Here is a 57,671-nt window from a genome sequence, read left to right as displayed (position 1 = left end):
GGCTCCACTCCACGGCGAATGTTTGAGTTACTCGCCGAATCAAAAAACATGAACCGAGTCCCATGGGACAGAACGTTTATCTTCTGGGGCGATGATCGGGCCGTACCGCCCGACCATGAATGGTCCAACTACCGCATGACACGAGAGGCCCTGCTGAGCCGTGTTTCCATTCCTGATGCCAATGTCTATCGAATACTTGGCGAACGAGGTGCGGAGCAAGCTGCACTGGTCATGCAGGGGGATATGGTGCGTGTATTCGGAGAAGCCCCGTTGCCGCAGTTCGATCTGGTTCTACAGGGGATGGGGAGCGACGGCCACACGGCGTCACTGTTCCCAGGAACCGAAGCCCTTGATGCCACAGGGTGGGTAGTGCCTGTCATAAACCCGCCTGCCAACCCGGCAGTGGATCGGGTGACCATGACATTCCCATTGCTGAACAATGCCCGAACTGCTCTCTTTCTCGTGGCCGGAAAGGACAAACAGGCAGTAATGGATGAGATACTGAATGATCCAACGGCCGATGAACGCTATCCTGCTGCCCGAATCAATGCCCAGTCCACGCTGTGGTACCTCGACAAGGCAGCGTTCAAGAACGCTGATTGATTACTGCGCTCCGACTTTGACCTTCACAAAAAAAGCCCACCCTCGTGATACGAGGGCGGGCTTTTGAAATCATTCGAGACCGGTTTTAGTCGTCCATCTCTTCCGCCAGAGCGGAAATTTCTTCGCGAATAATACGGGCGGCTTCCGCCGGTACCAGTTGGGCGATTTCCTCGCGCAGACGATTTTCCAACTCCGCCACGCGGGATTCGAGCATGGCTACCTTGCCCTGCAATTCAGCGACAACGGTTTGCGAAGCCTCGCTTCTCACGTCAACAAGCTGTTGATCGACATCAACATCCTTGGTCTCAGCAGTGGCCTGCGACTCAGCGTCGTCATCGAGCATACCGTCCATGTCGACATCAGCCATTTCCAGATCGTCCTGGCTTTCGGCGACATCGATATCAGAGACATCCACGGCATCAAGGAGACTGTCCATGTCGTCCATGTCGTCTTCTTCGAGCTTGTCGATGCCTGCCAACTCGGTGAGATCGCTGTCGTCAAGATCGTCAAACTCACCATTGCCGGATTCCTCAGCAGGAGCATCTCCTTCCGGTTCATCCATCAGGAGTTCGATATCCGCTTCGGTCACGGCATCTTCCACGGGAACGTCCGTTTCCGGCTCTTCGGCCAACGAAGCGTCCACCATGTCTTCATCTTCAAGGGTGATGATCTCATCCTCGTCCGACACATCTTCTGCCATTTCTTCAACCATGTCTGCGGCGGCAGCGGCCACGGCTTCCCCATGGTCAACCGACTCTTCCGCGGCTTCATCAACGGCCAGGGGAACCTCTTCAGCGAGGTCTTCCAGCAACTCGGCATTATCATCCGGTTCTGCTTCGGTCACTTCCTCCACCAGATCGTCCAGCAGAATGGCGTCATCCTCATCTGCCTCGTCCGGTTCAGAAGCTTCGACACCCTCTACTGCTTCCGCCTCCTCGACGGTCTCTGCATCGGTGTCGCCGGTTGCGGCTTCGAGCAACGCGTCAAGATCGACAGCGTCATCCTCGTCCGCAGCCTGTGAAATATCATTTTCGGTCTCTTCGACCAGATCGTCCAGAACGATGACATCCTCGTCCGAATCATCAGCGGCCACTTCCGGCTCATCATCTTCGGCGATCTCTTCAACCAGGACCATGACGTCATCGTCTTCAGAAATGTCCGATGCAGGTGTCGATTCCAACTCGCCTTCATCAGGCAGAGCGTCGTCTTCAACCACATCTTCGAGGACGATCATGTCATCATCGTCGCCGGCCCCCTGTACAATTTCCTCCAGGGCAGCGGCTTCATCATCCATTTCCGGCTCTTCGTCAGCCTCGACTAGGTCATCGAGCATAATAGGCTCATCCGCTTCTGCTTCCTGAGCTGCAGCGGAGTCTTCTTCCAGGTCGTCGGCAAACAGGTCTTCCAGTTCCTGCTCGAAATCCGAATCAAGACTGTCCGGATCAAATCCTTCGTGCTCGGGAGATCCCTGATTCAGGATGTCAGCAACATCCAGATCGTCGTCTTTGGAAGGAGGCGGTGGTGCCGGGGTCATGGTTTCCTCCGGGGGGAGCAGTTGAAAAAAAAGGGGGACTGTCGTCCAGCCCCCCTTAACTTACCCTAACGAATTAGTTCTTCGGGTGGCAATCCTTACAAGACACGGGAACTTCCTTGCCTTCTTTCTTCAGCTTCTTGTGGCAGCCGAGGCAGGAAGCGTCAGACTTCTTGCTGTGGAAAGCCTGGTAGAAGCCCTTAGGATCGCGCTTGGCGCCCTTGGAAGCATCGGTGTGGCAACCTTCAACGGAGCAACCGCCGATGGCGTCCTGGGACTTTGCCGTGTGGTGGCAGGTCATACAGTCAACTTTAGCGTCAACGTGCTGTTTGTGGGGGAAATCCACGGGGGATTTCTTCATGTCGACACCCTCAGGGGCCTTCAGAACCATGTTATCTGCGGGAGCATTACCGGCGATAACGGCAGGCAGCGCGAAAACGCATACCAGAGCGGCAACCATCAGGCTGATCATCAGTGATTTTTTCATTGTACCTTCTTCCTCCTGTTGCATGAAAATAAACTGTCACACTCTCTACAATAGCGGGATAGAAAAGTATCCGTCCCCTGTCAAGACAGGGAATGCCATCGTAGACGCTTGCTTTTACCTGAATATCACCGCTCAATGCAAGGGTGATTTTGAAGAAATCATGCTGATTGTGAAAATATTTACAAGAAGAGGCCCTATATACCACCCTCCAATCCAACGATCCGGCACCAACAAACCGTGTTTTGCTCGAAAGCCACCCCCGCAGGTCGAGCCGCCTGCCAATCGCATTTCCGAACAATCAACACATATTCTGCCACGAATATTGACTTTTATTCGGCAATCCTGATTGTGCTTCTTTCGACTAGACACTAACGGAACCGTGCTGCCGCTACTGAACCATAGACGGCAATCATCACTTTGATTTCGCGCTATAATTTTCGGTCCATCCGTGTTCAAACCTTCTGACACGAAAAAACTGCGACCTTGCACTCGTTTCACCCGCAGTCACAACAAATAATCAAGAGCGAGCAGTCACGACAACTGCTCGCCCTTCTCGATAAAAGCATATGGCTCGGCAGCCCAACAGGAGGGCTCAAGAGTGTACGATTGTATCAGGACTCCCGGCTTATATCGTATTTACGGTGGTAGCCACGAGGTGTGAGCATCCGATCGCCAGCGACGCGGGTAGCGGAGTTGCCTATGATCAATACGGTCTGCATATCCACGGACTGCACATCCACGGAATCGAGCCGGACCACGCGAACGTCCTGCCCCTCCCGGTAAGCGCGACCGACAATGCCCACCGGTGTCCCGGGAGCGCGGTGCTCCCCGATGATGCCCAAGGCATTTTGCAGGTGATCGCTCCGTTTCTTGGACCGGGGGTTATAAAGCGAGATGACGAAATCCGCTTCTGCTGCAAGACGCAGGCGCTTTTCGATCACTTCCCAGGGCGTCAGCAAATCGCTGAGGCTGACGGAAGCAAAATCATGCATGAGCGGAGCGCCCAGCAGAGCCGAAGCAGCATTGAACGCAGCCACACCGGGGACCACGGAAAAGGGAACCGTATCCAGCAGCCCTTCGGCTTCCAGAATTTCGAGCAGCAGTCCGGCCATTGCATAGATACCAGCATCACCGCTGCAGACCATAACGGTCTTCTTACCCGAGCGTGCGGATTCAATGGCACCTCTGGCCCGTTCCACTTCGCCCATCATACCGGTGGAGACAACCTCTTTATCCTTGAGCAGTTCCTCGGGCATCAGGGCTATATACCCCTTGTACCCGGCAACCACGTCGGCTTCCCTGATGGCATCCAGCGCCGCAGGGGTCAGCAGGCTTTGATCTCCAGGCCCAAGGCTCACGGCTTTCAACATCTATATTCTCCTCGCCACGGCCAGCGTGACGGATTTTGTTTTGGTTTTTTCCACCACCAATTGTCCTCCTTCGGACAAAAGCAATGCAGCCGCTTCCGAAACAGAAGGGATTCCCATGCGCTCTTTCACCATGTCCGATGGATTGGGCGCTTCTACTTCTTCAAGGCGCGCCTTGGCATAAAAGACCAGTTCAATCCCGAGGTCGGCAGCGGTTTCGAGCAGGCCGGGTTCATCCTGCTTGGCGTCAACGCTTGCCACGCCACCGATACTGTGCAGGGAAAGCCCTTCGGCACTGAACACGTTGCTGATATGAGCGCTGATTTCTTCCTCGGGAACACCGCGCCGACAGCCAATACCGAGCATCAGAGATCGGGGATACAGGCGCAAGGCACCGGAGTCAGGGCAGTCCTCGTATTCGGAAACCCACACTCCCGGCTCACCACGTTTCCATTCCTTTTTCTCCCGAACCATGACGAATGGTTCACCGTCCACGCCCAGCCGGTCAAACGGATCGAACAACTGCACGGTCCGCTTGTCCAGCAGCGCACCATTGACGACTTTGACGCGATCAATATTGCCGATGGTCAGATTCTTCTCTTTTGCCAGCATATCCAGCGAGACTACCCCGGCAGAATCAGTGGCGGTCGTGATCACAGGCTGGCCGCCGGTGACATTTGCACATTGGACAGCCAACTCGTTGGCACCGCCCAGATGGCCTGACAGGAGACTGACGACAAACGCGCCATCCGTATCCATGCAGACCACGGCCGGATCGCTCGACTTGCTTTGAATCAACGGAGCGATGCACCGGACGACTATTCCTGCCGCTGCCACGAAAATATGGGCATCAAACTCATGGAACGTCCGCTCCACCAGTTCGGGCAGGGAGTCAAACGGCTCGGCATCGCTGACGACATGTCGTCGCACACAGTGGACAGCACCGCCCAGTTCTCGGGCGAGCTTGTGCGCAAGTCGACACCCCTGTCCGGTCAATCCATATATGGCTATCTTCTGTTGAGTCATGAGAAAATCTCCTTGCTGTCAAGACGGGATGTATCAACTCCCCGGCTGCTCCGAAAGCGAAAAGATTGCGTCAAAACGAATGACGACAACGTCCACGCATCGACTGCATGCGTTTTGAATCGGTTGGGATCAAGGCAATGGAACCCGCGATCAGTACGCCAACCGTCCAAGTGACTTGAGGATAAGCGTGCAGCCCATGGCAAACATACCTGTCAGCCCCATGCCGCATGAGAATCCGGCCAGTAGGACCGGCGCATAGTGTCGCCACTGCGCCCCATATTTCTTGAGGAAATAGAATCGACCGAGCAGCGCCCCGATTACCTCCAGAATCATGCCGTGGGGTGTGGACTGCCCCAGACCGCGCACCACTCCATAGACCAGCATGACGGGCAGCCCAAGGACATTGAGCACCGCGTACAGGCACAGCCCAAGCCCCACACCGGACATGACCACCGGCCCGGATAGCGCCTCGTAGAACAGGGAGTTGCCTTCCAGAGTGGAGGTCTGCATCAGCAAGGTATTGAGCGCCTGCAGATGCCACAATTCCTGCGCGAACGGATATTCAGGCGACGGAATGGGAGCCAGTTGCCACAAGAACTGGGAGAAAAGGAGCGATGAAACCATGACAATGGGGAAGACGATGATCTCGGCCTTGATAATGCCGCGCAAGCTGGTTCCGGTCAGCTCGATCTGTCGGAACTGCACCGTGGCTTCGCCGTAGTTATGGATGGGGATGGGCGCATACCAGATTTCCAGCCCCTGATATCCAAAGAACTTGGCACCGGCGATGAACGAGAACTCCCGAACCATGGGTAGCGCGATGAACTGCCCGGCCATACCTTCCATTCGGGCGGTGACGTACGAGATGAACGGGGTGTACACGAACCCGTAAATAACAAAGAATATCCATGGGAAGGCCGGAACAAGCCACACGCAGAACGCGATATAGCACAACGTCGAGAAGACATAGATGCCTATGGACACCCAGAAGTTGATGTCGCCGCGGGATTTGTGCGACTTGAGCAGGATGGAGAAGTCGAGTTTCTCGCCATCCTTGGACCGGAACGAATTGACAACATAGTAGATACCGATGGCACCGATAGCCAACCCGAGGCCGATACCGAAGCTCATGTAAAAATCGAAGTTGTTGGCAAAAACCGTTTCAACCGTTGCCATGCCCGGATGCCAGCGATGCAGTATGCCCTCGGCATAGAGGATGGGGTTGGCGATGATGGTGATCACCAATCCGAGCAGACCGCCTATGACCGCCCAGAACGGCAGGACCATACCGATGAAGACCAGCCCGAGATCGAACTGGAGTCCGGTGGCAACGGCTGGCAGCACATCTTCCGTATGTTGTGTCAGCTCGATCCAGGGTATGGGAATGAGTCGTATCGGCTCGGTAAAGAGCAACCCGGATAGGGCCGGTAGCAGGACATAGAAGAACCCGAAGGCCAACCCTATGACACCCCCTATGGAAAAGACGCGCCACTTCCACCCTGTCTTTCGATCCTCGGTGGATTCGGCAAGGGCCATGGTACCCAGTGCGCCCACAGGCGCCATGGGAAACGGCAGTTTTTCCACGTCCGAAGTGATTCGATACAGGGAATACCCAAGCCCGAAGTGATCGATACGTTGCACCAGTTGCGCGCCCACGAGCAGCAGGATGGGGATGAGCCAGTCCCGGTGCATGAACGTGCGTTCCAGATAGGAGCCGGAACCAAGGGCAGGAGCGATCCAGTGCGGAATGAACTCGGTAAGCCCCAGCATGCGGGCCGCGTCCGACTGCACGATATACTGGTTCCATAGCAAGCCCTGGAACGGCGACGCCAACGCAGCACCAGCCATGTAGTACAGAAGAAAAATTTCCTGTTGTTTCAGATGGGTGTAGGAACGCTTGGCGATTTCCGCAAAGAGAATGATTGTGACCCAACGCGCAGCCGGACCAATGCCCTGTCCGATGACCAATTGCAGGTACATGGAACCGGGCATCATCAGGAAGCCGATGAAGATCGCACCGACAATGGTCTTCCAGTCGAACCCTTCCTCGAAATGCTCGGGCGGCTTCAGCAGGTCTCTATATTCTTGTAGTTCCTTATCGTCATGCATCGTCTGTCGTCCTCGCCCCTATCCGGCCACTATCCACATGCCGAAAGAGGTTGTGCGTTCTTCCATGCCATCTGTTTTCGTCAACTGCCTACAATTCGATCGATTATCGATCATCTGCCGATCACCTTGCATCACTTTCCGCATATCACACCGCTCCCCTACAGCGGGAACACATTGTAGCTCTGGCTGCTGAACAACCCGATAAATCCATACACGCCGCCCATGAGGAAGTCCCCGAGGATCAGCCCGACAAAGAGATAGCGTACGCGGTTGAACAGGCTGGTACCGCCGTAGTGGAGCACCAGATGGTTGCACAGCCACCCCAGAAAGAAGGGGAACCAGAGGATTTTCATTCCAGCGGAGTAGGCCACCAGATAGCCAAGGGGATGCAGTGGCCACCAGGGGAACTTGTAGTAGCAAAATATCAACAGTCCCATGACCAGTGCACCGGCACCGGCATAGGTTATGGTCCAGTAATTGGGGCCGACCGGCTGATCAACCAGTCGCTGGGCGTTCTCGTAGTTGGCGAGCACGGTCTGCGTGGCCCATTCCAGCCCAAGCTCCCGCAGCCCGTATTTGTGGCCGAGATAGAGCATGGTCACAAAAGCCGTGGCCAGCGCCAGCACCAGCGATATGCCGATGGCAACCAGAACCAGACTGCGCCGGTTACTTTCCTGCCGAATCTTGGAACCATGGAACAGCGTCGGGGCCACGGCTTCACGCACATCCAGGAAAAGCACCTTCTGCATGACTGCGGTGGCAGCTATGCCTGCCGAGCCGAAAAAGGATGTGCCGAACATGCCCATCAATGCGTCGGAAGGGGCAGCGGTCATGGTGAAATACGGCAGTCCGCCCTGACAGACGATTCGACTGACCACGAGCATGAAAATCATGAACATGAGCGGCAACAACAGGGAGGCCACCAGCGGCAGTCCGAAGAACCAGCACCAGCCGGACATGAATACCAGTCCGATGAGCAAGCCCCACAACGGCCAGATGGGCGTGACCCATTGTCTGGGAACCTTGTCGAACTTCCCTTTGTGCTCGCCCTCGCCGCTCCGGCAGGAAGGACGGAGGAAGCATGTCAGTGTTTCCTTGAGGTGATGGCGGGCAAGCCAGACAAGGAAAACGAAGAAGATCAGGTAGGAACCGATTGTCTGCGCCCCTTCCGGCCGGGCCAGATCAGGCCCCAGGGTCGTACCAAGGGCTGCTTCGGGAAGTTGCCAGCCGAGCACGTAAAGCACGCCGAACAGCAGGCCGCCCAGCAGATAGAACACCCACATGGAAAAGGATATCTGCCGTGTGGTCAGGAAGGCGAACCCGACAAAGGCCGGGATGAAATACAATTTGAGCTTATGGAAGCCGGAGAACAGCCCGAACTTCGGGAAATAGCTGCCTGCCAGAATCAGCGTGGGCATCTCCGGCACCGACGGATAGTAGAAATGAAGCCCGTTGACGAGATGCAGGAATCCGGTGAAGACCAGCCCGATGAGCAGGTACCGGTTGCTCCACCATGAGGTGAACTGCTTCTGGTCCAGCGCTTCACCCATGAGCATGGGTACACGTACCAGCGGGAAATGAACGCGTTCGTTGACCACCCACTGACGCCCGAACAGCACCATCAGGCAGAGCATCACGAAATAGGCACCGAGGAAGAACAGCGCCCATATGGAAAGGACCGGCAGCCAGACATCCCAGTGGATACCGGACAGCACTTCCATGACGCCCATGTCTCTGCCGCCCTTGATCCCCTGGAAAAACGTACTGACCGCCTCTGCCGAGCGCGGAAACCACGCCTCCGGAAGCAGAGGGCCGAGGACTTCGGTCCAGCGGTAGGCATCCTTGGCGTAGCGCTCGGGCGCGGTGATATTGACAAAAAAAGTCTCGGTCAGTCCGGCCCAACTTATGGCCGTAAACAGGACCATCATCAGCCAGACAACGAGCAGCTCCACACCGGAATAGATAGGCGGACGGCGCGTCAGCCGTGAAATCAACGCATCAAAGACGAACAGCCACGCCACGATGAAGAACGGCGCCAACGGGAAATGCCCGCCACCCATGGGGGTATTGTGCAGCACCGCGTTGTTGTATGGCGTGTACACGCACAGGAACAGGCCCAACACAAGCCCTGTCAGTAATGCTCTCAGGCGGAGTCGTCCGTTCATGCCGCCCCTCCGTCTTTGTCGCCGTCATCAGACATGGATCGTTCCATTTCAGCGTTCAGATCAAGCGCATATTTCTCCACGGCGTCGTCATCAAGAGAACGCCACGCCAGAAGCTGCTTGCGAAGATCATTGAGAAAGTTCTTGTTCAAGGATTCCCATGCTTTCACCTCACCCGCCTCACGGTTGATGACCACGCGCACCTGCCGAAATCCGGTGTAGACATCCGATGGGCAGAACACGAGCTTGACCTTTTGCCGCACCCCGAAATCAAACGGAGCGAGCCAGACCCGCAGGTCGATGGAAAAGCAGAGATCATCCGGGATGGAGCTGCCGGTCGGGATGCCAGCCAACAGCCCGGTCTTGAGCTCCTGAGATTCCAGATCAAGGAAGTTGCACTGCATGTCGTCGGTGCAGAATGCGCCGTGGGAAACATCATAGTGCGCCATGTAGTATTCACGCAGGAACCCGCCGGCCGATGCCATTTCCTGCAATTTGATCAGGAAGGGCAGCACCACGACCAGCTCGTCGCCTTTGGCCTTGGGCATGGTCCAGGACCTGTTCACATCGGGAATCGCTATATGGGCCGCGACCTTGGCCGGATAAATGGCGGATACGAGCACCACGCCAATGACCAGCAGCATGGCGGCAACACCTGCCGTAGAGGAATAGTTGGCTGTCATGCCTGCCCACAAGGGAGTCCCGGCCAGAAACGCCGACGATCCCTGGGCGAGCAGATAACCCACAACCACGGAAATGACCGCAAAGGCCAGGGCCTCGGCAATGAACAGGAACGCCACATGGGGCGGAGCCAGTCCGACCGAAGTATAGACCGCGATTTCAGGTTTGCGCTCATACACCGAGCCAATCATGGTATTCAGCACGATCAGGATGGAAATCCCCAGTGGTATCAAAATATTGGCAACGCCGGAGTAACTGACGGCATCGGAAGCGTAGTAGAGTGAGGTTCCCGTGGACCCGCCGCGGAAGAGCAGCATGCCGAAACGATCTCCCAATTCACCGGAGACCTCGGCAAAGCCGTCCTGCGGTTTGATTGCGATGCCCTTGAGCTTACCCGCCTTGAGGGTAAGTAGGGTCTCGGCCGGGATGATGACCGTCTCGTACCCGGGGATATGCTGGTACCTGGACTGGGTGGAAACCACATCCTCGCCATTTTCGATGGCTTCGGCCTCGACCTCGGAAAGCTGCGTGGCGGCCTGATTGGGGAACACGATGGGCGTGATCAACTCGCCGTCCAGATCAGGATTATCGCGCAGACCGGTGTCACTGAACACACCGACCAGTTTGACGTCCAGACCCCAGACATTGACGATATTTCGCTCGGGATCATCAGGATCAGCACCTATCTGGTCGGCTATACGTTCGGGCAGAAGGATGACATGACGCTCCCCTTCCTTGAACCAGCGACCTTTGACCAGAATCCGGTCAAGGCCCGAGACTTCAGGTTCGAGGTGCGACAGTCCCACCATGCCTCGTGCCGGACTCTCGGCATCTCCACGGGCAATGGGGATACGCGGTGCGCGGGATTTGTCGGCGGTAAAGCCGATGTCATACCAGGCGCGGGGAACAACGATTCCCTTGCCTTCATAGGTGGTTTTGACCGTTGCCAGCGCCTCTACCGGCACATTCTGCCAGTTGAAATATTTCAGGAGCCGACCGGTGTAGGTCGCCTCGTCGCTGAACTGCGCCCAGCCAGCCTGTCGAACCGATTTGACGGTGGTGAAGTTCATGATGGTGAACGTCAGGATGACCAGCGTCATGAACGTGAGGAAGGTGCGCACCGGCCGCCGCTTGAGGTTGCCGACGCCCAGCACGAAGGCCGCTCCAAAGGCCGCAGCCGGACTGATGCCCGACAATTTCACATGGGCGGACCGCTTCTGCAGATCGACCATCTCCCGCTCGAATCGGAAGAAGATGATCAACGAGACAAGGAGCGAGAGCGCCAGAATGAAGAACGCCAATATGACCACTAATGGCGAATAGGTCAGCTCAAAGGCGGGATGCACCACGTACACGATACCAATGATACCAACCAGGAAAGCAAGGAAGGCAGAAATACGCTTCTTGATATCCACGAAAGAGAAGAAAAGCCGTTCCATGCAGTAGGCAAACGGCACGAACAGCGCCACATAGAACAGGACGCCCACCAGCACGTCTTTTTGTGTCTTGTCCACGTCGTTGTAGACCCGGCTGGCCTTGGCGAGTGAGGCGCGGGAGGACTCCATGAACTTGTCCCACTGGCGGGCTTCGCGATACTCTTCGGCCTCGGCCAGGTCGTCACGCCCCAGTTGGCGAAGCTTCCTGATACGATCGTTGACAATGCCCTTGGACTCAAGGTTGTCGATACGGGGATTGAGCAGCGACCACATATCACGGGCAGCCCGATACTCGGTCATGGGAATGACCGGCCATTGCTTGGCAATATACCCCAGCCCCTGCGGATGCTTTGCATCGGCATTGAGCAGAAGCACCTTCTTGTCGAGCACGGTATCGGACAGTGTCAGCTTGATGGGCGTATCCGGCTCCAGGAAAAGCGTCCCAAGCGAGGATTTGCGGGTATCCAGACGGCTGTACCAGTAACTGACCGGCGGTGCTTCGGTCCGTCCGTCGATGAGCGTCGGGCGGTACAGATACTTGAATGTGCGCGGATCAAGCATGTTGAACAGCGTGGTCTGGGTGCAGGAGAAAAGTATCAGGTCCGTGGCCTGCACCGGCCGCTTGAGCTTGATTCGGTAAGCCTCCTTGCCGGTCTTGGGCTTATCGATGGCCCATTCCGCCAATCCTGTCTCAGCATCGAACTTGAACGCCTCGACCACCGCCTTGTGGTAGCTGACCTTCCTGTTTGCCAGCCCGGGAATACGGAACGTACCCGCCGTATCGACCATGGCGTAGTTCAGTGTCTGCCACTGGAAGGCGAGGACTACCATGTATGTTCCCGGCCGGTCAGGGAAAATCTCGCCCTTGCGCAACAGGTTGGCTCGTCCTTCCACAGTCACGAAATAATTTTTGCTTCGCTCCCCTGCATTGTCGATGGGACGATGAGTCAGGGCCGAGACCAGTTCTTTCACCAACTGCGCCTGACGGGAGACAAAGTCGAAATCCACCCTGCCGGGACGGTCGTAAGGCGTACCCCAGGCCGATCGAACATCGTGAACCGTGGTCAGCGTCAATCCCGGGAATCCGGCCAGAGCCATGGGTTCCCCCCCCAACTCAGGCGTATCCGGCAGATAGCTCTCCCACGCCCGCTTGCCCGGACGCAGCGTATCATTGAAAAGAGTGGCGATTTCAGGCTTCAGCGTGGTGACGACCTGCTTGAACACACTGTCGATGGGGCGGAAAAAGGCGGTCCGATTGACGTTGGGCTTGAGATCGTGCAGCCAGCCTTTGTCAAAACCGCCCACGCCATTGCCGTGACTGGAAAGATACAGGGAAACATGGGCAGCAATGGCCCGCTCACCAATGACATCGCGTAGCTCAAGGGCCGAAGTCACGTCCTTGAGCTGGCCGGTAGCGTCCTGCAGGATGGCAGTCTGGTGGAGGATGGCATCCCCCACAAATTCAGTGAGCACCGCCTTTTCCTTTTCGGAAAGCGGGAAATCCGTGGTGGTCGAGCTGACCCAGTTCAATCGTTTCAGCTGAATACGTCGGGCCGCCAGTTCCTGTATCCGCTTCTGCCGGGCCGAATCGTCCAATCCGGTGGATTTGGACTCAAGGAGGCGCAACCGCATCAGCTCATTGGTCAGATCATCTTCGCGATTGCGAACCACCGACTTGAACGCACCTTTTATCAGGCTGATCCGCTTTTCATCCAGCAAAGAGGTATCCAGCCCGTTACGTGGCCGCAAAATTTCCAGCACCCGACCGGCATTCAGCACCCGCTGCTCCAGCTCGGCCTTGCGCTCCTCGATGGACTCGCCTTCGCTGGCAAGAGCCCATGTGAACTCACGCATTCCCACCTGTGCGTTGCCCTTGCCCGCCGTGGCCAGCAACATCACAGAACGTTTGGGCGGATTGGCGGCCAGTTCCCGGGCCACTTCCATCAGTGTCGCGATGGATACAGCCTCGTCCGCTCCCGGCGAGTGCTCGGCCACAAGGGCGGTGGAGTCGTAGAACGCCTCGTTGATGACAACCTGATCGGCAAGTTCCGGGTCGCTTCCTTTGATGAAGCAGTAAATATTGTCTGCGGACACATTGCGCCAGACCGACGACGAACGCAGCCGGACATCGGCCAGTCGCTGGGGGCCTTTATCGCGAAAACCGGTACCAAAGAGGGACTTGGCCCGCTCACGGGACATCCAGAACACGGGAAAATCAATGGGGGTCGGCTCGAATTTCGACTCGAACAATGATCGCGGGGCAGGACCGCCGTCACCGCCACGCCCCACAAAAATCAACGCCCGTGCTCCGAGCATAGCGGCATTATTCCAGTTCTTGCCGGAGTCCATGTCCATGAGGACCACATTGCCGGAAACGTCCATGCCGTTGAAGTCCGCTACATCCCCCTTGGCCGCATACAGCAGTTGGGCATCAATGCCGGGAGGCGGAACGGCTCCGGGAGACAGTGCGTTGAATCGCAACTGGCGGAGTTCCAATGTGCGGTCGGTGTCCGTAACGGTCAGGGTGGCCCCGGACTGAACGATCACCGGCACATGAAAGGACTGCCTGCCTATGGTTGCCTGGGGAAACAGAGCGCGGAACTCCTCTTCCACCATATTGGCAGCTTGAGCAGCGCCCTCAGAACCAAGAGACCGATTATTCAGCGCGGCCAGGCGTCCGATGAAATCGACAGGAGAAGCAAGGGATGGGGTGGCGAACAGAAGCACCGCGAGCAGCGGAAGCACCCAACTGCAAGTACGAATAATCATCGAAGCGCCACAGCCTCGATCATGTGCTTTTCTGTTGGTTTCAGCCGCCGCCCTTTGCATGACTATCCACGCTCCTCGCCAGCTCGACCGGAGCTGCTGCCAGCGAGTTTTTCTCCGATTCCACCGACGGAAATATCAAGTTCGTCGCGGTTCTCCACGCGATCGACCATGCCATCACGTACCCAGACCACCCGGTCGGAAACATTGAGCATCTTGTAATCATGGGTCGCGGAGATGACTGTCACGCCGCGCTCACTGGAGAGCATCTGCAACAGCTCGATGATCTCGCCGCCGGTTGTCAGGTCAAGGTTGCCGGTGGGCTCATCGGCCAGGATGATCGAGGGATCGTTTGCCAACGAACGGGCTACGGCCACACGTTGCTGCTGACCGCCGGAAAGCTCCAGCGGCTTGTGCTGGAAGCGCTCGCCCAGCCCCACCAGTTTGAGCAGCTCGATGCCCTTCTCCTGCGCATCGTCGGCGTTCATCCCGGCAAAGGTCATGGGCAGGGTCACGTTTTCCAATGCGGTCATGACCGGAATGAGATTGAAGGTCTGAAAGATGTAGCCGATCTTGCGGTTGCGCAGCCATGCCAGCTCGTAGGCATCCAGTTGGGAGATATCCACCTCATCAATGAACACCTTGCCGTCGGTTGGTTTATCCAAGCCGCCGATCATGTTGAAAAGCGTGGACTTACCCGAACCGGACGGTCCCATGATGGAAATATACTCACCCGCGTACACTTCAAGATCGACCCCTTTCAGGGCTTCCAGCTTCTGTTTGCCCATGACAAAGGTCTTTTTTACGCCGATGACACGGACAATGGTGCGTTTTTCTTCTGTCATATCCCTTCCCTGCCGACCCTCGGACGGTATCGGCTCTGACGACGGACGCAACGTGCTTCAAGGCCCGCCGCCGTTTCAAATCTTTTCGGGCCTGCCTAGTGCTCTGCCCGGATGGCGTTGATCGGTTCCATGCGCGCCGCCAGCAACGCCGGGTATAAAACGCCCACGAGACTGAGCATACACCCCGCAAGAGTGGCGAGTCCTATGGACCCGAGCAGATCGACCATTCCCAATCCGGTAATAGCCGAACCGCCAAAGCGGACCACTCCCGTCAAAATGGATATCAGGCTTCCCAGCACGGCACCGGTCACGGCTCCGGCAATCCCCTGCATGGTAGCCTCAAGCAAAAACAACTTGAGGATCATGGAGTCCAAAGCGCCGAGGCATTTCATGACACCGATTTCGGAAAACCGCTCGGTGACCGACATGAGCTGCGCGTTGATGATGCCAACAGTGCAGACCAGCATGGACAATATGACAATCCATCGCTCCTTGGCCGACATCGACACAGCTCCCTCGGCGTAATCGACATCGTACCCGACCATGCTCAGAGAGCGGGCAGCATCCATTCCGCCGCTGCGCAACATACCCTCGGCCACATCTAGGTTGACCAGCACGAACGCAAGGAACGCAACAGCCAAAACCAGGCTCGACACCGTGATCATGGACCGGAAAAAACGGACCTTCAGGCTCTTGTAGCTGATCTCCAGTGATTTGGAGAACGGCAATGTGATCAGCCTCTTGATTCGTTCCTCTGGTTGGCGGGTAACGCCGTTATGGTCGACGCCTGGCGCGGTCATGGAACAACCTCACTTAAAAATTGCTTATTTTTCAACTAGTCCCAAGTCTATGTTAGCCGTGACGCTATGACAACACCTAATTCAAGAATAATTATCAAAAATCGCCTGCCCCACGGAAACCCTTCCCATGTCCAGATGGATGGGTTTCAAGTTGGGTGACTGAGCCACCAACTCCAGACATTTGTCCAGAAAATGAAACGCTGCGTCATTCATGCGCTGATGGTGCAGCATGACGCCCACGCGCCCGAACTCCACTGCCTGCCGAAACTCCTCAAGCAGCGCGTCCAATCCTTCCTGCGGGTCCTCCTCGCTCCGTGTGTGTAAATCCACATTGACGGGCGTACCGCGCACACCGGCGGGAAGGGGTACTTTTTTCTTTTCGGACTGCGAACGCGAGACCGCCTTGAATCCCAGTTCGGCCAGCACTTCGGCGGTGTCGGAGTCGAATCGATTCCAAGGGGGCGTGAACACAGGATGAAAATCATCACCGAGAATCGACTCCAGCCGCATACGGCCCTTGATGATGTCCGCACGCTTATCGGCTCGTCGCCGACTGACACCGAACTCACTCTTCTTGCCGGTATGCTGGTGGTTGACGTGCCGCCAGCCATGCTGATGCCAGCACCACAGATCGTCATCTCCGGCCCATTCCTTGAGTACGGCCCAGCGCGAAGCCGTTATCCATGCCGGGGTGACAGCCAGATGCAGCGGCACCCGGTACTTGCGAAAGACCTCAAGCATGCGCCGACAATTATTGCCGGGAACAGCAACATCGTCTGCACGGAAAAAGACTGTTGTTCCCGAAAAGGCACCACGAAATATTTCCGCCAATGCGCTGATGGCGGATTCCAGCTGGACCGTGTCGGCCAGCCACAAAGGAGATATGGTGGATTTGACAATCATCGTTGATTACCAGTTAGCACGGTTTCCTAAGAAAAAGCAAAAACATGAGACAACCCCGCATCGTCTAACGAAGAGAGCAGCAGCGAAATATCTTCTCGCCAGAACAGACCTTGCTGAGCTTTGCCGATTCTTCCCTTATCCAATTAATCTATTCCATCACAAAACGGAAACATTCTACGCCTCAACAGTCGAAAAAATAACAGCCACAAAAGCAAATCCGTCACTATCCTTAACGGGCTGCCTCCGCGCAGGGTGGACTCGACTGTGGCAGGGCAACAAATGGCTGTGGAAATGAGGCCCGTCTGATAGTATTATCCGGCCTCCGACACATGGAGTTCACCTCACATTTCATGCCGAGGTCCTCTTCTGTATAATAGATCATTAATTTACAAGGACTTTTTTAAAACAATATCATCCGCGCAAAGTCCAACCTACGGGGAACAACCAGTTCACAATATCAAAATCATATTGGACGATATGCTTTGATACACGATACACATCGAAACAACGGTAAGGAGTTTTCCAATGAATATTTTCGGACCATCTGTTCCATTCTATAAAATGCAAGGCTGCGGCAACGATTTCGTCGTCGTGGACAACCGTGAAGCCAAGGTCGCTGAAGCCGACATGCCCAAATGGGCAAAGGCGCTCTGTGCCCGTGCTTTCGGCGTCTATGCAGACGGACTGTTCTTTCTGGATGACACCACGGAAGACGGCCTCGATTACCGCTGGCACTTTTTCAATTCCGACGGCTCCCGCGCCGAGATGTGCGGCAACGCCTCCCGCTGTGCAGGCAAGCTGGCGCATGCCATCGGCCTGGCTCCGGCAGAACACACCTTTGGTACCGACGCCGGTCCCATCAGCGCACAGGTACTGAAAGACGGCCCCGACGCCGGACGGGTCAAGGTTCAACTGACTCCGCCCAAGGGACTGGAGACCGACATCCAGCTGGAAATCGACGGCGCACCCCTGACCGTTCACTTCGCTGATACCGGCGTCCCCCATGTTGTCGTCTTCGTGGAAGACATCGAAGCCCTCGACATCATAGATCTCGGCTCCAAGCTCCGCTACCATGAGCGGTTTGCCCCAGCCGGGACCAATGTCAACTTCGCCCAGGTGAAGGATGACAACACCATGCTCCTGCGCACCTACGAGCGCGGCGTTGAAGCCGAGACCTACGCTTGCGGCACCGGTGCCGCAGCCACCCAGCTTGTCGCCAACACTCTGGGACTGACGGCGGAGCGCGCCGACCTGACCACCACGGGCGGCGAAGTACTGACCATATTTCTTGAAGAAGGCACTGTCTTTCTTCAGGGGGCGGCCGAACTGACCTTCAAGGGCGAGGTCTACCTGGAACCGCTCAAGCTGATTTAGAAGTCCTGCGAGAGAGAGCGTGGAGGCCGTCCCCCTGTTCAAGGGGTGCGGCCTCTCGTATTTTGCCATTCCACTTGGCTTGGCAGCCCCGATGTTGTAGCCTTCCTCTGTCGCCACTGCGACACGGAAAAACAATGACAGCAAGCAATCCACATATACCTGAATTACTGGTCCCCGCCGGAGACATGGAAAAACTGGAAACAGCCATTCTCTACGGAGCGGACGCCGTCTATCTTGGCGGCGACAGCCTGAACCTGCGCGCCGGAGCCGGAGGCTTTTCCCCGGAAGAACTCGAACGCGCCATAGAACTCGCCCACGACGCCAACGTGAAGGTCTACTTCACCCTGAACGTCTACCCGCGAGAGTCCATGATCCCCGCAGTGAAGGAATACATCGAACGGCTGCGGGAACTGAAGCCCGACGCCATCATCGCTGCCGATCCCGGCGTCATCCGCATGGTCCGCCGACTGGCACCGGAAATTCCGGTTCATGTTTCCACACAGGCCAACACCTCCAACTCCGAATCCATCCGATTCTGGCAGGAGTGCGGCGCCAGTCGTGTCAACGTGGCCCGCGAACTGCGCTCGCAGGAACTCATGGAAATGCTGGCCATTGCTCGCACCGAGATGCCGGATGTTGATCTCGAAGTTTTCGTACATGGCGCCATGTGCATGGCGGTCTCGGGTCGCTGCTACATGTCGGCCTACCTCAACGACCGCCCCGGCAACCTCGGCGAGTGTTCCCATCCATGCCGCTATGAATACAAGCCACACACCGTCACTTTTGAGGAGCGCACCCGCCCCGGTGAAGCGTTGTGGGAGATTCGCGAGTACCCCATCGAAAAACCGGAAGAAGAGTTCAGCTTCGACGAAGAGGAAGACGACTTCAGCTTCGAGCCGCTGGGTGGAGATGAGACTCCGGCTGAAACCATGGCTGATCCCGCTTTGACGCTGGGTCATGAGACCGGGGGCTGGACCAAGATTTTCGCTGCGCAGGATTTGTGCCTCATGCACTATGTGGAGTGGTTTTCACGCATGAAGGTCGCCTCCCTCAAGTTGGAAGGCCGCACCAAAAGCTCCGCCTACCTCGCGCAGGTGGTGGATGCCTACAAGACCGCTCTCAATGACATCCCCAAAGGGGAGTTCAAGCCGGAAAAATATTTATCCGAAGTGGTTAATGCCGCTTCACGGCCCCTGACCACCGGTTTCTTCGACCCGGAACGGCGCGGTGCCATTGCCATGCCGCCTGACCCCGGTGAAAAGCGTCCGGTGTTGGCCCGCATCCTTGAGAAGACCGGCGACGGTCGATGGCGCGTGCAAACCAAATCCCGCTGGAACATGAGCGACGACATCGAGCTGCTCATTCCCGGCATGGAACGCCCTAGACTAAGTTGTGAGAAGTATGGCGTGGAAAACAAGGACAATGAAGGGCTGGAAGTGGCCCATCCCGGTCAGTTCGTGGAGTTCATCTGCGACCATCCCGGTATCCGACCCGGCATATTCCTGCGCCAGCCGTGGGATCTGGACGATCTGGACTAGAATTTTCCGCCTATCATCAGTCGAGCCTCGGCAAGGTCTTCTGGCCGATTGACGTTGAAAAAGGACAGAAACTCGGGATCGCCATCGTACAATCGGGCGACCGGGACTTCTTTGACACGCACATGCTCGAAGAAGCGTATGATCTTGAAATCGCCCTGTGCAAGCTGATCCGCGATAAACGGCAGGCAGCGCTTGGAATAGATCGCGCAGAGCGGTTCACGGTAGCCGTCTTCCTTCAATGGGATGATCACGTCATCATCGGGTGCAATTTCGGCCAGAAGCCGCTCGACCAGGCCCGACTGGAGAAAGGGCGCATCGCAGGCGGAAAAGAATCCGAAATCCGTGGTCATGGTTTCCAGACCGGCGTGGATGCCCGTAAGCGAACTTCGCGCCTCGAATCGGTCCAGGGCCACGGGCAGCCCATACTCGGCAAACTCATCCGCTTCACGCGCCGAAATAATTATTTCCTGAAACAACGGGCGATAGACTGCCAGCAATCGATCGATAATCGCCAGTCCCCCGATATCGAGAAATGCCTTTTTCACATGCCCCATGCGGGTTCCGAGGCCACCGGCCAGTATAATGCCTGCTATATTCATGACGGGGAATCTAAACCAACCGCGTGAGAATGGGAAGGGTCCACAAACACTTCTTCTCCGTGTATAAGGATTTTCATGGGAACCGCACTGAAACTTATCGGAGCCGCCGTCATTTGCTACGGCGCAGTTGTCGTCTGGATGTATCTTTCCCAGCGAAAGATGCTGTACTACCCCAGAACCGAGCACGTGGCCTCGCCCGAGTTGATCGGACTGCCGTACGAGGATGTCACGATTCTCAATGGGCTGGGTAACCACATCCACGCCTGGTGGGTGCCGCACCCTGATGCGCGATTCACCATACTGTTTTCGCACGGCAACGGGGGAAATGTCTCCCACCGACTGGAAACACTTCGTATTTTCCATGAGATGGGAATATCCACCCTCGTTTATGACTATTCCGGGTACGGCAAGAGCGAAGGCGAACCCGGTGAGGGAGCCATGCGCAGCGACGCCATGGCAGCATGGAACTGGCTGGTAAAGACACGAAACGTGTCGCCCGAGAGCGTAATCCTCTTTGGGCGCTCCCTTGGCGGCGCGGTCACGGCACGACTGGCTGCCGACGTCCTGGACCGGGGATACCGCCCTGCCGGACTTGTCCTCGAATCAACGTTCACCTCCATCCCCGACATGGGGGCGTACATGTATCCGTGGCTTCCCGTCCGCCTCCTTGCCCGCTATCAGTACGACAGTGAATCCGCCCTGCGCGGCCATGATCTGCCCATTCTGTTCGGTCATTCGCAGGAGGACGAGATCGTGCCCTACGCACTGGGACGACGACTGTATGCTTCGTATGCCGGACCCAAGGCATTCATGGAGATGCAAGGTGGTCATAATTCCGGGTACCTCTTCATGGGCGATGCGTACATCAAGGAACTGGAACACTTTTTCAGCACACTGGAGCAGGAAAAGTAATGGACGGATGGCAGTTGCTGTTGGCCGATGCCATCCTGCTGCTGCATTTTGCCATCGCCCTGTTTCTCACGCTGGGACTTCCTGCGGTCTGGCTAGGGCATTTTTTGCGATGGCGTCTGATCCACTCAAGGCTTTTCAGATACACGCACGCCGGAATCATGCTTTTCGTTCTTGTGGAGGCGCTGCTCGGCAAACTGTGCCCGCTGACTGTCTGGGAGTCACAACTGCGCCTCAATAGTGATGACGCGACATCAGGATACGATCAAGGGTTCATTTTCCACTGGGTGGACAGACTGCTCTTCCCCGACATTCCTGCATGGATTTTCCCTGTGCTTTATGCTGCCTACTTTGCCGCAGTCATGGCAACTTTTGTTTTGATTCCGGTACAACCAAACGCTCAAACCGGAAAAAAATGACGTATGGCCGGACACTCCTAATCACCATACTTCTGATTTTACACACTTTTTAACATTGAGCACACCTCTTGCTTTCTTAAACACATCGAAAGAAGGAGGAATATTATGCCCGGAATGGATTTCACGACCAGCTTCGATCCTCGAATTGATCGGCTCAGCCAGAAGATACAGGAAATACGTCAGCGGAAGGACCAGGGTTCTGGCCAGGCCATGGATGCCACCATGGACGACGCCATGAACGTGGTTGATCGCAACACCGGTCGCTCGGAAGCCCGAGAGGCAGGCCAGGGATTTGCGGGTATCTCGCCTGAGATGCTGGCACAGGGTGTCGAGGCGCATTCACTGAATGCCGACCGCGTCGCCGACCTCATCAGCGATCCTTTCGAAGAGTAGCCCTGCAGCATCTTTTCGCCGCAAAGTGGCCGAAGCCGTCCTTCACGGGATGTGCTTCGGCTGTTTGGCGTTGTTCACAAGGTGACCTGAGCCTATTTACCCTTGGCAGGCAAAGCGTTCCCAAAAACGTATCAGGCCTTCCTTTCCCATTTTCTTTTCGCTGTACATTTTCTTGCACATCCCCCTGCTTCGTCGAAGCCCAATGGAACCAAACAGGTATCCTGACCACTGGTCACGAAAGTTCGGCACGGCTCAAAAAATGTGCAAAATTCGTTTTTCCTTGCCTTCCAATTACGTCAGGAATATATTGGGATAATTGGTCATATTACAAGACCAGTGTCTCCGAGCGGTGATCTGCTCCCCCTCACAGGAAAAGTTCATTTTTATCTTCAAATCTGCCTGATGGTTGCAGCCATCAGTCACTTTTTTGCAGCCTACCCTCTTGCGTCGTTTTTCTGTGAAGCGTATAAATGAATCAAAGGCTAAATCCCCTCCAGAGTTGAGGGGGAAGACGTTAACCGCAACGGAGGGTGGGAGGAAATAGACGCTGATTTCTTCTTCGGTACATGTGGCGAATCGAGTCGCCCGCTCAAGAAAAAGCAACGTGCACTACATTAGCACGAACCGACCCACCATACAGTGTATATTTTGAAATGCTGGCGTCAGTTCAAAACCGGTTCTTCCGGTCGAGTGCACACCCAATTACCTTAGTAGAATATTTAAAGTGGAAAGCGGCAAAGGCACCATGAGAGATCATGGACAAGTGAAATAGAATGATTACTGTATGTATATAAGGGATAGGCCCCATGACATACACGGCATTACTGCAACGGAGGGTACACCACAATAAAACCTTCTAAAGCCATAAATCAGCGAGACGAGTCGCGATGCTTTACAGCATAGAGTGCGCATGGAGCCCAGAGGCGAACAAAGAGCCAGGGACAGCCGGGAAAATCGGCCAGCGCACTTTTACTTTGCCCTTTATCCAACCATTTCTTGATACCGAACCCCGCTTAACAACAACTTCTATGTTGCCCCCACCTCCGTCAGATGACGGTATTTGACCGCAGATTTCCTCAAAACATTTCCACTTCCATTTCCAAAAATGATGCATGATGTGAGTGAGTAACCGAATCCGGTCCCGGTTTTTCCACTTGTCATTCCCCAGTGGTTTCATGTTATACAAACCTCTATGAAACCCAAGACTGCTCACATATTCATCATAGTCACAATGCTTCTTTTTCTTGGCTGCAGTTCGGAAACGACTGCGCCGAGTCGAAGCGGCAATCAATACAATCCCGAACAGACCGTACAGGCCGAACGTACCATGATCGCCCGCTTTCACGAGGCGGTAGGGACGGTGCAGGCCCGCACCGACACCCGTGTCGAGGCACAGGTCACGGGGCGCGTATCCAAGGTACTGGTTCGACCGGGCGACAAGGTCAGCCCCGGCGACGAACTGATCGTTCTGGACAGCCGTGCCTCCCAGACCCGTCTGGAGCGAGCGCGTCAGGCACAACAAACCGCCACCAGCATGCAGGCGCAGGCCCGGGACTTCCTCGACGCTGCCAAGGCGGAATTCGACAAATCGAAATCAACCTACCGTCGCATGAGCCAACTGCACGAGCAGAAGGTCGTCACTGCCGAAGAAGTGGAAAAGGCCGAATCCGCCTACCTGCAAGCCAAGGCCCGACTGAGTCAGGCACAGGAAGGAGTGGCCGCAGCCAAAGCACGGGTGGGCGAAGCGGAAAAGGTCGTGCAGGAAGCAGAAATCGGCCTGGGGTATACAACCATCATCGCACAGGAGAGTGGCGAAGTGGCCCGACGCATGGTCGAACCCGGCGATCTCGCTTTTCCCGGCAAGGAGTTGCTCACCCTGCAAACGGGCGCCAGTCTTCGTCTGGAAGCCATGGTCCGCGAATCGCTGATCGGCAAAGTCCGACACGGCGATACGTTCGACGTCATCATAGCCGCACTGGGCGAATCACCCTCCATTCAGGCCGTGGTTGACGAGATCGAACCGCTGGCCGATCCGGTGACTCGCTCATTTCTGGTCAAGGCCCGACTGCCCGAGATTCCGGGCCTATATCCCGGCATGTTCGGTCGACTCCGCATTCCCCTTGGCGAGCACGAAACCGTTCTGGTTCCCACCGAAGCCATCCGGCGGGTGGGCCAACTGGATACCGTCATGGTTAAATCCCACAGAGGATGGCATTCAACCTATGTTCGCGCCGGGGATATCTACGGGGAGAAAACCGAAATTCTGGCCGGTCTCGAAGGGGACGAGACCATCGGCATCGGGCATTCGGAGGAGGCCGCGCAATGAGCGAAACGCCCTCCCGCGTCCACGGCTTCATCCCCTCTATTGTACGCTATTTCCTGACATCCCGGATGTCCATCATCCTGGCTTTGGCCGCCCTGTGCATGGGCGCGGCCGCCATCATGATCACCCCACGCGAAGAAGAGCCCCAGATCGTCGTGCCCATGGCCGATGTCATGGTTCAGGTGCCGGGCGCATCCGCTGCCGAAGTGGAAAAACTGGTCACTGCCCCGCTGGAGCGGCTGCTCTGGCAGATCGACGGGGTGGAATACGTCTACTCCATTTCCCGAAAAGGCATGACCGCTGTTACCGTCCGTTTCTTCGTGGGCGAGGACCGGGAAGACTCGCTGATCAAACTCCACAACACCATCCTCAAAAATCAGGACATGGTTCCGGGCGTGGTCTCCGGCTGGGTGGTCAAGCCGGTCGAGATCGATGACGTTCCCATCGTGACATTGGCGGTCCATGCCGAACACGGCTCCGAGGACCGGTATTCGGATTTCGAGTTGCGACGCATAGCCGAAGAACTGTTTCACCGACTGGCCGAGGTGGAGGATGTCTCAAGAGTATCCCTGCACAATGGCCGCAGCCGAGAGGTTCGTGTCGAGATCCATCCTGATCGACTGGCCGGATTCAATATTTCTCCGCTGGAAGTCCAGCGCGCCCTCAAGGGGGCGGACCGCTCGCTCAGTGCTGGCAGTTTCGTTTTTGGCGACAGGGAAACGGATGTGGTCAGCCAATCCTTTCTGCTTTCCGCCGAAGACGCAGCATCGCTGGTGGTGGGTGTTTTTGACGGGCGTCCTGTCTATCTGCGCGATGTGGCGCACATCATCGACGGCCCCCAGGAGCCGACATCCTATTCAAGGATCGGATTTTCCGACATATACCTCACTAAAATCGATCACAATTCGGACGAGCCTTCACGCCCAGCCGTCACATTGGCGCTGGCGAAAAAGCCCGGCGTCAATGCCGTGGATGTGGCCGACAATATCACCCAACGAGTGGAAGAATTGCAACGGGAAGTGCTCCCTGACGACATCGCCGTCACCGTGACCCGCAACTATGGCGAAACAGCCCAGTCCAAGGTCAATGAACTGCTCTCCTCCCTGTTTTTCGCGATCCTGACCGTGGTGGCGCTCCTGGCATTCGCCCTTGGCTGGCGTGAGGCCGTGGTTGTCGCCCTTGCCGTCCCCATGAGTTTTTCCCTGGCCCTGTTCGTCAACCACCTGCTCGGCTACACCATCAATCGCGTCACCCTGTTCGCGCTCATCCTTTCCCTCGGGCTGGTGGTGGATGATCCCATTACCAATGTGGATAACATCCAGCGACATATCCGGGCCGGAGCGCGCAACGCCCTTGATGCAACCCTCGAAGCGGTGAAGGAAGTACTGCCGCCGGTCATCATGTCCACGCTGGCGATCATTGTCTCGTTCACCCCACTCTTTTTCATCACCGGCATGATGGGACCATACATGGCCCCCATGGCCGCCAACGTCCCGCTAACTGTGACCTTCTCCACGGTGGCCGCGCTGACCGTGGTCCCGTGGATGGCCTACATGCTGCTCAGAAATCGTTTCAAAAAAGATGAAAAAACGGACGCTGACGACGAAGACAAGCACATCAATCCGCGTCTGTTATCGCTTTATACCAAAGCCATATCACCCTTCCTCGGCACGCCGCGCAATCGTCGGCTTTTGCTCGGGACAATCCTCCTCGGTCTCGGATTGTGCGGCGTGCTCGTGGTGATGCGTATGGTGCCCCTCAAAATGCTGCCATTCGACAACAAGAACGAGCTGCAACTGTTGGTGGATATGCCCGAAGGAACCACCCTTGAGCGCACCGACAGAACAATTCGCGATTTCGAAGCGTTCCTGCGCACCGTCCCTGAAGTGACCAACTTCGTGACGCATACGGGCTCCCCTTCACCCATGGATTTCAACGGCATGGTCCGTCACTACTATTGGCGCGAAGACCCCCACCTCGCTGATATCCGAATCAATCTGGCCGACAAGGACGACCGCGCCATGCAGTCCCACGCCATCGGCTTGCGGATCAGAAATGAACTCACCTCCATAGCCGAGCAGCACGGAGCCGTGGTCAAGCTGGTGGAATCGCCCCCCGGCCCTCCGGTCATCGCCACCCTCACCACAGAGGTATACGGAAAACCGGGGCTGCCATACGGCATGCTCATCGACGGGACCAGGCATATCGCCGGACTCATGACAGAGCAACACGGTATCGTGGATGTCGATATTTCGGCTGAAGAAGAGCGGAACATGATCGACTTTGTCATCGACAAGGAAAAAGCCGCGCTCCACGGCATATCCGCCGGTGACGTGGTGGAGACTCTGCGCATGGCCCTTTCCGGCGCAACGCCCGCAACAGTCCATCTGCCGGATGAGCGTCAGCAATTGCCGGTACGGGTCATCCTGCCTGTGAATCTGCGCACCGGCTCCCACCGTCTGGGAGAGCTTCGCATGAAGTCGCCGGACGGAGCCATGGTTCCGCTGGCCGAACTGGGACACTTCCGTGAGGTGGAGGCCGAGCAGCCCATATACCACAAGAACTTACAACGGGTGGCCTATGTCTATGCCGAAACCGCAGGGGTGCCTCCAGGTGAGGCGGTCATCGACCTCAAGGCAACGTTGAAAGAAGACCCCATGCCGCCGGGAACCATCGACGAATGGGCCGGCGAAGGGGAGTGGAAAATCACGCTGGATGTCTTTCGCGATCTCGGGCTTGCCTATGCTGCCGCCCTGCTCGGCATATTCATCCTGCTCGTGGGTCAGACCAGTTCCTTTGTGATGCCACTATTGATCATGTCGGCCATCCCGCTGACGCTGCTTGGCATCATGCCCGGATTCTGGCTGCTCAATGTGGTGGCCGGAGATACGGTGGGCGGATTCGGCAATCCGGTCTTCTTCACCGCCACATCCATGATCGGCATGATCGCACTGGGCGGTATCGTCATCCGCAACTCGCTGGTGCTTATCGATTTCATCCAGGCCGAGGTGCGGCGAGGCACATCGCTCAAGGATGCGATTATCCATTCGGGAGCCGTCCGCCTGCGCCCCATTGTGCTCACGGCACTGACCACCGCACTGGGGGCATGGCCCATCACGCTCGACCCGATTTTTTCGGGCCTGGCGTGGGCGCTGATCTTCGGGCTGCTGGCTTCGACCCTGTTCACCCTGATCGTGATACCGAGCGGCTACTATGCCTTGTATGGAAAGAACGAAGGGTAGAAAGCCGCTTTCCTACGACTCATAAAAAAGGCTACCGCCAAATACTGACGGTAGCCTTTCAACACAAAGTAGTACGACGTCCTGAACTGACGACGAAAAAGATGAACAGTCGGCTTAAAGCTGTGTCCCCTGCGCAGTGGATATCATCTTGCCGATGCCGGGATGCTTGCCGGCCAGATACTCTTCCTTGAGAAACCGTTGCAAGGCCTCTTCCAGAAGGAACGGCGCGACCGTGGTGTCGAGACAAGGACCGTGGGGGCGCTCGTTCAACACGCCATAGACCGGCAGCGGATAGGTATCCTGAATCCCGGTGGCGAGATCGCGGTAGCAGGCCACGGCTATGATCATGCGCGGCCGCATCTGGACGACAATGCGTCGGGCAATGGTCCCGCCCGTAGCCACGGCGAGATTGACGCCGTACTTGTCGTGGAGTTCCAACAGGCTGGCGATGGGGCACTTGCCGCACCGGGAGCAGTTGTTGATGTCGTAGGTCAACCGATGGTCGCACTTGGAATTTTGCAGGCAATGCGGCATGAGCAGAAGGATTTCCTCCGGCTTGTACCGCCCCGCTTCCATCTGGACCATTTCATTGTTCACGCTGATGAAGGAGAGCATGACCGACTCCTTCTTGATGCCAAGCGCCTTGCCCAGCAACACCATCAACGGCATGAAAAACTTGATGGTCAGGCCACGGGAACGACGGGCTCCGGGCAGGCTCTGCTTGGTGACGATACTGAAGAACAGGCTCCAGTAAGCGACAGAAACGGAACCGACCAGCGCCAGTACGATGAGTCCGAGAATCCAGGAGGCTGAAGGATGGATGTTCTCCAGCCCGACGTACGGGATCAGCCACAGGGTGAACAGCAGCAGGCACACCGTGAAACAGGTTCCGGTGATAAGACCTATGAATAATCGTTTTCTGGCCCGGCGTATGGAATGCACCTGTTTCATGTTCTCTCTTGATTGCAGGTTGGTCGTGTAACCATCCTACACTATTTGCATCCCTTCATATAGCCACAACTGAATGCTGTGGCGTCCATGGCCTTTTTACCCTGCGGTTTGACTTCCGGCGTCAGATACACCTTGTCACCGGTGGTAATCCCAAGCATGCCGTCCATCTCGCCGAGGATGGTTCCCGGCTCTATCCCCGAGGTCTCGTCCTCGCTGATTCGGCCTGGGGAAACATGCAGCCGGATGGACTTGTCTTCCGGATTGGTCCAGTCGAAAAATGCGCCGGGCCAAGGGTACATGGCGCGGATCTGATTATGGATATCCTGGGCAGGACGATTCCAGTCGATCTCGCCTTCTTTCTTTTCCAGTTTCCTGGCGTAGGTGGCGATCTCGTCATTCTGCGGAGTCAAGGTGTAGGATCCGGTCTGCAGACGGGCCATGCCTTCGCAGATGCAAATACCGCCCAGCTTGGCGAGTTCATCGTGAATGGTCCCGGCGTGATCGTCGTGTCCGATTCGCAGGGCGCGCTGAACCATGACCGGTCCGGTATCCAGCCCGGCTTCCATTTTCATGATGGAAATACCGGTGACCACATCGCCGTTCTGAATGGCGCGCTGAATGGGGGCGGCACCCCGCCACTGGGGCAGCAGCGAAGCATGGACATTGAGCGGATGGATTGTCGGGATATCGAGCACCGCCTGGGGCAGGATCAGCCCGTAGGCTGCCACGACAAGCACTTCCGGCTCCAATGCAGCCAGCTCATCGATGTCTTTCTGGTCCTTGAAATTCAGCGGCTGACGAACTTCTATGCCGTTCTCCAGAGCCACCTGCTTTACAGGGGTCGGGCGACACTTCCTTCCCCGTCCACACGGACGGTCAGGCTGTGTGTAGGCGGCAACAACGTCCGCTCCATCAAACTCCACCAGAATACGGAGTATTTCCGCAGCAAAATCAGGGGTGCCCATGAAGACAGTGCGCAATCCACGAATCTCAACAGGTTCTTTCGGGATCGGCTCACCATCTTTCAACTGGCTTACATCGATATCTTCCATGGCTCTTCAACCGCCTCGGCTAGGGGGTTACTTTTTCCACTTCATGGCTTTCTTGCGGTACATGGCCTTCTTGAGGCGTCCCACACGATCAGCCAGCGTCAATCCATTCAAATGATCGATCTCGTGCTGCAACACAATGGCAAGAAAACCATCGGCATCGATGGTCAGCGGCTTGCCTTCGCGATCCAGCCCTTCAACCTTTACGCGCTCCTTGCGCTTGACGGTCACGTTCAGCTCGGGACAGCTGAGGCATCCTTCCTCACTGTCCACTTCGCCTTCGCTTTCCACGATCTCGGGGTTAATGATCACACGCAGGTCACCGCGCAGCTTCGGTCCGGTCTGGTCCACCACGATCAGGCGAATGGATTCACCGATCTGCGGAGCCGCCAGGCCGACGCCGTCGGACTCGTACATGGTCTCGATCATGTTTTCGATGAGCTCGTCCAGCTCGGGGGTAACCTCATCAAGAGGTTTCGCCGTCGCAGCCAGGACCTCATCAGGCCAGGTAACTATATCCAATAACATCGTTATATTCCTTATTCCATTTTCCTGTTTTTATCTCAGTACCATCAAGTGCGCCGCAGAACAGGAAGAAAGTACAAGCAGTCGGCGCGGCGTCACTGGAAACTCTACTATATTAATAAGTACGGAATTTCAAAAAGCGAGTTCCCATGACGAAAAAATGATTGAAGCGACCTGTCCCTGCGCGTTGCGGCGAGGGCGTAGCTTCATATGTCACTCTACATCCTGCTCTGTCCACACTCACTCGGGGACCGGGATAAAAAGAATCCGGGGGAAGGAAGATTCCTTCCCCCGGCTCAGGAATTAGTCTTGTTTTTTCTCACGCAGACGAACGCCGAGTTCACGAAGCTGCTTGCTCGGAACGGCGGACGGTGCTTCGGTCATCAGGCAGGTAGCCTTCTGGGTCTTGGGGAAGGCGATGACGTCGCGGATGGACCTGGAGCCGGTCAGGATCATGATCAGGCGATCCAGACCAAAGGCGATGCCGCCGTGGGGCGGTGCGCCGAACTGCAGGGCGTCCATGAGGAAGCCGAACTTTTCGCGGGCCTCTTCCTCGTCAATGCCGAGGGCAGCGAACATGATCTTCTGCTGCTCCTGAGTGTGGATGCGGATGGAACCGCCACCAACCTCGTAGCCGTTGATGACCAGATCGTATGCACGGGCAATGGCTTTGCCCGGCTCTTCAGCGAGCACTTCCATCTGATCGGGCTGGCAGGAAGTAAACGGATGGTGACGAGCCACGTAGCGCTTTTCGTCGGCATCGTACTCAAGCAGCGGGAAGTCGGTGATCCAGACAGGCGTGTACACATCGTCCTTGATGAGGCCGAGGTCTCTGGCCAGCTCGCAACGCAGGTTGCCCAGAGCGGCGTTGGCGATATCCGCAGCACCGGCCTGGAAAAAGAGGATGTCGCCGGGCTGAACGCCGGTGCGCTCGCCAAGCTGGGCGATTTCCTCTTCGGAGAAGAATTTGACGATGGGAGACTGCCAGCCGCCGTCTTCCTTGATCTTGATCCATGCAAGACCCTTGGAGCCGTAGATCTCGACATACTTTGTGTAGTCGTCGATCTCCTTGCGGGAAAGAGTGGCACCGCCGGGAACGCGCATGACCTTGACCAGTTCGGAAGAGGCAAACACCTTGAAACCGGAATCCTTGAAGATGTCGGTCACTTCGGTCAGCTTGAGGTCGAAGCGAAGGTCAGGCTTGTCCACGCCGTAGTCGCGCATGGCGTCATTGTACGTCATGCGGGGGAATTCGGCAGGCAGATCAACGCCGATGGTCTCGGTGAACAGGGTCTTGACCATGTTTTCGGCCATGTCCTGCACGTAGGCTTCATCCACGAAGGACATCTCGATGTCGATCTGGGTGAACTCGGGCTGACGGTCGGCGCGCAGGTCTTCGTCGCGGAAGCATTTGACGATCTGGAAGTAGCGATCCATGCCGGACACCATCAGCATCTGCTTGAAGAGCTGCGGGGACTGCGGCAATGCGTAGAACTCGCCCTGATTCACACGGCTGGGGACCAGGAAGTCACGAGCGCCTTCAGGGGTGGACTTGGTCAGTACAGGGGTTTCGATTTCGAGGAAACCGAGGTTGTCCAGATAGCGCCGCACCGACTGGGCGGCTTTGTTGCGAATGATGAAATTGCGCGCCAGGGACGGACGACGAAGGTCCAGAAAACGGTACTTAAGACGGAGATTCTCACCGACTTCGACACGATCTTCGATTGGGAACGGCGGGGTTTCGGAGGTATTGAGCAGCTTGTACTCGTTGACCTCGATCTCCACTTCACCGGTGACCATGTTCGAATTGGCCATGCCTTCAGGACGAGGACGAACAACACCCTTGATGGCGATGACGTACTCGGGGCGGATGGCGTGGGCGCGATCATGCACTTCAGCATTGTGCTCGGGATTGAAGACCACCTGGGTCAGTCCTTCGCGGTCGCGCAGGTCCAGGAAGATGAGGCCGCCATGGTCGCGGCGGAACTGCACCCAGCCCATGAGACAGACTTCTTCGTCCATGTTGGCCGCGGTCAGCTCATTATTATGATGAGTACGCCTCCAGCCAGCGAGGTCCTCAATTACACGAAACTCATCATAATCTCTTTCTTGCTCAGACATTTTTTCTCCAGTCTCTCTCAAATATTTATTATTAAGAGCATTCGGGGGAATCCTCAGCGAAAGGATTCCCCCGAAGGCCCTTCCTGAACATCATATGGGCATCGATCCCTTGCGGGACAAGCGAATCAGCTCGCCAATCAGCCCTTGTATTGCATCATATCAATCGGTCAGCCTTGGCCGACCCGGAGCGCTTGTTTACGCTCCATTCCCGGCATCCTACTGGCTGGCCAGGTATTGTTCGCGATCCAGAGTCTCCTGCTCACGGTCACCGACCATATCCTTGATCGTGACGGTGCCATCGGCCAACTCGGAGCCGCCCATGATCAGGCAGACCTTGGCGCCGGTCTTGTTGGCGGCGCGCATGCGGGATTTCATGGACCCGCCCGAATAGGAAACTTCGCCCTTCAACCCTTTGTCGCGCAGTTGCTGGGCAAAGAGCATGGCAGCGTTGGCCGCTTCCTTGTCCACTACGGCAAGGTAAAAGTCAGGCGTCTCGGCCTCCAGTTGCTCAAGCAGCAGCGCAAGGCGCTCCATGCCGCAGGCAAAGCCGGTTCCGGGGCAGTCGGGACCGCCCAGATTCTTGATCAGGCCGTCGTATCTGCCGCCGCCTGCCACCGCGGTCTGGGACCCGATGTCATAGGAAGCGACCTCGAAACAGGTGCGCACATAGTAATCGAGCCCGCGCACCAGGCGGGGATTCAACTCATAGTTTACGTCCGCTCCGTCGAGGATGGCCTTGACGTCACCGAAATGGGTTTCACAATCGTCGCACAGGTGATCCGTGATGACCGGGGCGTCGACGACCAACTCCTTGCAGGTTGGCACTTTACAATCCAGAACGCGCAGCGGATTAGTCTCCATGCGACGACGACAGTCTTCGCAGAAATTCTCCTTGTCCTTGGATTTGTAGTAGTCGATGAGCGCCTGCTTGTAGGTGGGGCGGCACTCGTGGCAACCGAGGGAATTCAGCTCGATGGTCAGCTTGGTCAGTCCCAGCTTATTGAGGAACGTGCGCAGCATCAGGATCAACTCGGCATCGGCCTGGGCCTCATCGGCACCGAAAATTTCTGCATTGAGCTGATGGAACTGGCGCTGGCGGCCCTTCTGGGGACGCTCGTAACGGAACATGGGACCGAAAGTGAAAAATTTGGAAATCTTGCCCGGCTGATGCGTCTTGGATTCGATGAATGCGCGGACAACACCGGCGGTGGCTTCCGGGCGCATGGTCAGGGAGCGGTCTTTTCGATCCGGGAAGGTGAACATTTCCTTGCCGACCACATCGGTATCTTCACCGATGGATTTCTGGAACAGCTCGGTCTTTTCGAGGATGGGGGTACGTAATTCACCGAAGCCGTAGCGGGAAAAGACCTCACGGGCGCGAGTTTCCATGGCGGTGAATTTCGCTGCCTCTTCAGGGAAGAGATCAACGAACCCTTTGATTTTTTGTACTTTGGACATGGCGTGTATATATTCCTTAATCAGAGTCAGGTCACTGGAAACGATTTTGGTTAGTCCATTCGGGACAGATTGTCAAAAAGGGAATGCGCAAAACCCTTGGCTGAGGCCGATTTTCGCAAGACCACACCGTCTGCCGCAAAAACCTCACGGACGATCAGGCACAGCCCCCTTCTGTCATGAAGAATAGGATTTGACCTTGATAGTAAAGTGCTCCATGCTTGCGGCCGGAGGATACTCATGAGCATTGTTTCTGCCTGTGCAATGGATTGCGGCGATTGCTGTTCCCTTATCGTCGACCCTGAAACCAAGAAAATCAAGGGCAACCCCCGGCATCCCTTCACAAAAGGGTTCTGCTGCCGCAAGGGGTCCCGCTATTTCGAGCGTCTGGACGCCCACGACCGAATCGTCACCCCTCTCATCAGGGAGGATGGGCAGTTTCGCGAGGCGGACTGGGACGAGGCCCTGACACTGATTGCCGACAAGCTGAATCCGCTGCTGCCCACGCCAGAGAAGATTCTGCACGCTCGCGGTCACGGGTATCGGGGCGTTATCGGCGACGCAAGCAAAGTCTTTTTCAAGAAGCTGGGGACCTCGGCCCTGTACGGATCAGTGTGTGACAACACCGGTATCGAGGCTTCCCTCCGTGATTTCGGCGATCTGCAGCACAATGATCCCGAGGATATCCTCAATGCCAGCCGTGTCATCAATTGGGGGCGTGATCTCGCCCGTTGTTCCATTCACCAGTTGCAGCTCCTCCACAAGGCACGCAAAAACGGCACCGAGGTGTTGACCATCTCCCCCGGTGGAGATGACACCGCAGAATTTTCCGACGTCAATGTCATCATCCGTCCAGGCACTGACCGCTTTCTGGCCGCTGCCGTGCTCAAGTTGTATCTCGAAGCCGGCGATCTCAACCCATGGGTGCTCAACCGATGCGCCAACTGGCCGGTACTCCGCGGCATCATCGACGGTTACAAGCTCTCCGAGCTGACCAGCATGTGCGAAGTCTCCACCGCTGACGTCGAGATGATCTACGACTGGTATGCCGACACCGGCAACGTGGCGACCCTCATCAGTTGGGGACTGCAACGCCATCTGTACGGCGGCGAGAACGTCCGGTTCATCAATGCGCTGGCAATGATCTCCGGCAATATCGGCATCTCCGGCGGCGGTGCCTACTACAATGTTTCTTCCGGTCGCAACCTCGGCAAGTGGGACCATCTCGTTATGGATCACGAGCCGGAACGCCGCACCTTCCTTCAGCAGGACCTGGGTGCCGAGCTGCGACGGGCCGACCCCAAGGTCGAATTCATCTGGGTCGACGGGTTCAACATCGTCAATCAGGTACCCGATTGTCTGGCCGTTGCCGACGCCTTTCGCAAGCCGTTCGTTGTCTGCGTGGAAGCCTTCATGAACGACACCGCGCTCACCGCCGATGTCATTCTTCCGCCTGCCCTGATGCTGGAGCGTGAAGACGCCTTCGGTTCCTTCGTCCACAACTACGTGCATTACTGCGCCAAGGTCGTGGAGCCACGTGGTCAGTGTCGGCCGGACCATGAGGTTTTGCGTGATCTTGGTGCGCGGCTGGATACGCCTGTCACGTTGCCGGACACCGAGACAATGCTCGAGGAAAGCTTGAAAAAGGGTGGTTTCTCTCTTGAAGAGTTGCGCGAGAACGGGTTTGTCAAAGCCATGCATCCCTACGTGGCTTACGAGGACATGCAGTTCGCCCATCCTGACGGATTGTACCGGTTCCCCGAGACATTGACGCCCGAGCCTGAGCGCGACCCTGATTATCCGCTCCAGTTGTTGACTCTGGTCCGTCGCAAGTATCTGCATTCCCAGATTCCCGAAGACGATCAGCGAGGCACGCCGACCGTTTGGGTTTCCAAGCAGAACCCCGCCTGGGGACCGCTCAACCCGGCCGAAGAAGTCTATCTTGTCACGCCGCAAGGTGCCATGCAGGTTCAGATGAAGACCATCGACGATCTGCATCCGCGTGCCGTGATCATTCGACGCGGTGGATGGATGAAGATGGGGCACAACGCCAACGTCATCATCAAGCCCATGAACACGGATATGGGTGACGGGACTGCCTACTACAGTCAGGTTTGTCGGTTGGAGAACAGATAGCGGCTGTTTGTTTTTGCCCGTTGGGGCGGAGTAATCAGATGAGGAAGCCGCCTTCGGCGGGATTGGTCAGGTGATTTCGCCTCCGGCGGGCAAGGACTACCGCCCTTGCATCCCGAGACTGACTCCTGTGGAGTCATGCGTCTTATGTTACTAATTTCAGACTTTCTTTGAGCACCACCCTCGCCGAAGGCGCAATGGGACTCCAAAGGGGCTCGCCCTTTGGCCGCCGGAGGCGAAGTCTTGCGACATATCGCCGCAACGCGGCATTCATATTCTGCTTTCAAATAAAAAAAGAGCCTTGGCACATATACCAAGGCTCTTTCTATTAAAACTACGTACTTTAGAATGTGTAGCGAAGGCCCATCACCACTTCATGGGCTGTAATCTCATCAGCTTTGATACCCAAGTTAGTAGGTGCCCCCCATTCCATGCTTCCCATGTCCAGATAGCGATAGCTCGTATCGAGAGTCCAATGGTCCGAAATATCGTAGGCAACACCACCCCCGATTTGCCAAACAAAATTTGTTTCTTCTCTCTTTTTGCTCGACTTAACATCAGTGGCGATAACCGTCACATCCGCATCTGATTGAAGGAATGCATACCCAATTCCACCACCGATAAACGGAGTGAAGGCAGTACCGGTATCAAAGTCATAATACACGTTTGCCAATACGGTCTGGACTGCCATGTCGACATTAGTCTTTGTCGCAACAAGGGCATTTTTGAACGTGGGATTCGCCTTATAACCAAAATCCTCACGAACCATGTATTCAAGCTCAGTGCGAACAGGAATATCATGTGATTTGCTCCAATCGTACCCGATAGTTCCACCTAACATCAAAAGAGTATCTTCTTCGCTCTTCTTGTTGATGGCTGCCCTATTGGCGATTTGCGTAGTATTCTTCACGTCGTCAACGCCCATCAGGGAAACGCCTAACTTCGCCCCGACATAAAACGGAGTGCGTTCTTCCGCTAAAGCCTGGCCGGGAATTACAAGTAAGGTAAACAAACAAACAACAATAAAATGTACTCGAGTCATAACAACTTTCCAGCTTAGAATGAAATACGATATGATCAACCTTAACCATTCATAGCCACCACAAGAGAGCATGTGATATAGACTTTCTATATTGTTGTAAATACTTGTTGATACATTTAATACAAAAAAATTTGGGATAATGATATTTACTAAACGAATGCTGTAGCAGGATTCTACGAGGTGCTTGATCTTTGGCTGCCGGAAGCAAAATATCACTACACATCGCCGCAACGCGGCATTCATATTCTGCTTAAACATAAATTAGGATGGGAAACCGCCTTCGGCGGGATTTGTCAGGTGATTTCGCCTCCGGCGGGCAAGGACTATCGCCCTTGCATCCCCAGTCTGGCTCCTGTGGAGCCATAGATCGTATATTGCTGATTACTGAGTAGAGACCTCTGCGCATCCCCTTTTCGCGTCCGTGCCTTGCGCTCCGCACCCAATTTGATGTTCTGACCGCACCCCAGCTTGGGCTCATTCCCGGCCTTTTCCTGCCATTTCTGGCCGAAATGCCGGATTTTGGACGCACCTCTCCCTTCAGGCTCGCGCCAGTCGAACAGCTTTTTTCAAATTGAACGCCATGGCGAGGATGTGGAACTCTCCCTCCACCTTCTCACGACCCACGTATCGGGACCGAAAGAATGCGTAGCCACGTTTGAGTGTGCCGAAGGCCCGCTCGACTATTTGCCGAATGCTGCTGATGTCACGGTTGCGGGTCTTTTCGAAGTCTGTCAGCCTGCCGCCACGAGGCGTCTTGTCCATGGTTCCGTCCTCCAAATCGCGATCAAACAGAATGTCCCGGTTCTTCCCGCTGCAATAGCCCTTGTCCGCATAAACCCGTGCGCCGGGATCAAGGCCGACGCCATTCACGAGCCGCTCGAATTCGCCCGTGTCCGAATGGTTCGCGGGAGTGATGTGACCACAGAGCAGAAACCCGTCTCGACTGTCCGTCGCGGCATGGAGCTTGTAGCCGTAATAGGCCCGATTTCTCTTGCGGAGCCAGGCCGCCTCCTCGTCATCCGAATAGCTGACCCGGCAGTCCACCGGCCCATCCTGTTCTTCGGCGTCCTCGGAACGGTCCTCAGGCATCACGTCGATAACCTTGCGCGGCCGCCGCTGCGACTCGACTACCGAGGCGTCCACCACGGCTCCCTCACGGACAAGAAGCCCTTGTCCTTCAAGCTGGCGGTTAAGCATGTCGAGCAAGGAGTCCAGCACCTTCAGGCGGATCAAACCGTTACGGAAACGGCATATGGTGGTCTCGTCCGGCACGTCGTCCTCGATGGAAAAACCGGTAAATCTGACAAAGGAGAGCCGGTCGAGCAGCGCCTGCTCCACGCCCGGATCACTCAGGTTGTACCAACGCTGCAAGAGCAGAATCTTGAACATCGCCAGAGGCGGATAGGCGGGATTGCCCACGGCGTTGGCCTTGCGCCTGATCTTCTTGCACAGAAAGGCGTTGATGGGCTGCCAGTCGATGAGTTCGTTGATCTCATCCAGAAATGTGGTCTTGGTTCTGCGGTGCCCCAGGAAGTAATCACCCAACCGAGGTCCTTTCTGCCGAATAGCCATGCCTTCCTCCTTTGGATGGAGAAATAATAGCATAATAAATCAAATAGTTAAAGAGTAAAAGTGTGGGATTTGCCGTGCAGAGGTCTCGAGTATCGTTAAGCATCATCCTCGCCGAAGGCGCAATGGGATTCCAAAAAGTACCCACCGCGTTTATGAAAAGTCGCCCCCTGCCTTGTTTGTTAATTATGGCAGGGGGTTACTTTTTGGGGATAGTTGGTGTTCTTCGGTGTCTTGTGGTGATTTTGGAATGGAAATCACACATTTTTTCACACACGCAATTCAATAAAAAACCATTATTTCAAATAGATATACTGCTTATTTAAAGTCGCGTCAACAACGTAAAATTATTTAAGAAGAGTGAACCTATGGTTTGCCCATGCCTCCTTTAATGCCGTTCAAGAGGGCATGTGGAGGCACATCTAAATTAACCAACTAAAAACACTGAGCTTTCGCCCGTTAAATCCGTCTTGCACTACGTGTGCACCATGTGCTGTGGGCGCACTATATCGCTTATTTACGCATGCTGTCGGTATAAAAGAGGACACAAAAAGACACAAATCTCCTAACCCAATAGGGGAACCATTACACGCTTAGCAGGCGGATTTTGTGCCTAATGATTTCAGTAAGTTATTGAAATAGCGCACCCTAAACTGCGTCCAAAGGAGACAAAACGTACCCCGTTTCGACTGTCGGGGTACGTTTTGTGGTACGTTTTCGACTCTATTTAATTACTCTCAAGGCCTCCATAATGCCATTCAAGTTTTCCTGAGAAAGCATCACCCTTTTATTCATCCAGAGAAAACTGAACCCAAGCATCAACATTGAGGGCGATTTCAAATCGCTTCCTGCAATCATCTACTTCGGATTGCAGGTGCTCAATAATTCTATCTGCATCCTCCTTGCTGTATTCGTACTTCGAGGTATTTGACAACTCCGAGACCTCTTTTATGCTTTTAATGGCGGCGTTGACCCGCTTGTTGGCTAGTTTGACGAATTTTGTCCTGTCCGTCATTGCACCATCTCCTTCTGTTTGTATGAACCTTAATCAGATTGCCAGATAGGTGTCTCGCAACTCTTCATTGTCCAGGACCTCTTGGGCCGTTCCCTGAAACACGACTTCACCCATATCGAGGATGATGGCCGAGTCAGCCAGTTGCAGTGCTGCAACAGCATTTTGCTCGACTATGATTGTCGTGATTCCCATTTCCTTGATCTTGTTGACGATATCCTCGATTTCCCGAACGATCTGCGGAGCGAGTCCCTCATAAGGTTCATCGAGCAACAGGAGCTTGAGGTCACGGGCCACAGCTCTGGCAACGGCGAGCATTTGCTGCTCTCCTCCAGATAAAGTGGCCGCATCCTGCTTGCGCCGCTCTGCGAGCCTCGGGAAGGACTCATAAACACGTTCCAAAGGCCATCCGATGGGCTTGGCCACCTGGGAAATGATCAGATTCTCTTCGACACTGATCCCCGGAATGATTCGTCTGTCTTCGGGGACGAGTTGAACTCCGGCACGGGCCGCCTTGAACGTCGGCATGGTGTGGAGCGGCTGATCGTCCAACCAAATCTCACCCTGATGCAATTCGGGGTCTCGTGCCCTGGCAATGGTTCGCAACGTTGAGGTCTTGCCGGCTCCATTGCGCCCAAGGAGTGCGACAACCTCGCTTTCCTTGATGTCAAAGGATACACCTTGGACAATATAACTTTCACCGTAGTAGGCGTGCAGATCACGGCATGACAAAAACGCATCCTTGAATGTCGTATCCCTTTCTTTTTCCTTAAGCTGGGTACTCATGCGTGTCCTCCTCCCAGGTAGGCTTCCTTGACGCGTGGGTCTGCCCGAACTTCCTCGGGCTTGCCGCTGGCAATGATCTTGCCCTGCGCCAGTACACTGATGCGATCTGCCAAACTGAAAACCACATGCATGTCGTGCTCGATGACGACTTTGGTCATGCCGGTTTTGTGGATGTCCTTGAGCAGGTCGATGGTCTTGTTGGTATCGTGGCGCGACATTCCCGCCGTGGGTTCATCAAGTAGGAGCAGGCGCGGGTGTGAAGCTAGGCAGACCGCCAGCTCCAACCGACGTTTGTCGCCACGAGACAGATGCTCCGCCTGGACATGCAGTTGTTCTCCAAGACCAAGCCGTCGCAGATAGTTGGTGGCTTCTCCAATAACCTGATGATCTGAGTCCAGGGCCTCAAGAGCACGCGGCGAGAAATGCCCGTCCCGCTTGGCAAGTCCGGCAATCGCCACATTGTGTATGAGCGACATGGCCGGGAATATCTGCGGTGTCTGAAAGACTCGCGCGATACCGAGCTGGATGATGTCATGGGGCTTCATCACAGGCAGCTTGTCTTTGTCATAGGGGTTGTCCCCAATGATGGGCCGCCCCTGGAACCAGACTGTGCCCTGGTCTGATTCGATGAGCCCGATCAGGGCGTTGAGCAACGTGGACTTGCCCGCTCCATTGGGACCGATGATGGCGTGAATACTGCCCTCCTCGATCTGGAGGTTGACGTCGTCCAGTGCCTGCAATCCCCCGAAGCGTTTGCTCAGATTGTTCACTTCCAAAAGGTATTTCTTGTCCATGGCTATTCTCCTCCTTCGGTGAAGGAGGCGTACTTGCCTTCCCGCTCATCCAGCAATGAGCCCGGTGCGTCGGGAACATTGTCCCTGCGCGCGGCCGGCTGCCCCATCTGTTGCCTGATGCGTCGATACAGATCGATGAATCCACCGGGCAGGAAGATGACGACCAAGACGAAGACTGAACCAAGAACCAGCTTCCACTGGGGTCCAATAACGCCCTGGATGACATTCTCGAAGTAGAGCATGAATCCGGCACCCAGCATGGGCCCAAGCAATGTATTAATGCGCTTTCCCCCGAAATTCGGACCACTGGTTAAGGTGGAATCTGCGTCCTTAAACCGATAAGGAAGGACGCATGACAAAGAGCAGCAAAAGACGGAAACATTCGGACAAGTTTAAGGCCAAGGTCGCACTTGAGGCGATTCGTGGCGTGAAGACGCTTGCGCAACTGGCTGCGGAGTACAAAGTGCACCCCAATCAGATTTCCACGTGGAAGCGGCAGCTCCTTGAGAATGTCGATGACATCTTTTCCAGTGGCAAGAAAGCCAAAAGCCAGGAGGAGATAACCGCACCGTTATTTGAGGAGATCGGTCGGCTCAAGATGGACATCAAGTGGCTTGAAAAAAAGTTGTAAGCCTGCCGCTTGAGGTGCGCCGCCAGTGGATCAAACCAGATCGGGAGTATTCCATCCGGCGGCAATGCAAGTTGGCAGGCATTTCCCGTTCGGGATTTTACTACAAGCCTGTAGCCGAATCCGATGAAAATTTAGCCTTGATGCGTCTCATCGACGAGCAGTATCTGCGTCAGCCGGATTACGGCTCGCCGCGCATGACGGATTGGCTGAAGACCCAAGGCCATCAAGTCAACCACAAACGAGTTGAGCGACTGATGCAACTGATGGGCTTGCAAGCCATCACTCCAGGGCCGCATACGAGTGTCCCCAATCCGGAGCATCCCGTGTTTCCGTATCTGCTGAAAGGAGTTGCCATTGAGAGGAAAAATCAAGTCTGGAGCGCTGACATCACCTACATCCCCATGCAGCGCGGCTTTCTGTACCTGGTGGCAGTGATAGACTGGTGGAGCCGCTTCGTGCTGGCTTGGGAGCTATCGAACTCGATGGATAGTTCTTTCTGCGTGGAGGCGCTCAACAAGGCTTTGCGCATTTCTACGCCGGAGGTGTTCAACACGGACCAGGGAGCGCAGTTCACGAGTCGTGAATTTACCGGAGTTTTGCAGAGCAAGGGAATTGCAATCAGCATGGACGGCAAAGGTCGCGCAATCGACAATGTCTTCATAGAGCGGCTGTGGTGGACGGTGAAATATGAGGATATTTACCCTAGGGCGTACTGTGATGGAATCGAGCTATACCATGGGCTTACGCGCTATTTTAGGTATTACAACGAGGAGCGCGGTCATTCGTCGTTGGACAAAAGAACTCCCGCTGCCGTATACAGAAGCAACTTGAATGTTCATTGACTTGGCTCGTAGCCGTTGCTCCGCTCCGCCCTCGGCCCTTCGGGCCGCCCCTACGGGGACGGGCTACGCTCCACAACGGCTACGGCGAACCGCCTCTAAGGAGGCACAAACTCGGACGCCGGGCTCCACCTTAAAATGACCGATCAGTGGTCCAAAGGATGGGGGGAGGCGCAGACCTCAGAGATCGGATTGTCGGCAAAGCCGAGTCCCTGTGTTGCAACGCACCGGATGACATCCCGTTCCGTAAAAATACCCGCTGGCTGCCCACCATCCACGATCACGATACAACTGATCTTCCTGTCCCGCATGGTGGCAAGGGCTTCCGAGGTTGGCGTGTCTGGAGACACGCTGTAGACATTGGGAGTATAGATCTCCTCCATCCGCTTTTTAATCATCTCTCTCCTTGTGAACGCAACTCGCCGAGCCAGTCCCTTTGAGGGAACAGGCGAAGGCGTTTTAACATGAAGCGGGAAAAGAGAAAGATGCGACGTACTGAAAGAGCTATCCCACAAATTTTAATAGGGGCTGTACCAGATAACTCCTTTGGGTTATCGGTATGGCAATGCGAAAAAGTCGTTTGAGCAAGGACAAGCAGCTTCGTTTAATCGAACATTTTGTGGCTGGCACGACAGCTCGTTGCGCTGCCGATCTGGTTGGTGTGAACGTCAAAACAGCCGCCTATTACTTTCACCGGCTCCGGGAAATCATAGCGGTAGAAGAGTCCTGTGAAGGGATGGATTTTGGCGAATTTGAGGTCGATGAGAGCTACTTCGGTGGCAAGCGAAAGGGCAAAAGAGGACGTGGGGCGGCTGGTAAGGTTCCTGTTTTTGGAATCCTTAAAAGGGGCGGGAAGGTCTATACACAGGTGATTCCTGATGCGAAAGGTAAAACCTTGCTTCCCATTATTCAGGAAAGAATCCAGCCAGACAGTGTGGTTTACTCGGACTGCTGGTATGGCTACAATGTCCTTGATGTGTCAGCGTTCAAACACTTCCGAATCAACCACTCGAAGCTGTTTGCAGATAGCCACAACCACATCAATGGAATCGAGAATTTTTGGAACCAGGCCAAACGCCATATGAGGAAATTCAACGGCATTCCAACCAAGCATTTTTCTCTGTTTTTAAAGGAATGCGAGTGGCGTTTTAATAACAGCAATCCGCGAAGCCAGTTTAAACAACTGAAACAGTGGGTTAGAAGACATATGGGCTAGTTATCTGGTACAGCCCCTTGTGGTCTTGCCTCTTGCGCTGGATTTACACTGGTGTGACGACGAGATCACGTCCATCAGCCCCCGCTTCGCCGATGCCGATGAACAGAGCGTATCGTTTTCCGCCCATGCGAAAGAAATCGAATCCGCTTTGGAGCGATACATAAACGGCCAGCGACCACAATGGCCGGACCTTCCCCTCCACATGACCGATCTCACCGACTTCCAACGGGTCACCTTGGACGCCACAAAAGCCATTCCCCAAGGGGCAACCAGAACTTACGGCGAACTGGCTGCCGACATCGGCTCCTCGGGCGGAGCACAAGCTGTGGGGCGTGTCATGGCAACCAATCCGTTTCCGATCATTTACCCCTGCCACAGAGTACTCGGCTCCAATGGGAAACTGGTCGGATTCAGCGCAAAAGACGGCCTGAAAATGAAACAGTACCTGCTCCGACTGGAAGGCGCTCTCCTGTAACGCAAGCCCCTGACGCAAGAGCCTCCGCCCTTCTGCCACTTAGCCTCTGCGCTCATTCCTGAAAATTACTCGCCACAAAAAAAGGCCACCTCAAGAGGCGGCCTTTGAATGATTCATTGTGAAAACCGTTACTGGGTCAACCGCTGTGCAAGCTTCACTGCATCGATGGCATCAGTGGACCACCCGTCAGCGCCAATGGCGTTACAGAATTTTTCCGTAACAACCGCACCGCCGATGATCACCTTGGTGTCGAGACCGCGCTCACCCACCAGCTTGATGGTATCTTCCATGCGGACCATGGTCGTGGTCATGAGGGCCGACAGCCCGATGATGGACGCCTTGTGCTCCTGAGCGGCGTCGACAATGGTTTCGGCCTTGACGTCCTTGCCCAGATCCACCACCTCGAAGCCGTAGTTCTTGAGCATCAGACAGACAATATTCTTGCCGATGTCGTGGATATCGCCTTCCACTGTGGCCATGATGACTACCGGCTTTTCTCCGGCAGATTCGTCCTCTTCCAACAGCGGCTTCAAACGGGCAAATGCCGTCTGCATGGTTTCAGCGGACTGGAGCAACTGCGGCAGGAAGTATTCCTTTTTCTCGTACTTGTCGCCCACGGCAAGAATGCCGGGAATGAGCAGATCATTGACGATGCTCATGGCCGCCTTGCCAGCATCAAGCTCCTTTTCTACCAGAGCGACAATGGAATCCTTGTCACCTTTGATGACCGCAGCCTGAACCGGAGGAAGATTGCTGTCCGTGGAGTTAGCAGTCTTACCGGTAGACGGCGCTGCTCCTCCCTGAGAGCCGCCGGTCCAATCGGAGAACTTCTCGATATACCGTTCCGCCTGCGGATCGCGGTTGAGCAGCACTTCGGTGGCATGCAGTGATTCCTGCAAACGGGCGGAGTTGGGATTGGCAATAAATGAACACAGTCCCGATGCCATGGAAAGCGACAGGAAGGTGGAGTTCAGCAGTTCTCGGGCAGGCAGACCAAAAGAGATATTGGACAGGCCGATGGTAGTGGGCAGACCCCACTCATCGCGACAGTGGCGCATGACATCCAAGGCATGGCGTGCCGCTTCGGGCTTGGATGACACTGTCAGAGCCAAAGCATCAACCATGATCAACCGTTTGGGAATTCCGAGGTCATACGCCTGTTGCAGCAACCCTTCAATAACCGTCAACCGCTCGGCTGCGGTCACAGGCAGCTTGTTACCGACGATGGGCAGCAGGATAAACGGTGCACCGAACTGCTTACACAGCGGGCCAAGCTCCTCCATCTTGCCGGACTCACCGGAAATGGAGTTAACCAGCGGCGAACCGGGGTACACCCACAGTCCCGCTTCAACAGCCTTGGGATCATTGGAATCAATTGAAAGAGGGGTAGAAAAACGACTGATCAGCGTTTTGGTCAGTTCCGGCAGGAGAGCGACTTCGTCAACCATCGGCGCACCGACGTTGACATCCAGCACGGGTGCTCCGAGGTCTATCTGCTCAGAGGCGAAACGCAGAGCTTCGGTGAAAGCACCATCCTGCAACTCGGCTGTCAGTTGTTTTTTCCCGGTCGGATTGATGCGCTCGCCGATGATCACGCCAGGATGGTTAAAACCGATGGGAACCGAAACGGCACGCGATGTCAGAACCAGTTGGGCGTCGTCGGTTTTTTCCGGGCGTTGCCATGTTTTGTCACCGACCTTGGCGCGCAAGGCACGAATGTGGTCGGGGGTGGTGCCACAGCAACCGCCAATGAATTTGGCACCCAGATCAACGAACGCGGCGGCCTGCTCGGCAAAAGGCTCGGGCGGCAAACGGAATCGGGTGTTGCCGTCATCGTCCAGCTCAGGCAGACCGGCGTTGGCTTCGGCAAAAACCGGGGTTTCCAAACGGGGCGCCCAGGAACGCAGGATATTCTGCATCTGCTCAGGGCCAGCCGAACAGTTCGTACCGATCAGCTCGACGCCCATATTCTGCATGGTGTCGACAAAGGTCTGCGGCGTAGTGCCTGTAAGGGACGCGTCGCCCTCAAAGGTCATGGAGAGCGCAACGGGCAGATCACAAACCTGCCGTGCCGCGACCACCACAGCCTTGGCCTCGGCCAGATCGAAATGAGTTTCACCCAAAATCAGATCGGCACCGCCATCCACACAGCCGCGAATCTGCTCTTTGAAAATATCTACCAGCTCTCGAAACGTCAGATCACCAAGGGGTTCGACAAAGTGTCCGGTGGGCCCAATGGAGGCGGCAACGAATGCATTGTCGCCAGCGACCTGCCGTGCGATTTCAGTCATGGCCTTGTTCAACTCATATGGATCCGCATCCATGCCCAGCTTCGGACGGGAGCCGCCGAATGTGTTGGTAGTCAGAACATTGGCTCCTGCATCGATGTAATCCTGATGCACGCCGCGAATGACATCCGGTTCCTTGAGTCCCCACAATTCCGGGGAAAGTCCGGCGGGCAGTCCTCTGCTCTGCAGCAGCGTTCCATAACCGCCATCGAAAAAATACACTTTATCGTCACGCAATACGGATCTGAAATCGGGCACTTCTCACTCCTGAAACCCCGCTGGCGGGGCAATTAATTCTTATATCTAGATATCTCGATATAGCCCCTGTACCTTTGAAAATCAAGTATTTTTCACGGCGAGACAATAATCAGAGGGCCAGCATGAGCATATGGTTGCACAAATTTGCCCCGAGGTGAAAAACATTGAAAAGGAAACACAAAAACTATAATGTCGTTTTCTTACTCTTATATTAGTATTGAACCGGAAGCCCATAAGGCCCGATATATAGATATGTCATCCAAAGATAATGATACACAGTTGAATTCGAACATCATGGAGCCGGAGCTTGTCGAAGAAGACATTGACGAGCAGGCCATAGACGAAGAGGCACTCAAATCTGCCCATGTGGAGGGCAAAACCGTCAGCTCCCAGGCAGTGCCGGTTTCCCCGCCCGCCAAAGTGGAACCGATTGAAACGCTGCTTCCCGCCTTTGCCAAGCCGACTTCCAAGGAAGTCCGAGTACGCGACCCCCTTCAGTTGTACCTGCGGGAGATTGCGCGATTTCCCATGCTCGACCCGGACGAGGAATACGCGCTGGCCAAACGCGTGCAGGATGAGAACGATCAGGATGCCGCATTCAAGCTGGTTTCCTCCCATCTTCGCCTTGTGGTCAAGATTGCCATGGATTTTCAGCGCAAATGGATGCAGAACGCCCTTGATCTGGTGCAGGAAGGCAATGTCGGCCTTCTCAAGGCCGTAACAAAATTCGATCCTGAAAAGGGAATCAAATTTTCCTACTATGCTGCATTCTGGATCAAGGCGTACATCCTGAAATACATCATGGACAACTGGCGCATGGTCAAGGTGGGCACCACCCAGACGCAACGCAAGCTGTTCTACAACCTGAACAAGGAACGGCAGCGCCTTCTGGCTCTCGGATTTGATCCGACCACCGAAGCGCTCTCCAAGTCCCTGGGGGTGAGCGAGACCGATGTCGAAGAGATGGACCAACGTCTGTCCAAGAACGACATGTCGCTCAACACGCCCCTTGGCGAGGACTCGGATGCCACGAAAATGGACTTCCTGCCGTCGTTTGGCCCCGGCGTCGAGGAGACCATCGCCAGCGACCAGATCGTGGACCTGATGCTTGAAAACATCAAAGCGATCCGGCCCTCGCTTAATGAGAAGGAACTGGCTATCCTTGATGACCGTCTGCTCTCAGAGGACCCCGTCACCCTGCGCGAAATCGGGGAACGATTCGAGGTGACCAGAGAGCGGGTGCGGCAGATCGAAGCACGCCTACTGGTCAAGATTCGGGAATACATGACCGAAAAGATCAAAGGGTTTTCCAAAGACTGGGTACTGGAACACGAATAAAACGAGACCACTATGCCAACAAAACATCGCTCACCATCGGCAACTGCCGCGACCCTCTTGCTTCTCTGTCTCGCCATGGCCGGACTTTCCGCCTGCGCGTCAAGCTCCAAATCCCGGTCGCCGCAGATCGAGCCAAGACCTCTGAGCACCGAAGCCCAGCTCAACTACGATTACCTCGTGTATCAGGACCAGATGCAGCGATTGCAGCGTCACATGTCCGAAGGCAAACAGAGCGACCTGACTCCCGAAGATGTTCAGGATATCAAGGAACGCGCCGAAGAGGCACTGGACCGTCTGCTCAAGGAAGCCCCCTCTCCGCAGCTTTACCTCGAAAAGGCCAGCATGTACTGGAACGACCAGGCAGGCCCGGCCCGATCCCGCACCATCCTCAAGGAAGGTCTGGATGCATTTCCCGACAACCGCGTGCTGACCATCTATCTGGCGAATTCCTATGCCATCGAGAACCGTATCGGCGCTGCGGTTGACGTCATGGTCGATTACCTTTCCCGCCATCAGGACGATTTTCAGGTGCGTGAGCGCCTCGGGCAGATGCTGATGGATGCCGGTGAAAATGCCAAGGCGCTGGATGAGCTTAAACGCATCCCGACAGACAAACGCACGGCAGACACGTATTACGCCATTGGTCGCACCCAGGGCAATCTGGGCATGCGCAAGGCAGCCATCGCCAATCTCCGCAAGGCCGTGTCCATGGACCCGCGCTTTACTGAGGCACTAGTCGAACTTGCCTACCAATACGAGTTGAACAAGGACTACGTCGAGGCGGAAAAGACCTACACCACCATCCTCGAACAGGGCGACCCCTTCCCCGAAGCACGGTTGCGCATGATCAACCTGAACCTCAAGCTGAACAACCCTGATCGCGCCCTGCAACTGACTCTGGACGGTCCGCTGTCAAAGGCGTTCATCCTGGATGCGGCGCTCATGTTCATAGATGATCAGTTCTACGCACAGGGATCGACGGTTCTGGATATGCTGACATCGGACGGCGAGATTCCTGCCGAGTACTATTTCTATAAAGCGGTTATCGCCAATGACGGCGAGAAAGACCCGGACAAGGCCCTCAAACAGCTTTCCCGAGTCAGGGAAGACGATCGCCTCTACCCGCACGCACTGCGTTTCAAATCCCAACTGTACCACGTGCAGGGCGACACGGATAAGGCCCTTGAACTGGCACGACAGGGCAAGGAGCTTTTCCCCAAAGGGCACATTTTCTACGTGCTCGAATCCAAACTGCTGCGCAGCATCGACGATATCGACGGTGCGGAAGCAGTCCTGAAAGACGGGCTGAAACGACTCAAGGATAACCCCGAGATCAGCTATGAGCTTGGCATGTTGTACGAAGAGACCGACCGACGCTCCGAAGGACTTGAAATAATGGAAAAGGTGCTTCGCAGCCACCCGGACCACATCAATGCACTCAACTTTGTTGGCTACACCCTGGCCGAAGAAGGGCGTGACCTTGATCGGGCTCTGGTGCTGGTGCAGAAAGCCTCTTCCCTTGACCCGGAAAACGGCTACATTCTGGACTCCGTGGCATGGGTCTACTTCAAGCAAGGCAAGCTGGACAAGGCATGGGAGACCATCGGCTTCGCAGTTGACGCCATGAATGACGACCCGACCATATGGGAACATTACGGCGACATCGCGGCTGCCATGGGCAACATCAAGCAAGCCCGCAAGGGATATAATTATTCCCTCAAGCACGGCACGCGTGAACCGGAACACATCAAGAAGAAGCTCAAGGATTTATGATCAACTTCTGTAACGTGTTCATACGCTTCACACCAATGGCGGCGCTCCTCGTGCTGCTGAGCGTGGTCGGATGCGCACCCAAGCTGCCGCCCGGAACCATCCAGGAAACACCCGAAGCGGCATGGCGTTCTTTTCGTGACAACTACTGCGCTCCCACAGAAGCCCCCGGGGTTCTGATCAGCGCTTCGTTACGTTACACCAGAGTTGTCCCTACACGACGCACCAATCTCACACGTGTTTCCATGTGGGGTAATTTCGATGGTGCCATGCGCCTAGATATTGCGGCAGGCATCGGCAAGTTGTTGGCGCACATCAGGGAGAACGGCGACGGCCTGCTGGTATATTACCCTTCTGAGAACATCGCGTACGCCCACATCAACCCGGTTCTCGGAGCAACCCGGCTGGGCATGCCTTTCCCCTTTTCTCTCAACACACTTGCCCGAGTGACCATGGGAGATTTTTCCGAACTGGCTCCCAAGAAATACGGAAACGCTCGACCGGATGGGGATCATTACATTTACGAAGTGAACCATGGTTCCATCCGATCCATAACGCTGGATAAGGCCGGTCACCCGATTATCATTGAAGGAACGGCCCCTGATGCGTATGAAGAGAAGCGGATGTGGCAACTCAGCGTCGAACGATACGGCGACGAACCGCTCCCACTGCCCGGACGCGTGGTCCTGACCATGGACGACGGGGAGCAGGGAGTCTTGCGCGTTAAGTCACGAGAATTGAAGACAAAAGCATGGCCAAACGAATCCACGGATCTGGAACTGCCCGAAGGGGCTTTGATCAAACGCCTGGATAATGGCTACACATCCATAAAACAATAATGCTCCTGTCACACATGAGGACGTATGATGAGTGAATCGCATAATAATGACTCGGTTCTGGAAGTATTCACACTCGGGCTGAAGACCTGGGTGGCTGAAATCAAGTGGCTCGGCAAGTCGATTCTCACCCGTTTCGAGATCAGCAGACTTGAAAAAGAACTCGAACAGGAATATGGCAACCTCGGGCGTATCGCAGAGGCGCCCAGAGGAAGGAAGGCGGAAAAGGAAATGAGCCTTCGGCAGATCGACTTTCTGAAAGAGGAAATCGAGACTCTGAAGGACGAACTCATTCGTGACCGCGAGGAACGCATGAGCAAGCTGCGCGAGCAGCAGAGCTAAAACGGGAGAAATCCAAAGTGAATAAAACCATTGTCATTGGCTCCGATCACGGCGGCTATAACTTAAAGCAGGTTTTCATCGCCTGTCTGAAACAGTGGGGATACGACGTCATCGACGAAGGTCCCGATTGTCTCGATTCCTGCGACTACCCTTATTTCGCTGCCAAGGTTGCGGAAAAGGTGAAAGCGGACGACAACCTGATGGGTGTACTCATCTGCGGCACCGGGCAGGGCATGACCATGACCGCCAACCGCATGGGCGTGCGCTCCGCACTCTGCACCAACGAATTTCTCGCCCGGATGGCACGCGAGCACAACGATGCACGCATCCTCTGTTTGGGCGAACGAGTCACCGGCCAGGGGTTGGCCGTGGAGATTCTCAAGGCATTTTTGGAAACGGACTTCGGTGGCGATCGTCATCAGCGACGTATCGACCTCATCGACACAGTAGCCAAATAACAACTTTTAAAAAGGTATATTACCATGACGCAAATGACGGATAAGACCATCGCCGTGGTCAAAGGGTTGATCATGGACGGCGTTGCCAAGGCCAACTCCGGTCATCCCGGCGGCGCAATGTCCTCCGCCGATTACGCCACCATCCTGTTCTCCGAATTCCTTAACTTCAATCCGGACGACCCCAAGTGGTTCAACCGTGACCGGTTCATCCTTTCCGCCGGCCACGAGTCCATGTTGCTTTACGCGCTGTTGCACCTCAACGGCTTCATCTCCATGGACGATATCAAAAACTTCCGCCAGCTCGATTCCCTGACACCGGGACACCCTGAAGTCCATCTGACTCCGGGCGTCGAGGCCACCACCGGTCCTCTCGGGCAGGGCTTTGCCATGACCGTCGGTTTTGCTGTCGCCGAGGCATACCTCCGCGAAAAGCTCGGTTCCGATGTCATGGATCACTACACCTATGTCCTCTCTTCGGACGGCGACCTGCAGGAACCCATTGCTCTGGGCGCTGCTTCCCTTGCCGGTCTGTGGGGACTGGGCAAGATCATCGCCTACTACGATTCCAATAAAATCCAGTTGGCCGGCCCCACCTGTCAGGCCGACTGCACCGACCACAAGAAAGTCTTTGAAGGACTGTGCTGGCACGTCATCGAAGTGGATGGTCACAACCATGATGAAATCCGTGCCGCCATCAAGGCCGGACAGCTTGAGACCTCCCGTCCCACGCTGATCATCGGTAACACCACCATGGCTAAAGGCTGCGCCACCATGGAAGGCAGCCACAAAACCCACGGTGAGCCGCTCAAGGCTGACGAAATCGCGGCAACCAAGGAAAAACTCGGCCTTCCCGCCGAAGATTTCCACGTCGCCGAAGATGTTCTGGAAGCATACCGCGCCCGTTTCGACGGCATGCGCGAAAAGGCTGACAAGTGGCAGGCTCTGGTTGAAGAGAAAATGGCTGACATCGACTTCGCCGCCATCTGGGAGCAGGTCAACAAGCCGCGTCCCGAGCTGTCCATCGACTGGCCTGAATTCACCCCGGGTGAGACCATGGCTACCCGTAAGGCATGGGGTACCTGCCTTGATTCCGTGATGGATTCCCTGCCCACCCTGATCGGTGGTTCCGCAGACCTTGATCCGTCCAACCAGACCATGAACTTCCGTACCACCTACGGCGACTTCGCCATTGACGGGTACACTGCTCGCAACCTGGCCTTCGGTGTTCGCGAATTCCCCATGGCCGCCATCATGAACGGTATCCAGCTGCACGGCGGCCTGATGCCTTTCGGCGCAACCTTCCTGACCTTCTCCGACTACTGCCGCAACGCCATTCGCATGTCCGCGCTGCAGGAACTGCCGGTACTGTACGTATTCACTCACGATTCCTTCTGGGTCGGCGAAGACGGTCCCACCCATCAGCCCATCGAGCACGTCAGCTCCCTGCGCCTGATCCCGGACCTCATCGACCTGCGTCCGGCTGACGCTCAGGAGACCAAGGTCTGTCTGGATATCGCCATGAAGCAGGAAAAGATGCCTTCGGCCATTTTCCTGACCCGTCAGGGACTGCCGATTCTCGATCCGGCCGAGTACCCCGCTGTTCAGGACGGCCCCCGCAAGGGCGGATACGTTCTCAAGGATTGCGACGGCACTCCCGACCTGATCCTCATCGCTTCGGGCTCCGAAGTATCTCTGGCACTGGAAACCGCCAAGCTGTTCAAGCGCAAGGTTCGCGTGGTTTCCATGCCTTCGGCGAAGCTGTTTGACGCTCAACCCAAATCATATAAAGATGAAGTGCTGCCGCCTGAAGTCACGGCCCGTGCCGCTGCCGAAGCCGGTCGCACCGATTACTGGTACAAATATGTCGGTCTGGAAGGTGTCGTACTCGGCATCGACCACTTTGGCGCCAGCGCCCCCGGCAAGACCCTGTCCGACAAATACGGCTTCACCCCGGAAAACTTCGCCGCGATGATTCGCGAAAAATATTAGGAGACAGCTATGGAAGCTCCGCAGAAAAATCTGGCCCTCGATCTCGTCCGTGTCACCGAAGCCGCCGCACTGGCATGTGCACGCTGGCTCGGAAAGGGAGACAAGATCTCCGCCGACCAGGCTGCTGTTGACGCCATGCGTCTTTGTTTCAATACCCTCGATATCGAAGGTCGCGTCATGATCGGCGAAGGGGAAAAAGACGACGCTCCCATGCTTTTCAACGGTGAAAAGCTTGGTCGCGCCAAAGGCCCCAAAGTCGACATCGCCGTCGATCCGCTGGAAGGCACCAACTTGCTCTCCAACGGTCGTCCCAACGCCATCTCCGTTGTCGGAGTTGCTCCCGCAGGAGCCATGTTCGATCCGGGCCCGAGCTACTACATGCAGAAACTCGTCGTGCCTTCCCAGGCAAAAGACGTTGTTGATATCGAAGCACCCACCGGTCACAACCTCAAGTTGATCGCCCGTGCGCTCGACAAGGATGTTGACGATCTGGTCGTCTTCGTTCTGGACAAGCCCCGTCACAAAAAGCTGATCAGCGACATCCGCGAAGCCGGTGCCCGCATTCAGTTGCACACCGACGGTGATATCACCGGTTCGTTGATGGCCATCGACCCCCGCTGCGAGGTGGATGTCATGATGGGAACAGGCGGAACCCCGGAAGGCGTGCTCTCCGCCATCGCCATCCGTATCATGGGCGGCGAGATGTTCGCCAAGCTCGATCCGCAGAAGCAGGACGAAAAGAACGCTCTGGCCGAATATGGCATGGATGTTCGCCGCGTGCTGACCGTTTCCGATCTGGTCAAGAGTGAAGACCTGTTCTTCGCCGCCACCGGCATCTCCGGCGGCACCTTCCTGAAAGGTGTTGCCTACCACGGACACGGCGCCGAGACTTCTTCTCTGGTCATGCGCGGCAAGACCGGCACCATCCGCTACGTGGAAGCCATCCACAACTGGGATGCATTGATGAAGTTCAGCGCAGTCGAATACGACTAGACTTCTCGAAATACAAAGCAAAAGGCCGGAACCACATGGTTCCGGCCTTTTTTATTTCAATGTCCCGTCCTGAAATAGGTTGACACCCAGAGGACCTATTTATGGAAGACAAATCCAAACAGCGAGTTAGACGCACCCAACGCGATTACACGATGGCCTTTAAATTGTCGGTTGTGGCACAGGTGGAAAAGGGCGAGATGACGTACAAGCAGGCTCAGGCTCTTTATGGTATTCAAGGGCGAAGCACTGTGCTGAAGTGGCTCAGGAAGCACGGCACCCTTGATTGGAGCAAGTCCATGGTACATTCCCGAAAAGACCCAAAAGCCAGAGAAACACCGGTCCAGAAGATCAAACGGCTGGAGAAAGAGCTTGAGGAAGAAAAGATCAAGACCGCGCTTCTCAATAAAATGATTGAGATTTCCGACCGCGAGTTTGGGACTTCTATAAGAAAAAAGCTTACCCCCGAGCTGCACGAAGTCTTCAGAGAGAAAGACAAATAAGCTTGTCTGCTTGTTGCAGGCAGCTCGGGGTCAGTCGGCAGTCCGTGTATCAGGCTGAAAAGCGCCATGATGCACGGGAAGCCATGTATCAGGAGGCAAAGGCCATGGTCCTGAACGTGCGGACCAGGATGCCCCGCCTTGGGACTCGAAAGCTGTACCACCTGTTGAAGGACGCATTTTCCGCAAAGGGAATCAGGCTCGGACGTGATGGGTTGTTTTCCCTGCTGCGGCGAGAGCATATGCTCATCAAGCGACGGAAAAACTATACAAAGACAACCAACTCGAAGCATTGGCTAAAAAAGCATCCCAACTTGTTGAAAGATGTTCAACCGAGATGTCCTGAGCAGGTGTTCGTAAGCGACATTACCTACGTGAATACACGTGAGCAAACATGCTATCTGTCGCTGGTGACAGATGCATTCAGCCGGAAGATAATGGGATACAACGTGAGCCGGGATCTCAGTGCGGAAAGCACAACCAAAGCGCTGGACGCGGCAGTTGAAAACAAGCGAAGGAGGGTGAATACAATTCACCATTCAGATCGAGGACTCCAATACGCTTCTTCGGTCTACCAGAGAAAACTCCAGGAATCCGGCATGGTTCCTTCCATGACAGATGGCTATGACTGCTATCAAAATGCCTTGGCGGAACGGATGAATGGAATTCTGAAGCAAGAGTTCATGGTCACCAAATGCAACGACTTTGCAGAGCTCAATACCCTGGTGAGGGAATCCGTTGAGATATACAATTCACAACGGCCACATCTCAGCCTAGGAATGAGAACGCCAAACGATGTACACGAATCAGGCTGTGGGGCTAGGGCGTGTCGACAATCATTCTGAGATTTGCTATACTTCTTGGCAGGAGGTTGGCAGTGCAAAAAAGACACGCTCTACGCGACGATCAGTGGGATAAAATCAAAGAATATCTTCCAGGAAAACAAAGTGACTGCGGTGTAACTGCAAAAGATAACAGGCTATTCATTGATGCAGTCATGTGGATTGGCAAGACAGGGGCGCCTTGGCGAGATTTGCCAGAAAGCTATGGCAAGTGGTCTTCGGTCCATAAGAGATTTATCCGCTGGGCCAAGAAAGGTGTATGGCAAATGATCTTCAACACGCTTGCGGTAGACGCTGATACTGAATGGCTCATGATTGACAGCACAATAGTGCGAGCTCATCAGCATTCGGCTGGCGGAAAGGGGGCACCTCCAGCAGTCGGTGGGGAAATCTAGAGGAGGGTTTTCAACGAAAGTCCATGCTGCCACAGATGCTCTCGGATGTCCAACTAAATTCATATTAACACCTGGAAATACAGCGGATTGCAGTATGGCGATTCCGCTTATTGAAGGACAGGCTGCCGAGCATGTCCTTGCTGATAAGGGCTATGATTCAGATGAAATTGTAATGGCAATTGAAGCCATGAATGCCAATCCGGTTGTCCCTCCTCGCTCTCACAGAAAGACAAGGCGAACATATGACAAACATCTCTATAAGGAGCGAAGTGCTATAGAGTGTATGTTTGGAAATTTAAAACAGTTTCGAAGGATTGCAACACGATACGACAAGCTGGCGACGTCCTATCTTGCTTTCGTGTACGTAGGAGCAATGTGGCTGTGGCTGAAGTGATTGTCGACACACCCTAGCCCCACAGCCTGATTGAAACCTTCAAAAACCGTCAACCTATTTCAGGACGGCTCACAAACAACATCGCGCCTCCTGACCGCCACTCTTCAGCAAGCAGGTCTTTTGCTCACCGTCCAAAATATGTTATACAAGGGTTAAGGAGTGATCATCATGGACGACAACAAGCGACACAGCACCCGCGTCAAGGCGGGATTCGAAGCATACGTCACCGTGGACGACGTTGTCATCCCGGTGGAGACCAGGGACATCAGCCTCAAGGGAGCCTTACTCGTTGGATGTGATGACTGCCATGTGGGAACACATGCCGAGCTACACATTCCCTTGTCACCCAGCGTACGGATTGTCACCGAAGGCGATATCATTCGCTCCGGCGACAACCAGATAGCCATGCGATTCAAGGAAATGGACGAACTGAGCTTCACCTTCCTGCACCGGCTGGTTCAACTCAATGCACAGGACCCGGTCACCATTGACGACGAATTGATGGATGTATTCGAAAAGTTCTGAAAGTCAGGGCACACAGTACGTATGCCGCAATGACACAAACGTCTTGTCACAACCTGTTATGCGACTGACTTTTCCGGTGTGTCGTCCAGACTGTCGCGCCCGAGCAGGAACGTCCCCAACACAATCAAGGTGCCGCCGCTGATCGTCCAGTAGTCCGGTATTTCACCAAGGAATGAGACACCCCACATGGCGGCAAAAACCATTTCCAGACAGGTGATTCCGCTGATACGTGCGGCAGATTCAATGGCGTAGCCACGTGTCATGAAATATTGACCGAGATTCATCGAAATCGCGATTCCGGCGATATACAGCCATTCGATTGGGGTCGGCATGACCCAGTCATGCGAGAAAAAAGGCCCGATCAGGCAGATCAATAAGGGGGGATATGCCATAACGACTGCAGGATGCTCAGTTTTCGCCAGCGTCCTCACAACAAGGATGGCCAACGCGGTAACCAGTACGCCTGCGAGCGCCACAGCCACGGCAACAGGATCAAGATCAGCCTTGCCCACTCCAAAAAGAAAACTAGGCCGACAGACAAGGGCTACGCCGGTCAGACTGGCCCCCACAGCCACAAGCCCCCACTTACCGAGCCGTTCCTTGAGAACAAACCATGCCAGCAAGGCGACAATTGC

48 protein-coding genes (2 of these 48 running past the window's edge) are annotated in these 57,671 nt (G+C 55.4%); 23 read left to right on the top strand and 25 right to left on the bottom strand.

The genetic code is table 11. The features are described 5' to 3' along the window. Positions 1-603: the 3' portion of a 6-phosphogluconolactonase gene (gene pgl / locus DPRO_RS11520; RefSeq protein ID WP_097012173.1), read on the top strand. Its footprint begins 123 nt before the window's first position; 603 of the gene's 726 nt are visible here — the last part of the coding sequence; its start codon lies beyond the left edge, outside the window; it ends in the stop codon at positions 601-603. Positions 604-688: 85 nt separating this feature from the next. Here pgl and DPRO_RS11515 read toward each other — a convergent pair whose 3' ends face one another. From DPRO_RS11515 to DPRO_RS11470, 10 genes are all read right to left on the bottom strand, one after another. Next, on the bottom strand, positions 689-2,137 hold the full coding sequence (locus tag DPRO_RS11515; protein WP_097012172.1) for a midas domain-containing protein: 1,449 nt from the start codon (positions 2,135-2,137) through the stop codon (positions 689-691). A gap of 73 nt (positions 2,138-2,210) precedes the next feature. Continuing rightward, positions 2,211-2,621 carry a cytochrome c3 family protein gene (locus DPRO_RS11510; protein ID WP_097012171.1) on the bottom strand — a complete coding sequence of 137 codons (411 nt, stop codon included), beginning with the start codon at positions 2,619-2,621 and terminating at the stop codon, positions 2,211-2,213. Positions 2,622-3,232: 611 nt separating this feature from the next. Then, positions 3,233-3,991, bottom strand: a complete 759-nt coding sequence (gene cobJ, locus DPRO_RS11505) for a precorrin-3B C(17)-methyltransferase (protein ID WP_097012170.1) — start codon at positions 3,989-3,991, stop codon at positions 3,233-3,235. Then, positions 3,992-5,014, bottom strand: a complete 1,023-nt coding sequence (locus DPRO_RS11500) for a cobalt-precorrin 5A hydrolase (RefSeq protein WP_097012169.1) — start codon at positions 5,012-5,014, stop codon at positions 3,992-3,994. A 150-nt stretch (positions 5,015-5,164) separates the two neighbouring features. Next, positions 5,165-7,123 carry an OPT family oligopeptide transporter gene (locus tag DPRO_RS11495; protein WP_097012168.1) on the bottom strand — a complete coding sequence of 653 codons (1,959 nt, stop codon included), beginning with the start codon at positions 7,121-7,123 and terminating at the stop codon, positions 5,165-5,167. A gap of 158 nt (positions 7,124-7,281) precedes the next feature. Beyond that, positions 7,282-9,288, bottom strand: a complete 2,007-nt coding sequence (locus tag DPRO_RS11490; RefSeq protein ID WP_097012167.1) for a DUF6785 family protein — start codon at positions 9,286-9,288, stop codon at positions 7,282-7,284. Continuing rightward, on the bottom strand, positions 9,285-14,231 hold the full coding sequence (locus DPRO_RS11485; RefSeq protein WP_232005567.1) for an FtsX-like permease family protein: 4,947 nt from the start codon (positions 14,229-14,231) through the stop codon (positions 9,285-9,287). The genes DPRO_RS11490 and DPRO_RS11485 overlap by 4 nt, the downstream gene beginning before the upstream one ends. A gap of 2 nt (positions 14,232-14,233) precedes the next feature. After that, positions 14,234-15,013, bottom strand: a complete 780-nt coding sequence (locus tag DPRO_RS11480) for an ABC transporter ATP-binding protein (RefSeq protein WP_097012166.1) — start codon at positions 15,011-15,013, stop codon at positions 14,234-14,236. A gap of 95 nt (positions 15,014-15,108) precedes the next feature. Next, positions 15,109-15,813 carry an ABC transporter permease gene (locus tag DPRO_RS11475; RefSeq protein WP_097012165.1) on the bottom strand — a complete coding sequence of 235 codons (705 nt, stop codon included), beginning with the start codon at positions 15,811-15,813 and terminating at the stop codon, positions 15,109-15,111. An 81-nt stretch (positions 15,814-15,894) separates the two neighbouring features. Next, the gene (locus DPRO_RS11470) at positions 15,895-16,716 is read right to left on the bottom strand and encodes a polysaccharide deacetylase family protein (RefSeq protein WP_097012164.1); all 822 of its coding nucleotides are present in this window, start codon (positions 16,714-16,716) and stop codon (positions 15,895-15,897) included. Positions 16,717-17,241: 525 nt separating this feature from the next. Here DPRO_RS11470 and dapF point away from each other — a divergent pair. Further along, a complete protein-coding gene (dapF, locus tag DPRO_RS11465; protein WP_097012163.1) occupies positions 17,242-18,090 on the top strand; it encodes a diaminopimelate epimerase in 849 nt (282 codons plus the stop codon). A 134-nt stretch (positions 18,091-18,224) separates the two neighbouring features. Next, the gene (locus DPRO_RS11460; protein ID WP_097012162.1) at positions 18,225-19,628 is read left to right on the top strand and encodes a U32 family peptidase; all 1,404 of its coding nucleotides are present in this window, start codon (positions 18,225-18,227) and stop codon (positions 19,626-19,628) included. On the opposite strand, the gene mobA is transcribed toward DPRO_RS11460, so the two are convergent. Further along, on the bottom strand, positions 19,625-20,227 hold the full coding sequence (gene mobA, locus DPRO_RS11455) for a molybdenum cofactor guanylyltransferase (protein WP_097012161.1): 603 nt from the start codon (positions 20,225-20,227) through the stop codon (positions 19,625-19,627). The two genes, DPRO_RS11460 and mobA, sit on opposite strands and share 4 nt — an antisense overlap. Positions 20,228-20,302: 75 nt before the next feature. Here mobA and DPRO_RS11450 point away from each other — a divergent pair, with 75 nt between their 5' ends. From DPRO_RS11450 to DPRO_RS11425, 5 genes are all read left to right on the top strand, one after another. Continuing rightward, complete coding sequence (locus DPRO_RS11450) at positions 20,303-21,139, top strand: alpha/beta hydrolase (RefSeq protein WP_097012160.1); 837 nt, start codon at positions 20,303-20,305, stop codon at positions 21,137-21,139. Further along, the gene (locus DPRO_RS11445) at positions 21,139-21,555 is read left to right on the top strand and encodes a DUF2784 domain-containing protein (protein WP_097012159.1); all 417 of its coding nucleotides are present in this window, start codon (positions 21,139-21,141) and stop codon (positions 21,553-21,555) included. Before DPRO_RS11450 ends, DPRO_RS11445 begins: the two co-directional genes overlap by 1 nt. 105 nt (positions 21,556-21,660) lie before the next feature. Beyond that, the gene (locus tag DPRO_RS11440) at positions 21,661-21,948 is read left to right on the top strand and encodes a hypothetical protein (protein ID WP_097012158.1); all 288 of its coding nucleotides are present in this window, start codon (positions 21,661-21,663) and stop codon (positions 21,946-21,948) included. A gap of 1,231 nt (positions 21,949-23,179) precedes the next feature. Then, positions 23,180-24,274 carry an efflux RND transporter periplasmic adaptor subunit gene (locus DPRO_RS11430; protein ID WP_232005566.1) on the top strand — a complete coding sequence of 365 codons (1,095 nt, stop codon included), beginning with the start codon at positions 23,180-23,182 and terminating at the stop codon, positions 24,272-24,274. Further along, positions 24,271-27,513 (top strand): efflux RND transporter permease subunit, encoded by a 3,243-nt coding sequence (locus DPRO_RS11425; RefSeq protein ID WP_097012155.1) that lies wholly within the window; start codon positions 24,271-24,273, stop codon positions 27,511-27,513. The genes DPRO_RS11430 and DPRO_RS11425 overlap by 4 nt, the downstream gene beginning before the upstream one ends. Before the next feature lie 114 nt (positions 27,514-27,627). Here the strand turns inward: DPRO_RS11425 and DPRO_RS11420 are convergent, their stop codons facing one another. The 5 genes from DPRO_RS11420 to hisS form a co-directional block, all read right to left on the bottom strand. Next, positions 27,628-28,464 carry a DUF116 domain-containing protein gene (locus DPRO_RS11420; protein WP_097012154.1) on the bottom strand — a complete coding sequence of 279 codons (837 nt, stop codon included), beginning with the start codon at positions 28,462-28,464 and terminating at the stop codon, positions 27,628-27,630. Between the two features lie 41 nt (positions 28,465-28,505). Next, the gene (fmt, locus tag DPRO_RS11415; protein ID WP_097012153.1) at positions 28,506-29,516 is read right to left on the bottom strand and encodes a methionyl-tRNA formyltransferase; all 1,011 of its coding nucleotides are present in this window, start codon (positions 29,514-29,516) and stop codon (positions 28,506-28,508) included. A 27-nt stretch (positions 29,517-29,543) separates the two neighbouring features. Further along, positions 29,544-30,041 (bottom strand): peptide deformylase, encoded by a 498-nt coding sequence (def, locus tag DPRO_RS11410; RefSeq protein WP_097012152.1) that lies wholly within the window; start codon positions 30,039-30,041, stop codon positions 29,544-29,546. A 300-nt stretch (positions 30,042-30,341) separates the two neighbouring features. Beyond that, on the bottom strand, positions 30,342-32,159 hold the full coding sequence (gene aspS, locus DPRO_RS11405; RefSeq protein ID WP_097012151.1) for an aspartate--tRNA ligase: 1,818 nt from the start codon (positions 32,157-32,159) through the stop codon (positions 30,342-30,344). A gap of 216 nt (positions 32,160-32,375) precedes the next feature. Further along, positions 32,376-33,617: a histidine--tRNA ligase gene (gene hisS, locus DPRO_RS11400; protein ID WP_097012150.1), complete on the bottom strand. Its 1,242-nt coding sequence runs from the start codon at positions 33,615-33,617 to the stop codon at positions 32,376-32,378. Between the two features lie 237 nt (positions 33,618-33,854). Between hisS and DPRO_RS11395 the strand changes: the two genes are divergently transcribed. Next, positions 33,855-35,750 (top strand): molybdopterin-dependent oxidoreductase, encoded by a 1,896-nt coding sequence (locus tag DPRO_RS11395; RefSeq protein WP_097012149.1) that lies wholly within the window; start codon positions 33,855-33,857, stop codon positions 35,748-35,750. 340 nt (positions 35,751-36,090) lie between these two features. Here DPRO_RS11395 and DPRO_RS11390 read toward each other — a convergent pair whose 3' ends face one another. After that, positions 36,091-36,789, bottom strand: coding sequence for an outer membrane protein (locus DPRO_RS11390; RefSeq protein ID WP_157917456.1), 699 nt, complete (start codon positions 36,787-36,789; stop codon positions 36,091-36,093). Positions 36,790-36,969: 180 nt separating this feature from the next. On the opposite strand from DPRO_RS11390, the gene DPRO_RS20035 reads away from it, so the two are divergent. Then, a complete protein-coding gene (locus DPRO_RS20035) occupies positions 36,970-37,155 on the top strand; it encodes a hypothetical protein (RefSeq protein ID WP_157917455.1) in 186 nt (61 codons plus the stop codon). A gap of 171 nt (positions 37,156-37,326) precedes the next feature. Here the strand turns inward: DPRO_RS20035 and DPRO_RS11385 are convergent, their stop codons facing one another. The 5 genes from DPRO_RS11385 to DPRO_RS11360 form a co-directional block, all read right to left on the bottom strand. Beyond that, the gene (locus tag DPRO_RS11385; RefSeq protein ID WP_097010253.1) at positions 37,327-38,394 is read right to left on the bottom strand and encodes an IS5 family transposase; all 1,068 of its coding nucleotides are present in this window, start codon (positions 38,392-38,394) and stop codon (positions 37,327-37,329) included. Positions 38,395-39,145: 751 nt separating this feature from the next. Then, positions 39,146-39,373, bottom strand: coding sequence for a hypothetical protein (locus DPRO_RS11375; protein ID WP_097012146.1), 228 nt, complete (start codon positions 39,371-39,373; stop codon positions 39,146-39,148). 33 nt (positions 39,374-39,406) lie between these two features. After that, entirely contained in the window at positions 39,407-40,156 is a 750-nt protein-coding gene (locus tag DPRO_RS11370) for an ABC transporter ATP-binding protein (protein ID WP_097012145.1), read from the bottom strand. Further along, positions 40,153-40,950 carry an ABC transporter ATP-binding protein gene (locus DPRO_RS11365; protein WP_097012144.1) on the bottom strand — a complete coding sequence of 266 codons (798 nt, stop codon included), beginning with the start codon at positions 40,948-40,950 and terminating at the stop codon, positions 40,153-40,155. Before DPRO_RS11365 ends, DPRO_RS11370 begins: the two co-directional genes overlap by 4 nt. A gap of 2 nt (positions 40,951-40,952) precedes the next feature. Next, positions 40,953-41,210 carry a hypothetical protein gene (locus DPRO_RS11360; RefSeq protein ID WP_097012143.1) on the bottom strand — a complete coding sequence of 86 codons (258 nt, stop codon included), beginning with the start codon at positions 41,208-41,210 and terminating at the stop codon, positions 40,953-40,955. 92 nt (positions 41,211-41,302) lie between these two features. Here DPRO_RS11360 and DPRO_RS11355 point away from each other — a divergent pair. Continuing rightward, positions 41,303-42,423, top strand: a protein-coding gene (locus tag DPRO_RS11355) for an IS3 family transposase (protein ID WP_097011027.1) whose coding sequence is annotated in 2 segments (ribosomal slippage) — positions 41,303-41,579 and positions 41,579-42,423 — 1,122 coding nt in all. Because the reading frame shifts where the segments join, the coding sequence is not laid out codon by codon here. Positions 42,424-42,566: 143 nt separating this feature from the next. Here DPRO_RS11355 and DPRO_RS11350 read toward each other — a convergent pair. After that, positions 42,567-42,818, bottom strand: coding sequence for a CBS domain-containing protein (locus tag DPRO_RS11350; RefSeq protein WP_097012142.1), 252 nt, complete (start codon positions 42,816-42,818; stop codon positions 42,567-42,569). 167 nt (positions 42,819-42,985) lie between these two features. On the opposite strand from DPRO_RS11350, the gene DPRO_RS11345 reads away from it, so the two are divergent. Both DPRO_RS11345 and DPRO_RS11340 read left to right on the top strand, forming a co-directional pair. Further along, complete coding sequence (locus DPRO_RS11345) at positions 42,986-43,636, top strand: IS1595 family transposase (protein ID WP_097012874.1); 651 nt, start codon at positions 42,986-42,988, stop codon at positions 43,634-43,636. Positions 43,637-43,655: 19 nt separating this feature from the next. Beyond that, entirely contained in the window at positions 43,656-44,111 is a 456-nt protein-coding gene (locus tag DPRO_RS11340; RefSeq protein ID WP_097012141.1) for a methylated-DNA--[protein]-cysteine S-methyltransferase, read from the top strand. A 128-nt stretch (positions 44,112-44,239) separates the two neighbouring features. Here the strand turns inward: DPRO_RS11340 and DPRO_RS11335 are convergent, their stop codons facing one another. Continuing rightward, a complete protein-coding gene (locus DPRO_RS11335; RefSeq protein WP_097012140.1) occupies positions 44,240-46,657 on the bottom strand; it encodes a homocysteine S-methyltransferase family protein in 2,418 nt (805 codons plus the stop codon). Between the two features lie 252 nt (positions 46,658-46,909). On the opposite strand from DPRO_RS11335, the gene DPRO_RS11330 reads away from it, so the two are divergent. From DPRO_RS11330 to DPRO_RS11285, 10 genes are all read left to right on the top strand, one after another. Next, the gene (locus DPRO_RS11330) at positions 46,910-47,995 is read left to right on the top strand and encodes a sigma-70 family RNA polymerase sigma factor (RefSeq protein ID WP_232005564.1); all 1,086 of its coding nucleotides are present in this window, start codon (positions 46,910-46,912) and stop codon (positions 47,993-47,995) included. Positions 47,996-48,007: 12 nt separating this feature from the next. Then, on the top strand, positions 48,008-49,768 hold the full coding sequence (locus DPRO_RS11325) for a tetratricopeptide repeat protein (RefSeq protein WP_097012139.1): 1,761 nt from the start codon (positions 48,008-48,010) through the stop codon (positions 49,766-49,768). Then, positions 49,765-50,604, top strand: a complete 840-nt coding sequence (locus DPRO_RS11320) for a hypothetical protein (protein ID WP_097012138.1) — start codon at positions 49,765-49,767, stop codon at positions 50,602-50,604. The genes DPRO_RS11325 and DPRO_RS11320 overlap by 4 nt, the downstream gene beginning before the upstream one ends. Before the next feature lie 24 nt (positions 50,605-50,628). After that, on the top strand, positions 50,629-50,943 hold the full coding sequence (locus DPRO_RS11315; RefSeq protein ID WP_232005563.1) for a hypothetical protein: 315 nt from the start codon (positions 50,629-50,631) through the stop codon (positions 50,941-50,943). Between the two features lie 17 nt (positions 50,944-50,960). After that, positions 50,961-51,401: a ribose 5-phosphate isomerase B gene (gene rpiB / locus DPRO_RS11310; protein ID WP_097012137.1), complete on the top strand. Its 441-nt coding sequence runs from the start codon at positions 50,961-50,963 to the stop codon at positions 51,399-51,401. 24 nt (positions 51,402-51,425) lie between these two features. Next, entirely contained in the window at positions 51,426-53,390 is a 1,965-nt protein-coding gene (gene tkt / locus DPRO_RS11305) for a transketolase (protein ID WP_097012136.1), read from the top strand. Between the two features lie 9 nt (positions 53,391-53,399). Further along, positions 53,400-54,383, top strand: a complete 984-nt coding sequence (gene glpX, locus DPRO_RS11300; RefSeq protein WP_097012135.1) for a class II fructose-bisphosphatase — start codon at positions 53,400-53,402, stop codon at positions 54,381-54,383. 101 nt (positions 54,384-54,484) lie between these two features. Further along, positions 54,485-55,725 (top strand): IS3 family transposase gene (locus tag DPRO_RS11295; RefSeq protein WP_097012134.1). Its coding sequence is split into 2 segments (ribosomal slippage): positions 54,485-54,839 and positions 54,839-55,725, totalling 1,242 coding nucleotides; the frame shifts between segments, so codons are not numbered across the junction. A 32-nt stretch (positions 55,726-55,757) separates the two neighbouring features. After that, positions 55,758-56,511, top strand: a protein-coding gene (locus DPRO_RS11290) for an IS5 family transposase (protein ID WP_097010290.1) whose coding sequence is annotated in 2 segments (ribosomal slippage) — positions 55,758-56,095 and positions 56,094-56,511 — 756 coding nt in all. Because the reading frame shifts where the segments join, the coding sequence is not laid out codon by codon here. Positions 56,512-56,679: 168 nt separating this feature from the next. After that, positions 56,680-57,036 (top strand): PilZ domain-containing protein, encoded by a 357-nt coding sequence (locus DPRO_RS11285; protein WP_097012133.1) that lies wholly within the window; start codon positions 56,680-56,682, stop codon positions 57,034-57,036. Positions 57,037-57,092: 56 nt separating this feature from the next. On the opposite strand, the gene DPRO_RS11280 is transcribed toward DPRO_RS11285, so the two are convergent. After that, positions 57,093-57,671 carry the 3' portion of a DMT family transporter gene (locus DPRO_RS11280; protein ID WP_097012132.1) on the bottom strand. 309 nt of this gene lie beyond the right edge of the window, so 579 of the gene's 888 nt are visible here — the last part of the coding sequence; its start codon lies beyond the right edge, outside the window — the gene reads right to left on this strand; its stop codon occupies positions 57,093-57,095.

This window comes from Pseudodesulfovibrio profundus, from assembly GCF_900217235.1.
Taxonomy (GTDB): Bacteria; Desulfobacterota; Desulfovibrionia; order Desulfovibrionales; family Desulfovibrionaceae; genus Pseudodesulfovibrio; species Pseudodesulfovibrio profundus.
The sequence above is the reverse complement of the archived record's forward strand: the minus strand, read 5'-3'. Positions and strand labels throughout refer to the sequence as shown.

What these genes read in the sequence shown, in the direction of transcription:
- DPRO_RS11515 (WP_097012172.1), bottom strand. Translation starts at nt 2,137, where the DNA reads ATGACCCCGGCACCACCGCCTCCTTCCAAAGACGACGATCTGGATGTT.
- DPRO_RS11510 (WP_097012171.1), bottom strand. Translation starts at nt 2,621, where the DNA reads ATGAAAAAATCACTGATGATCAGCCTGATGGTTGCCGCTCTGGTATGC.
- cobJ (WP_097012170.1), bottom strand. Translation starts at nt 3,991, where the DNA reads ATGTTGAAAGCCGTGAGCCTTGGGCCTGGAGATCAAAGCCTGCTGACC.
- DPRO_RS11500 (WP_097012169.1), bottom strand. Translation starts at nt 5,014, where the DNA reads ATGACTCAACAGAAGATAGCCATATATGGATTGACCGGACAGGGGTGT.
- DPRO_RS11495 (WP_097012168.1), bottom strand. Translation starts at nt 7,123, where the DNA reads ATGCATGACGATAAGGAACTACAAGAATATAGAGACCTGCTGAAGCCG.
- DPRO_RS11490 (WP_097012167.1), bottom strand. Translation starts at nt 9,288, where the DNA reads ATGAACGGACGACTCCGCCTGAGAGCATTACTGACAGGGCTTGTGTTG.
- DPRO_RS11485 (WP_232005567.1), bottom strand. Translation starts at nt 14,231, where the DNA reads ATGCAAAGGGCGGCGGCTGAAACCAACAGAAAAGCACATGATCGAGGC.
- DPRO_RS11480 (WP_097012166.1), bottom strand. Translation starts at nt 15,013, where the DNA reads ATGACAGAAGAAAAACGCACCATTGTCCGTGTCATCGGCGTAAAAAAG.
- DPRO_RS11475 (WP_097012165.1), bottom strand. Translation starts at nt 15,813, where the DNA reads ATGACCGCGCCAGGCGTCGACCATAACGGCGTTACCCGCCAACCAGAG.
- DPRO_RS11470 (WP_097012164.1), bottom strand. Translation starts at nt 16,716, where the DNA reads ATGATTGTCAAATCCACCATATCTCCTTTGTGGCTGGCCGACACGGTC.
- dapF (WP_097012163.1), top strand. Translation starts at nt 17,242, where the DNA reads ATGAATATTTTCGGACCATCTGTTCCATTCTATAAAATGCAAGGCTGC.
- DPRO_RS11460 (WP_097012162.1), top strand. Translation starts at nt 18,225, where the DNA reads ATGACAGCAAGCAATCCACATATACCTGAATTACTGGTCCCCGCCGGA.
- mobA (WP_097012161.1), bottom strand. Translation starts at nt 20,227, where the DNA reads ATGAATATAGCAGGCATTATACTGGCCGGTGGCCTCGGAACCCGCATG.
- DPRO_RS11450 (WP_097012160.1), top strand. Translation starts at nt 20,303, where the DNA reads ATGGGAACCGCACTGAAACTTATCGGAGCCGCCGTCATTTGCTACGGC.
- DPRO_RS11445 (WP_097012159.1), top strand. Translation starts at nt 21,139, where the DNA reads ATGGACGGATGGCAGTTGCTGTTGGCCGATGCCATCCTGCTGCTGCAT.
- DPRO_RS11440 (WP_097012158.1), top strand. Translation starts at nt 21,661, where the DNA reads ATGCCCGGAATGGATTTCACGACCAGCTTCGATCCTCGAATTGATCGG.
- DPRO_RS11430 (WP_232005566.1), top strand. Translation starts at nt 23,180, where the DNA reads ATGCTTCTTTTTCTTGGCTGCAGTTCGGAAACGACTGCGCCGAGTCGA.
- DPRO_RS11425 (WP_097012155.1), top strand. Translation starts at nt 24,271, where the DNA reads ATGAGCGAAACGCCCTCCCGCGTCCACGGCTTCATCCCCTCTATTGTA.
- DPRO_RS11420 (WP_097012154.1), bottom strand. Translation starts at nt 28,464, where the DNA reads ATGAAACAGGTGCATTCCATACGCCGGGCCAGAAAACGATTATTCATA.
- fmt (WP_097012153.1), bottom strand. Translation starts at nt 29,516, where the DNA reads ATGGAAGATATCGATGTAAGCCAGTTGAAAGATGGTGAGCCGATCCCG.
- def (WP_097012152.1), bottom strand. Translation starts at nt 30,041, where the DNA reads ATGTTATTGGATATAGTTACCTGGCCTGATGAGGTCCTGGCTGCGACG.
- aspS (WP_097012151.1), bottom strand. Translation starts at nt 32,159, where the DNA reads ATGTCTGAGCAAGAAAGAGATTATGATGAGTTTCGTGTAATTGAGGAC.
- hisS (WP_097012150.1), bottom strand. Translation starts at nt 33,617, where the DNA reads ATGTCCAAAGTACAAAAAATCAAAGGGTTCGTTGATCTCTTCCCTGAA.
- DPRO_RS11395 (WP_097012149.1), top strand. Translation starts at nt 33,855, where the DNA reads ATGAGCATTGTTTCTGCCTGTGCAATGGATTGCGGCGATTGCTGTTCC.
- DPRO_RS11390 (WP_157917456.1), bottom strand. Translation starts at nt 36,789, where the DNA reads ATGACTCGAGTACATTTTATTGTTGTTTGTTTGTTTACCTTACTTGTA.
- DPRO_RS11385 (WP_097010253.1), bottom strand. Translation starts at nt 38,394, where the DNA reads ATGCTATTATTTCTCCATCCAAAGGAGGAAGGCATGGCTATTCGGCAG.
- DPRO_RS11375 (WP_097012146.1), bottom strand. Translation starts at nt 39,373, where the DNA reads ATGACGGACAGGACAAAATTCGTCAAACTAGCCAACAAGCGGGTCAAC.
- DPRO_RS11370 (WP_097012145.1), bottom strand. Translation starts at nt 40,156, where the DNA reads ATGAGTACCCAGCTTAAGGAAAAAGAAAGGGATACGACATTCAAGGAT.
- DPRO_RS11365 (WP_097012144.1), bottom strand. Translation starts at nt 40,950, where the DNA reads ATGGACAAGAAATACCTTTTGGAAGTGAACAATCTGAGCAAACGCTTC.
- DPRO_RS11360 (WP_097012143.1), bottom strand. Translation starts at nt 41,210, where the DNA reads ATGCTGGGTGCCGGATTCATGCTCTACTTCGAGAATGTCATCCAGGGC.
- DPRO_RS11350 (WP_097012142.1), bottom strand. Translation starts at nt 42,818, where the DNA reads ATGATTAAAAAGCGGATGGAGGAGATCTATACTCCCAATGTCTACAGC.
- DPRO_RS11345 (WP_097012874.1), top strand. Translation starts at nt 42,986, where the DNA reads ATGCGAAAAAGTCGTTTGAGCAAGGACAAGCAGCTTCGTTTAATCGAA.
- DPRO_RS11330 (WP_232005564.1), top strand. Translation starts at nt 46,910, where the DNA reads ATGTCATCCAAAGATAATGATACACAGTTGAATTCGAACATCATGGAG.
- DPRO_RS11325 (WP_097012139.1), top strand. Translation starts at nt 48,008, where the DNA reads ATGCCAACAAAACATCGCTCACCATCGGCAACTGCCGCGACCCTCTTG.
- DPRO_RS11320 (WP_097012138.1), top strand. Translation starts at nt 49,765, where the DNA reads ATGATCAACTTCTGTAACGTGTTCATACGCTTCACACCAATGGCGGCG.
- DPRO_RS11315 (WP_232005563.1), top strand. Translation starts at nt 50,629, where the DNA reads ATGATGAGTGAATCGCATAATAATGACTCGGTTCTGGAAGTATTCACA.
- tkt (WP_097012136.1), top strand. Translation starts at nt 51,426, where the DNA reads ATGACGCAAATGACGGATAAGACCATCGCCGTGGTCAAAGGGTTGATC.
- glpX (WP_097012135.1), top strand. Translation starts at nt 53,400, where the DNA reads ATGGAAGCTCCGCAGAAAAATCTGGCCCTCGATCTCGTCCGTGTCACC.
- DPRO_RS11285 (WP_097012133.1), top strand. Translation starts at nt 56,680, where the DNA reads ATGGACGACAACAAGCGACACAGCACCCGCGTCAAGGCGGGATTCGAA.